At 62.9% G+C, this 54,865-nt stretch carries 65 protein-coding genes; 1 reads left to right on the top strand and 64 read right to left on the bottom strand.

From position 1 onward, the window contains the following. Positions 1-12 precede the first annotated feature (12 nt). The 13 genes from QMK22_RS00545 to QMK22_RS00485 form a co-directional block, all read right to left on the bottom strand. Positions 13-981, bottom strand: coding sequence for a GNAT family N-acetyltransferase (locus tag QMK22_RS00545; protein ID WP_283495676.1), 969 nt, complete (start codon positions 979-981; stop codon positions 13-15). A gap of 236 nt (positions 982-1,217) precedes the next feature. Beyond that, complete coding sequence (gene rplQ / locus QMK22_RS00540; protein WP_283495675.1) at positions 1,218-1,760, bottom strand: 50S ribosomal protein L17; 543 nt, start codon at positions 1,758-1,760, stop codon at positions 1,218-1,220. Between the two features lie 50 nt (positions 1,761-1,810). After that, on the bottom strand, positions 1,811-2,800 hold the full coding sequence (locus QMK22_RS00535; protein WP_283495674.1) for a DNA-directed RNA polymerase subunit alpha: 990 nt from the start codon (positions 2,798-2,800) through the stop codon (positions 1,811-1,813). Positions 2,801-2,935: 135 nt separating this feature from the next. Beyond that, complete coding sequence (gene rpsK / locus QMK22_RS00530) at positions 2,936-3,334, bottom strand: 30S ribosomal protein S11 (RefSeq protein ID WP_092107270.1); 399 nt, start codon at positions 3,332-3,334, stop codon at positions 2,936-2,938. Positions 3,335-3,379: 45 nt separating this feature from the next. Beyond that, entirely contained in the window at positions 3,380-3,754 is a 375-nt protein-coding gene (gene rpsM, locus QMK22_RS00525; protein ID WP_092449488.1) for a 30S ribosomal protein S13, read from the bottom strand. A gap of 159 nt (positions 3,755-3,913) precedes the next feature. Next, positions 3,914-4,027, bottom strand: coding sequence for a 50S ribosomal protein L36 (gene rpmJ, locus QMK22_RS00520; RefSeq protein WP_035834639.1), 114 nt, complete (start codon positions 4,025-4,027; stop codon positions 3,914-3,916). A gap of 103 nt (positions 4,028-4,130) precedes the next feature. Then, positions 4,131-4,352, bottom strand: coding sequence for a translation initiation factor IF-1 (gene infA, locus QMK22_RS00515; RefSeq protein ID WP_035834638.1), 222 nt, complete (start codon positions 4,350-4,352; stop codon positions 4,131-4,133). Between the two features lie 124 nt (positions 4,353-4,476). Next, a complete protein-coding gene (locus QMK22_RS00510) occupies positions 4,477-5,625 on the bottom strand; it encodes a mannitol-1-phosphate 5-dehydrogenase (protein ID WP_283495673.1) in 1,149 nt (382 codons plus the stop codon). Further along, complete coding sequence (locus QMK22_RS00505) at positions 5,622-6,059, bottom strand: PTS mannitol transporter subunit IIA (protein WP_283495672.1); 438 nt, start codon at positions 6,057-6,059, stop codon at positions 5,622-5,624. The genes QMK22_RS00510 and QMK22_RS00505 overlap by 4 nt, the downstream gene beginning before the upstream one ends. Further along, positions 6,056-7,555 (bottom strand): PTS mannitol transporter subunit IIBC, encoded by a 1,500-nt coding sequence (locus QMK22_RS00500; protein WP_283495671.1) that lies wholly within the window; start codon positions 7,553-7,555, stop codon positions 6,056-6,058. Before QMK22_RS00500 ends, QMK22_RS00505 begins: the two co-directional genes overlap by 4 nt. Before the next feature lie 47 nt (positions 7,556-7,602). Further along, positions 7,603-9,306 (bottom strand): phosphoenolpyruvate--protein phosphotransferase, encoded by a 1,704-nt coding sequence (gene ptsP / locus QMK22_RS00495; protein WP_283495670.1) that lies wholly within the window; start codon positions 9,304-9,306, stop codon positions 7,603-7,605. 44 nt (positions 9,307-9,350) lie between these two features. Continuing rightward, entirely contained in the window at positions 9,351-9,617 is a 267-nt protein-coding gene (locus QMK22_RS00490) for an HPr family phosphocarrier protein (RefSeq protein ID WP_283495669.1), read from the bottom strand. Continuing rightward, the gene (locus tag QMK22_RS00485) at positions 9,610-9,942 is read right to left on the bottom strand and encodes a PTS sugar transporter subunit IIB (protein WP_283495668.1); all 333 of its coding nucleotides are present in this window, start codon (positions 9,940-9,942) and stop codon (positions 9,610-9,612) included. Before QMK22_RS00485 ends, QMK22_RS00490 begins: the two co-directional genes overlap by 8 nt. Before the next feature lie 225 nt (positions 9,943-10,167). Here QMK22_RS00485 and QMK22_RS00480 point away from each other — a divergent pair, with 225 nt between their 5' ends. Further along, a complete protein-coding gene (locus QMK22_RS00480; protein ID WP_283495667.1) occupies positions 10,168-12,093 on the top strand; it encodes a BglG family transcription antiterminator in 1,926 nt (641 codons plus the stop codon). A gap of 14 nt (positions 12,094-12,107) precedes the next feature. Here QMK22_RS00480 and map read toward each other — a convergent pair whose 3' ends face one another. From map to QMK22_RS00225, 51 genes are all read right to left on the bottom strand, one after another. Beyond that, on the bottom strand, positions 12,108-12,890 hold the full coding sequence (map, locus tag QMK22_RS00475; protein ID WP_502856863.1) for a type I methionyl aminopeptidase: 783 nt from the start codon (positions 12,888-12,890) through the stop codon (positions 12,108-12,110). A 194-nt stretch (positions 12,891-13,084) separates the two neighbouring features. Beyond that, positions 13,085-13,681 (bottom strand): adenylate kinase, encoded by a 597-nt coding sequence (locus tag QMK22_RS00470; protein WP_283495665.1) that lies wholly within the window; start codon positions 13,679-13,681, stop codon positions 13,085-13,087. After that, positions 13,678-15,000 (bottom strand): preprotein translocase subunit SecY, encoded by a 1,323-nt coding sequence (gene secY, locus QMK22_RS00465; protein ID WP_283495664.1) that lies wholly within the window; start codon positions 14,998-15,000, stop codon positions 13,678-13,680. The genes QMK22_RS00470 and secY overlap by 4 nt, the downstream gene beginning before the upstream one ends. A gap of 141 nt (positions 15,001-15,141) precedes the next feature. Next, positions 15,142-15,720: a 50S ribosomal protein L15 gene (gene rplO / locus QMK22_RS00460; RefSeq protein WP_283495663.1), complete on the bottom strand. Its 579-nt coding sequence runs from the start codon at positions 15,718-15,720 to the stop codon at positions 15,142-15,144. After that, positions 15,720-15,902 (bottom strand): 50S ribosomal protein L30, encoded by a 183-nt coding sequence (gene rpmD / locus QMK22_RS00455; protein ID WP_066597599.1) that lies wholly within the window; start codon positions 15,900-15,902, stop codon positions 15,720-15,722. The genes rplO and rpmD overlap by 1 nt, the downstream gene beginning before the upstream one ends. Continuing rightward, positions 15,902-16,609: a 30S ribosomal protein S5 gene (gene rpsE / locus QMK22_RS00450; RefSeq protein WP_502856788.1), complete on the bottom strand. Its 708-nt coding sequence runs from the start codon at positions 16,607-16,609 to the stop codon at positions 15,902-15,904. Before rpsE ends, rpmD begins: the two co-directional genes overlap by 1 nt. Then, on the bottom strand, positions 16,606-16,977 hold the full coding sequence (rplR, locus tag QMK22_RS00445) for a 50S ribosomal protein L18 (RefSeq protein WP_092107252.1): 372 nt from the start codon (positions 16,975-16,977) through the stop codon (positions 16,606-16,608). Before rplR ends, rpsE begins: the two co-directional genes overlap by 4 nt. A gap of 2 nt (positions 16,978-16,979) precedes the next feature. Next, positions 16,980-17,516: a 50S ribosomal protein L6 gene (gene rplF / locus QMK22_RS00440; RefSeq protein ID WP_283495662.1), complete on the bottom strand. Its 537-nt coding sequence runs from the start codon at positions 17,514-17,516 to the stop codon at positions 16,980-16,982. A gap of 6 nt (positions 17,517-17,522) precedes the next feature. Further along, on the bottom strand, positions 17,523-17,921 hold the full coding sequence (rpsH, locus tag QMK22_RS00435) for a 30S ribosomal protein S8 (RefSeq protein ID WP_092107248.1): 399 nt from the start codon (positions 17,919-17,921) through the stop codon (positions 17,523-17,525). A gap of 210 nt (positions 17,922-18,131) precedes the next feature. Continuing rightward, the gene (gene rplE, locus QMK22_RS00430; RefSeq protein ID WP_283495661.1) at positions 18,132-18,722 is read right to left on the bottom strand and encodes a 50S ribosomal protein L5; all 591 of its coding nucleotides are present in this window, start codon (positions 18,720-18,722) and stop codon (positions 18,132-18,134) included. Then, entirely contained in the window at positions 18,722-19,081 is a 360-nt protein-coding gene (rplX, locus tag QMK22_RS00425; protein ID WP_283495660.1) for a 50S ribosomal protein L24, read from the bottom strand. Before rplX ends, rplE begins: the two co-directional genes overlap by 1 nt. A 2-nt stretch (positions 19,082-19,083) precedes the next feature. Beyond that, positions 19,084-19,452, bottom strand: coding sequence for a 50S ribosomal protein L14 (gene rplN, locus QMK22_RS00420; RefSeq protein ID WP_035880831.1), 369 nt, complete (start codon positions 19,450-19,452; stop codon positions 19,084-19,086). 34 nt (positions 19,453-19,486) lie between these two features. Continuing rightward, positions 19,487-19,786, bottom strand: a complete 300-nt coding sequence (gene rpsQ, locus QMK22_RS00415) for a 30S ribosomal protein S17 (RefSeq protein WP_283449404.1) — start codon at positions 19,784-19,786, stop codon at positions 19,487-19,489. Positions 19,787-19,788: 2 nt separating this feature from the next. Beyond that, complete coding sequence (rpmC, locus tag QMK22_RS00410) at positions 19,789-20,133, bottom strand: 50S ribosomal protein L29 (protein WP_134502419.1); 345 nt, start codon at positions 20,131-20,133, stop codon at positions 19,789-19,791. After that, complete coding sequence (gene rplP, locus QMK22_RS00405) at positions 20,133-20,552, bottom strand: 50S ribosomal protein L16 (protein WP_283449400.1); 420 nt, start codon at positions 20,550-20,552, stop codon at positions 20,133-20,135. The genes rpmC and rplP overlap by 1 nt, the downstream gene beginning before the upstream one ends. Beyond that, positions 20,552-21,322 (bottom strand): 30S ribosomal protein S3, encoded by a 771-nt coding sequence (rpsC, locus tag QMK22_RS00400; RefSeq protein WP_104127853.1) that lies wholly within the window; start codon positions 21,320-21,322, stop codon positions 20,552-20,554. Before rpsC ends, rplP begins: the two co-directional genes overlap by 1 nt. Then, on the bottom strand, positions 21,322-21,687 hold the full coding sequence (gene rplV / locus QMK22_RS00395) for a 50S ribosomal protein L22 (protein WP_283495659.1): 366 nt from the start codon (positions 21,685-21,687) through the stop codon (positions 21,322-21,324). The genes rpsC and rplV overlap by 1 nt, the downstream gene beginning before the upstream one ends. A gap of 26 nt (positions 21,688-21,713) precedes the next feature. Continuing rightward, on the bottom strand, positions 21,714-21,995 hold the full coding sequence (gene rpsS, locus QMK22_RS00390; protein WP_104127852.1) for a 30S ribosomal protein S19: 282 nt from the start codon (positions 21,993-21,995) through the stop codon (positions 21,714-21,716). A gap of 9 nt (positions 21,996-22,004) precedes the next feature. After that, positions 22,005-22,844, bottom strand: coding sequence for a 50S ribosomal protein L2 (gene rplB, locus QMK22_RS00385; protein ID WP_092107235.1), 840 nt, complete (start codon positions 22,842-22,844; stop codon positions 22,005-22,007). A 22-nt stretch (positions 22,845-22,866) separates the two neighbouring features. Further along, positions 22,867-23,169, bottom strand: coding sequence for a 50S ribosomal protein L23 (rplW, locus tag QMK22_RS00380; protein WP_283495658.1), 303 nt, complete (start codon positions 23,167-23,169; stop codon positions 22,867-22,869). Continuing rightward, complete coding sequence (gene rplD / locus QMK22_RS00375) at positions 23,169-23,819, bottom strand: 50S ribosomal protein L4 (RefSeq protein ID WP_092107231.1); 651 nt, start codon at positions 23,817-23,819, stop codon at positions 23,169-23,171. Before rplD ends, rplW begins: the two co-directional genes overlap by 1 nt. Positions 23,820-23,824: 5 nt before the next feature. Continuing rightward, the gene (rplC, locus tag QMK22_RS00370) at positions 23,825-24,484 is read right to left on the bottom strand and encodes a 50S ribosomal protein L3 (protein WP_283495657.1); all 660 of its coding nucleotides are present in this window, start codon (positions 24,482-24,484) and stop codon (positions 23,825-23,827) included. A gap of 8 nt (positions 24,485-24,492) precedes the next feature. Further along, positions 24,493-24,801, bottom strand: a complete 309-nt coding sequence (gene rpsJ, locus QMK22_RS00365; RefSeq protein ID WP_035834607.1) for a 30S ribosomal protein S10 — start codon at positions 24,799-24,801, stop codon at positions 24,493-24,495. Positions 24,802-25,249: 448 nt separating this feature from the next. Beyond that, positions 25,250-25,711 (bottom strand): hypothetical protein, encoded by a 462-nt coding sequence (locus tag QMK22_RS00360; RefSeq protein WP_283495656.1) that lies wholly within the window; start codon positions 25,709-25,711, stop codon positions 25,250-25,252. Between the two features lie 140 nt (positions 25,712-25,851). Beyond that, the gene (tuf, locus tag QMK22_RS00355; RefSeq protein ID WP_283495655.1) at positions 25,852-27,045 is read right to left on the bottom strand and encodes an elongation factor Tu; all 1,194 of its coding nucleotides are present in this window, start codon (positions 27,043-27,045) and stop codon (positions 25,852-25,854) included. A gap of 134 nt (positions 27,046-27,179) precedes the next feature. After that, positions 27,180-29,294, bottom strand: coding sequence for an elongation factor G (gene fusA, locus QMK22_RS00350; RefSeq protein WP_283495654.1), 2,115 nt, complete (start codon positions 29,292-29,294; stop codon positions 27,180-27,182). A 140-nt stretch (positions 29,295-29,434) separates the two neighbouring features. Further along, positions 29,435-29,905: a 30S ribosomal protein S7 gene (rpsG, locus tag QMK22_RS00345; RefSeq protein ID WP_092107221.1), complete on the bottom strand. Its 471-nt coding sequence runs from the start codon at positions 29,903-29,905 to the stop codon at positions 29,435-29,437. Next, positions 29,905-30,279: a 30S ribosomal protein S12 gene (rpsL, locus tag QMK22_RS00340; RefSeq protein ID WP_035834602.1), complete on the bottom strand. Its 375-nt coding sequence runs from the start codon at positions 30,277-30,279 to the stop codon at positions 29,905-29,907. Before rpsL ends, rpsG begins: the two co-directional genes overlap by 1 nt. A gap of 445 nt (positions 30,280-30,724) precedes the next feature. After that, positions 30,725-31,603: a spermidine/putrescine ABC transporter substrate-binding protein gene (locus tag QMK22_RS00335; RefSeq protein ID WP_283495653.1), complete on the bottom strand. Its 879-nt coding sequence runs from the start codon at positions 31,601-31,603 to the stop codon at positions 30,725-30,727. A gap of 197 nt (positions 31,604-31,800) precedes the next feature. Then, positions 31,801-32,292: a DUF6121 family protein gene (locus QMK22_RS00330; RefSeq protein WP_283495652.1), complete on the bottom strand. Its 492-nt coding sequence runs from the start codon at positions 32,290-32,292 to the stop codon at positions 31,801-31,803. Between the two features lie 82 nt (positions 32,293-32,374). Beyond that, a complete protein-coding gene (locus QMK22_RS00325; RefSeq protein WP_283495651.1) occupies positions 32,375-33,388 on the bottom strand; it encodes a hypothetical protein in 1,014 nt (337 codons plus the stop codon). Positions 33,389-33,475: 87 nt separating this feature from the next. Then, positions 33,476-34,198: a hypothetical protein gene (locus QMK22_RS00320; protein ID WP_283495650.1), complete on the bottom strand. Its 723-nt coding sequence runs from the start codon at positions 34,196-34,198 to the stop codon at positions 33,476-33,478. Between the two features lie 2 nt (positions 34,199-34,200). After that, positions 34,201-34,869 carry a hypothetical protein gene (locus tag QMK22_RS00315; protein WP_283495649.1) on the bottom strand — a complete coding sequence of 223 codons (669 nt, stop codon included), beginning with the start codon at positions 34,867-34,869 and terminating at the stop codon, positions 34,201-34,203. Then, entirely contained in the window at positions 34,866-35,975 is a 1,110-nt protein-coding gene (pilM, locus tag QMK22_RS00310) for a type IV pilus assembly protein PilM (RefSeq protein ID WP_283495648.1), read from the bottom strand. The genes QMK22_RS00315 and pilM (QMK22_RS00310) overlap by 4 nt, the downstream gene beginning before the upstream one ends. A 34-nt stretch (positions 35,976-36,009) precedes the next feature. Then, positions 36,010-37,893 carry a hypothetical protein gene (locus QMK22_RS00305; protein ID WP_283495647.1) on the bottom strand — a complete coding sequence of 628 codons (1,884 nt, stop codon included), beginning with the start codon at positions 37,891-37,893 and terminating at the stop codon, positions 36,010-36,012. After that, on the bottom strand, positions 37,890-38,588 hold the full coding sequence (locus tag QMK22_RS00300) for a PilW family protein (RefSeq protein ID WP_283495646.1): 699 nt from the start codon (positions 38,586-38,588) through the stop codon (positions 37,890-37,892). Before QMK22_RS00300 ends, QMK22_RS00305 begins: the two co-directional genes overlap by 4 nt. Next, positions 38,588-39,961: a type IV pilus modification PilV family protein gene (locus tag QMK22_RS00295; protein WP_283495645.1), complete on the bottom strand. Its 1,374-nt coding sequence runs from the start codon at positions 39,959-39,961 to the stop codon at positions 38,588-38,590. The genes QMK22_RS00300 and QMK22_RS00295 overlap by 1 nt, the downstream gene beginning before the upstream one ends. Before the next feature lie 137 nt (positions 39,962-40,098). Continuing rightward, positions 40,099-40,563, bottom strand: coding sequence for a type II secretion system protein (locus QMK22_RS00290; RefSeq protein WP_283495644.1), 465 nt, complete (start codon positions 40,561-40,563; stop codon positions 40,099-40,101). A 297-nt stretch (positions 40,564-40,860) separates the two neighbouring features. Then, on the bottom strand, positions 40,861-42,090 hold the full coding sequence (locus QMK22_RS00285) for a type II secretion system F family protein (RefSeq protein ID WP_283495643.1): 1,230 nt from the start codon (positions 42,088-42,090) through the stop codon (positions 40,861-40,863). Next, positions 42,090-43,577: a type IV pilus twitching motility protein PilT gene (locus QMK22_RS00280; RefSeq protein ID WP_283495642.1), complete on the bottom strand. Its 1,488-nt coding sequence runs from the start codon at positions 43,575-43,577 to the stop codon at positions 42,090-42,092. The genes QMK22_RS00285 and QMK22_RS00280 overlap by 1 nt, the downstream gene beginning before the upstream one ends. 358 nt (positions 43,578-43,935) lie before the next feature. Further along, positions 43,936-44,613 (bottom strand): type 4a pilus biogenesis protein PilO, encoded by a 678-nt coding sequence (locus QMK22_RS00275; protein ID WP_283495641.1) that lies wholly within the window; start codon positions 44,611-44,613, stop codon positions 43,936-43,938. 2 nt (positions 44,614-44,615) lie between these two features. After that, complete coding sequence (locus tag QMK22_RS00270; protein ID WP_283495640.1) at positions 44,616-45,278, bottom strand: hypothetical protein; 663 nt, start codon at positions 45,276-45,278, stop codon at positions 44,616-44,618. Beyond that, on the bottom strand, positions 45,275-46,327 hold the full coding sequence (gene pilM, locus QMK22_RS00265; RefSeq protein ID WP_283495639.1) for a type IV pilus assembly protein PilM: 1,053 nt from the start codon (positions 46,325-46,327) through the stop codon (positions 45,275-45,277). Before pilM (QMK22_RS00265) ends, QMK22_RS00270 begins: the two co-directional genes overlap by 4 nt. Before the next feature lie 84 nt (positions 46,328-46,411). Further along, the gene (locus QMK22_RS00260; RefSeq protein ID WP_283495638.1) at positions 46,412-47,251 is read right to left on the bottom strand and encodes a prepilin peptidase; all 840 of its coding nucleotides are present in this window, start codon (positions 47,249-47,251) and stop codon (positions 46,412-46,414) included. After that, positions 47,244-48,737: a hypothetical protein gene (locus tag QMK22_RS00255; RefSeq protein WP_283495637.1), complete on the bottom strand. Its 1,494-nt coding sequence runs from the start codon at positions 48,735-48,737 to the stop codon at positions 47,244-47,246. The genes QMK22_RS00260 and QMK22_RS00255 overlap by 8 nt, the downstream gene beginning before the upstream one ends. After that, positions 48,728-49,408: a hypothetical protein gene (locus tag QMK22_RS00250; RefSeq protein ID WP_283495636.1), complete on the bottom strand. Its 681-nt coding sequence runs from the start codon at positions 49,406-49,408 to the stop codon at positions 48,728-48,730. Before QMK22_RS00250 ends, QMK22_RS00255 begins: the two co-directional genes overlap by 10 nt. An 8-nt stretch (positions 49,409-49,416) precedes the next feature. Further along, complete coding sequence (locus tag QMK22_RS00245) at positions 49,417-49,830, bottom strand: type IV pilus modification PilV family protein (RefSeq protein WP_283495635.1); 414 nt, start codon at positions 49,828-49,830, stop codon at positions 49,417-49,419. A 93-nt stretch (positions 49,831-49,923) separates the two neighbouring features. Next, the gene (locus tag QMK22_RS00240) at positions 49,924-50,331 is read right to left on the bottom strand and encodes a prepilin-type N-terminal cleavage/methylation domain-containing protein (RefSeq protein WP_283495634.1); all 408 of its coding nucleotides are present in this window, start codon (positions 50,329-50,331) and stop codon (positions 49,924-49,926) included. A gap of 152 nt (positions 50,332-50,483) precedes the next feature. Then, entirely contained in the window at positions 50,484-51,713 is a 1,230-nt protein-coding gene (locus QMK22_RS00235; RefSeq protein WP_283495633.1) for a type II secretion system F family protein, read from the bottom strand. Then, positions 51,714-52,988: a type IV pilus twitching motility protein PilT gene (locus QMK22_RS00230; RefSeq protein ID WP_283495632.1), complete on the bottom strand. Its 1,275-nt coding sequence runs from the start codon at positions 52,986-52,988 to the stop codon at positions 51,714-51,716. Between the two features lie 51 nt (positions 52,989-53,039). Continuing rightward, positions 53,040-54,761 (bottom strand): GspE/PulE family protein, encoded by a 1,722-nt coding sequence (locus QMK22_RS00225; protein ID WP_283495631.1) that lies wholly within the window; start codon positions 54,759-54,761, stop codon positions 53,040-53,042. Positions 54,762-54,865 lie beyond the last annotated feature (104 nt).

Raw genomic sequence — 54,865 nt, 5'->3', positions numbered from 1 at the left:
CGCTGACGCCTACTAAAACGTGAGCGAGTACGCCATCTTGCGGTGGGTGGGCACAAAGCCCATCCCGGTGTACAGACCGAGGGCGCCGGTGGGACTGTCGGAATCGACCGCCAGTACCACTTTCTCGTGGCCGAGAGCCTGCCCGGCAGCGAGCTGGGCGGCCAGTAGCGACTGGGCGATGTGGCGACCGCGCCATCCGCTCAACACGCCGACGAGGTCGATGTAGCTGCCGGTGAACCCCTGGGTGGCCCAGACGTTCTCGTTGGCCGTCGATAACACGAAGCCAACGACCTCTTCTTTGCCGGCGTCGTCGGTGCCGAACGCCACAAATGACAGGTCGGGGCGAAACCATTGCCCACTAACGAAGGCGTTCCAGTTTTCGTCGCTCATCGGCTGGCTCCCCCAGTGGTCCATGAAAGCGTCGTCTCGGGTGCGATGCACCGCCGCCGAGACCGCCGGGGTGTACTCGGCGATGCGGATGCCATCGGCCGCGTCGATAGCGCGCACCGGCGCATCCAGCGGCCGTTCCAGGGTGAGGAAGTATCGTGCCAGGCGCAAGCCGGCGTGCTCGAACAGGGCAGCGTTTTGTGGGGAGCGTTCGTCGGCGTAGCTGAGGATCCAACCGGGCAAGGTCTTGGACGACGACGCCAACTGCTGCTTCGCCCGAGCCAGCTGCCAGCCCAGCAGTTGACGCCCGATGCCGCGGCCGCGCAGCGCCGGATCGACCCCACCGATGGGCATCGAGCGCACGAGACTGACCTGTCGGGGCGGAAACATCACCATGCCGACGGCGACAATGCGGCCGGTCGCGTCGAGTCCGACGAGCGAGTCGAGCTCCGGGTGAAAGTGCGAGTAGCCGAAGTCGGCGGCGATCGCGCCGCGCGCCGTCACGTAGTTGGGGTGGTCCACTGCGCCCATAGCGGAGCGCAGCTTCCAGATGCCGTCGATATCGCCGGTCGTCGCGGGGCGCCATGTGGGCACGTCGGGGTGCGACGGTACCACCGGAGCCGCAACGATCCCCACTCGTTGTGCTAACGAAGCCTCGTGTCCATCCATCCCCCAACCCTATCCTTCACGCGAAAGCGGAAAAATCGTTGCCTCAGAGGAGCTCAAGCAACACTTTTCCCGCTTTCGCGGGACGGGGACGCGGAGACGCGGAGACGCGGGGACGCAAAAAGGGGACCAACATTGTTGGCCCCCTCCTTCACGTGCTGGTGCTACTTGGTGTCGGCCTCGACCGCAGCGTCTTCGACGACTACGTCTTCAACCACGACGGTCTCCTCGACGACATCGCCGTCAACGACGACGTCCTCAACAACGACCTCTTCGACAACGACGTTCTCGGACCCGACCGGGGTCGCGGCAACGGTCGCGGTCTTGGAGCGCTTGACCTTGGGGGTCAGGGGCTCGAGAACGAGCTCCATCTGCACCATCGAAGCGTTGTCACCCTTGCGGAAACCGAGCTTCGTGATGCGGGTGTAACCGCCCTGACGCTCGTTGACCTGCGGGGCGATGACCGTGAACAGCTCGTGCACAACGGTCTTGTCGGTGATCGTCGCGAGAACGCGACGACGCGCGTGCAGGTCGCCGCGCTTGGCGAACTGCACCATGCGCTCGGCGAGCGGACGCAGGCGCTTGGCACGGGTCTCGGTCGTCTTAATCGACTTGTGTGTGAACAGGGCCGAGGCCAGGTTCGCAAGCATGAGGCGCTCGTGCGCCGGGCCGCCACCGAGACGGGGGCCCTTTGTGGGCTTAGGCATTGGTAATCTCCAGTATCAAAAAATCGAAAGGCAGCGTTGAAGCGCGAGCCTTAGATGGTCTCTTCTTCGTAGCCGCTGTAGAAGTGCGCGCCGTCGAATCCGGGAACCGAATCCTTCAGTGACAGGCCAAGCTCAACGAGCTTGTCCTTTACTTCGTCAACCGACTTCTGCCCGAAGTTGCGGATGTTCATCAGCTGGGTCTCCGAGAGGGCGACCAGTTCGCTGACGTTGTTGATGCCTTCGCGCTTGAGGCAGTTGTACGAGCGCACCGACAGGTCGAGGTCTTCGATCGGAACCGAAAGCTCGGTCGAAAGCACAGCGTCAACCGGCGCGGGGCCGATCTCGATGCCCTCGGCGGCGGTGTTGAGCTCGCGGGCCAGCCCGAACAGCTCGGTCAGGGTGCGACCAGAGGATGCGATGGCGTCGCGAGGAGAGATAGCCGACTTGGTCTCCACGTCAACGACGAGGCGGTCGAAGTCAGTGCGCTCACCGGCACGAGTTGCCTCGACGCGGTAGGTCACCTTGAGCACGGGCGAGTAGATCGAGTCGACCGGAATCTGGCCGGCCTCGGAGAACTCGTTGCGGTTCTGGGCACTGGACACGTAACCACGGCCACGCTCAATGGTCAGTTCGAGTTCGAACTTCGCCTTGTCGTTGAGGGTTGCGATAACCAGTTCCGGGTTGTGCACCTCGACGCCGGCCGGAGCCGAAATGTCAGCGGCGGTAACCTGGCCGGAACCCTGCTTGCGCAGGTACGCGGTGATGGGCTCGTCGTGCTCGCTCGAGACAACGAGTCCCTTGATGTTCAGGATGATCTCGGTGACATCTTCCTTCACCCCGGGAACGGTGCTGAACTCGTGCAGCACGCCGTCGATACGGATGCTGGTTACAGCAGCGCCCGGGATCGAGGAGAGCAGGGTACGGCGAAGCGAGTTGCCGAGGGTGTAGCCGAAGCCAGGCTCAAGCGGCTCGATGATGAACCGTGAACGGAACTCCGAGATGTTCTCTTCGGTGAGCGTTGGACGCTGTGCAATAAGCACTGTTGATTCCTTTCGGCTAAGTGTCCGCTATATGACACTTGCAATGACGAGAGAGTGAAAAGTGAAAGAAAAGAAACGTCGCGTTGTGGCCGGCGCGACGAGTCACGCCGGCCACAACACGAACGACAGAGTGCTTTAGACGCGGCGGCGCTTCGGCGGACGGCATCCGTTGTGAGCCTGGGGCGTCACGTCGTTGATCGAACCGACCTCGAGGCCAGCGGCCTGCAGGGAACGGATCGCGGTTTCGCGGCCTGAGCCGGGTCCCTTGACGAAGACGTCAACCTTCTTCATGCCGTGTTCCTGCGCCTGGCGTGCGGCCGATTCGGCGGCCAGCTGTGCGGCGAAGGGGGTCGACTTGCGCGAACCCTTGAAACCAACCTGGCCCGACGAGGCCCAGCTGATGACGGCTCCGGTCGTGTCGGTGATCGACACGATCGTGTTGTTGAAGGTGCTCTTGATGTGGGCCTGGCCCACAGCAACGTTCTTCTTTTCTTTCTTACGCGGCTTCCGTACGGCCGACTTGGGTTGTGCCATGAATTTCTCCTGAATCCTAAAGGCGTTAGCGGGCTAGGCCGGGGCCTAGCGCGCCTTCTTCTTGCCGGCTACGGTGCGCTTCGGGCCCTTGCGGGTGCGAGCGTTGGTCTTGGTGCGCTGACCGCGAACGGGCAGGCCCTTGCGGTGGCGGATGCCCTCGTAGCTGCCAATTTCAACCTTGCGGCGGATGTCAGCGGCAACCTCACGGCGGAGGTCACCCTCAACCTTGAAGGTTCCCTCGACGTAGTCGCGGAGAAGGACGAGCTGGTCGTCGCTCAAATCCTTGACGCGGATGTTTCCGTCGATTCCAGTGTCGGCGAGGGTCTTGAGGGCCCTCGTACGGCCAACACCGTAAATGTAAGTCAATGCAACTTCCACGCGCTTATCGCGCGGGATGTCGACGCCGGCTAGACGTGCCATTGTGTCTCCTGTTAGTGATGGAGGTCTGTAACAGCTCCTGTACACCGGCCTCCAACCGATGGTGTCACCCTCACGGGCTCCCGGAACTGCTATTTGTTCGCAGCTAGTGCGCTACGTGGTGCTTCAGATAAATCTCGAGGCGACGAATCGCTTCAGGATTTAACCCTGGCGCTGCTTGTGACGCGGGTTCTCGCAGATGACCATCACGTTGCCGTTACGGCGGATGACCTTGCACTTGTCACAGATCTTTTTGACGCTGGGCTTGACCTTCATGGTGATTCCTTCTTATTCGCTGTCTTCGTGCCGATACCCGACTGGATTGTCCTTCGACTAGCTCAGGAACCGGGTCGAAATCGGCCGTTACTTACAGCAGTCGTTACTTGTAGCGGTAGACGATCCGGCCGCGGGTCAGGTCGTACGGGCTCAGCTCGACGATCACGCGGTCCTCTGGGAGGATGCGGATGTAGTGCTGACGCATCTTGCCCGAGATGTGGGCAAGAACTCGATGGCCGTTTGACAGCTCAACGCGAAACATCGCGTTGGGCAGAGCTTCGACTACCGCGCCCTCAATTTCGATGACACCGTCTTTTTTGGCCATACCCTCACTGTCGCTCTGTATTGATTGCTGGTCATGCGGGATTGATGTCAGACACGCCACAAAGACGACACCAGACACCAAGGATCAATCTTATGGTATGAGATTGCCTTTTGGCAATTCAGCCCTATAATCCTTGAACTCGGCGCACCTCCAGGACCACGTCCGGGTAGAGCGGATGCGCCTGATCAAGCCCGCAGACCTGCTGCACGACGTGCTCCGCGCTCTCCGCCCGCAGCATCCGGTGCAGCTCAACGCTCTGCTCATCGGCCGCGACCGAAAAACGCAGCGCGGCACCGATGGCTTCCAGCAATGCCACGGGTTTCACGCCCGACTCGGCGATCTCCGCTGCCGGGCCGATGAAGCGCTCGTTGCGGCTCAGTTTGCGCAGCGGCTGCCGTCCTACCCGCTCGACGGTGTCGAGCAGGGCGGGGTTGCTGAATCGAACCAGGATCTTCTCCCGGTAGGCGCGCTGGGCATCTTCGTCGAGCCCGTGCTTGTTCACGAGCAGCGCTGACGTTTCTTCGAGCACCCGGCGGGCGGCGGCCACCACCGCGGGCACGTCGAGCGCCTCGGCGATGGTGGTCACTCCGGCTTGGCTGCCGAAATAGGCGATGGTCGCATGCCCGGTATTGACGGTGAACAGCTTGCGCTCGATATAGGGCTCAAGGTTGTCCACAAAGGTCGCGCCGGGAATTTCCGGAATCTCATGGCCGAACGCACCGCGCTCAATGACCCACTCGTAGAATGCCTCCACCGTCACCGTGAGGCCGGCATCCGCTGCCTGATTCGGCACGATCCGGTCGACGGCCGTGTTGGCGAACGCGGCCCGCGCCGAAAGCGCGGGCCAGTCGGCACCGGTCACGTTGCTGTGCACGTGTTCGGCGAGCAGATCAGTGGCATTGATGGCGTTCTCGCACGCCATCACGGCCAGTGGAGACCGCGACGGCGAGCGCCGGGCCAGGCCGGCCGCGATAACCGGGGCCACAAACTTGAGAATGTTCGGTCCGACGGCCGTCGTGACGACGTCGGCGGTTGCGATCTCCTCGATCAGAGCCTCGGTGTCGGTGGCACTGTTGATGGCGCGAAAGCCCTTCACAACGTGCTGTAGGGCTCCCTCCCCCTTCTCGTGCACCTCATAGCTGTCGGCGGCGTGCAGCGCGTCGATGAGGGCGGAATTCACATCGGCGAAGACAACTTCGTACCCGGCCTCATGCAGCAGGAGTCCGACGAAACCGCGTCCGATGTTGCCCGCGCCGAAGTGAATTGCTTTCATTCTGCGTTGACCTCCTCAAGCAGGCGGAAGATGTCTTCAGCCGTGCCGGCATCGATGAGCTTCTGCACCTCGTCTTCGTCGGAAAACACGATGGCGATCTTCGAGAGGATCTCGAGGTGCTCGTTGTTCAGTCCGGCGATCGCCACGGCGAACCGCACCGGCTGGCCGTTCCAGTCGATCGGCTCTTCGTATCGCACGAGCGAGAGCGCCGAGCGCAGGATCGACTCTTTGGCGTCGTTCGTGCCGTGCGGAATAGCCAGCCCGTTGCCCATGTAGGTTGAAACGGATGCTTCCCGTTCGAACATAGACGCCACGTAGTCGTCGTTGACCGCGCCGGAGGTCACGAGCAGTGCACCGGCCTCGCGAATCGCGTCATCGCGGGTGCGGGCGGTTCCGGTCGCGATCACATTTCGCGGTTCGAGAATTTGGCTCATGAAATGACTCCTTCATTTTTCTGGGATTCCAGCAGGCTGACGACTTCGTCGTACTTCGGGCTGTTCATAAAATTATCCACCGACACGTGCTGGGAGTCCGGGGACTTGGCGCGGGCCCGGTCCGTCAGGTCCTGGTGGGTGATCACGAGGTCGGCGCTGCCGTCGAGGTTGGCAATGGACTGGTTGACCACCGTGACCCCCTCGATGCCGGCCTTCTTGATCTTGTTGCGCAGAACGGATGCACCCATCGCGCTGGACCCCATCCCGGCGTCACAGGCGAACACGATGTTGTGCAGCGGACGGGCGGAGCTTGCTGCACCCACACCTGCACCTGTTCCGACACCGGCACCGGCGAGGCCGCCGAGAATGCTGCTGGACTTGCCCTTGTTGGCTTCGGTCCGGGCTACGGCAGCGGCGAGTTCGTCGTCGCCCTCGGCGAGGTCTTCGAGGTCACGCTTGCGGCTGGCCCGCAGAATGACCGCGGCGATGAGGAACGACACGGTCGCGGCACCGATCACGGAGAGGATCACACCGACATAGCTGTCCGACGAGGTCTGAATCAGCACGGCGAAGATGCTGCCCGGTGAGGCGGGGGCGCGCAGTCCGGTCTGGAAGGCGACGTTGATCGCCACACCGGTCATGCCGCCACCGATCGCGGCGAGAATGAGCAACGGCTTCATCAGCACGTAGGGGAAGTAGATCTCGTGGATACCACCGAGGAACTGGATGATGATGGCGCCCGGTGCGCTGGCCTTGGCGAGACCGACTCCGAAGAAGGTGAAGGCCAGCAGGATACCGAGGCCGGGGCCGGGGTTCGCTTCGATCAGGAAGAGCAGGGACTTGCCGGATTCGGCAACCTGCTGCACACCGATCGGGGTGAACACGCCGTGGTTGATGGCGTTGTTCAGGAACAATACCTTGCCGGGCTCAACCAGGATGCTCGCGAGCGGCAGCAGGTTGTTGGCGACGAGCCAGTTGACGCCGGATTCAAGCGCCGAACTGAAACCTGTCACCACCGGAGCGATTCCAAAGAATGCGCCCAGGGCCAGAAGGGCGCCGAGGATTCCGGCCGAGAAGTTGTCGATCAGCATCTCGAAGCCGGGCTTGACCTTGCCGGCCCACAGGCCATCAAGCTTCTTGAGCAGATAGGCGGACAGCGGGCCGACGATCATGGCGCCGATGAACATGGGAATTGAACTACCGACGATGACACCCATCGTGGCGATCGTGGCGATCACGCCGCCTCGAGTGTCGTAGATCATCCGGCCACCGGTATTGGCGATCAGCAAGGGCAGCAGGTACAAGATCATCGGGTCGACCATGGCGGCGACCGTTTCGTTCGGGGTCCATCCGGTGGGGATGAAGAAAGCGGTGATGAGCCCCCACGCGATAAAGGCCGCGATGTTGGGCATGATCATGCCGCTCAGGAATGTTCCAAAGCGCTGCACGTGCACGCGAGTGCCCGGTCGCTTGGTTGGGGCTGACGTCGTCGTCATTTCAGTACCTTTCTAGGGGGTGGTACAAGGGGTTCGGGAAGGGAAAATCAGGTCAGGTATTCGGCGGCCTGGGCAGCGACGGCGCGACGAGCGGATGCCGCGTCTGCTGCCGCGAGCGCCAGCTCAGCGAGGCGCCGGGCCTGTTCCAGGGTGAAGTTGGCCAGGGTGGTGCGCACCTCGGCGAGGGCCGCAGCAGACATCGACAGACTCGTCGCGCCAAGGCCCACGAGCACCACGGCCAGTAATGGGTCGGCCGCAGCCTCGCCGCACACCCCAACGGGTTTACCGAGGGCGCGGCCGGCTGTGCCCACCTCGGCGACCAGGCGTAGCACTGCAGGGTGCCACGGATCTTGAAGTGCTGCGACGCTGCCGAGCATACGGTCGGCAGCCATCGTGTACTGGGTGAGATCGTTGGTACCGATCGAGGCGAAGTCCGCGTGCTGCAGGATGTGGTGGGCGAGCAGCGCCGCGGAGGGTACCTCCACCATGACGCCCGCCGTCTTCAACCCGAGCTCGCGTGACAGCGCCACGAAATACTCGGTCTCCTCAACGGTCGCCACCATCGGCGCCATCACCCACACGTCGGCATCCGTTGCGGCGTCGGCATTGGCGAGGGCGGTGAGCTGCTCGCGCAGGATGTCTTCGGAGGCGCGCAGCGCGCGCAATCCGCGCAGGCCGAGCGCTGGGTTCTCTTCGTGCGTATCGTTCAGGAAGGCCAGCGGCTTGTCGGCACCGGCGTCGAGGGCACGCACCACGACCTTCTTACCGGGAAAAGCGTGCAGCATGCGTTCGTACTGTTCTTGCTGCTCCACAATCGTGGGTGCCAGGGCGGAGTCGAGAAACAAGAACTCCGTGCGAAACAGGCCAACGCCCTCGGCGCCGAGCGCTGCAGCCTTCGCGGCACCGTCGGCCGAACCGAGGTTGGCCAGCAGCGGCATCGGTGTGCCGTCTTTGAGCCGACCCGGTCCGATCGGCGCCTGAGCCAAGGCGGCCCGAGCGGCGATCCGGGCCTGAGCTTCCCCCTTCTGCGCGGTCGTCGGCTTGCGCACGACGACGCCATTCGCAGCGTCGACGATCACCTCGTCACCGTCGCGGAGTCGGGCAGCGTCGGGGGTGCCGACGATCGCCACGATCGACTTCTCGCGCGCCAGAATAGCGGTGTGCGAGGTGGGGCCGCCGTCGCGGGTGATGAGGCCGAGCACCTTGTCGAGGTTCAGCAGTGCGGTATCGGCCGGGGCCAGATCCTGGGCCACGAGAATAAACGGATAGTCCGGATCCGGCACTCCGGGGGCAGGCAGGCCGGACAGCCGTGCGATTACTCGCAGGGACACATCGTCGAGGTCGGCCGCGCGTTCGGCCATGTAGCCGCCCAGATCGGTGAGCATCTCACGGAACCCCGCAAACGCCTCGAAGACCGCGCGTTCGGCGGTCACACCGCGTTGCAACCGTACCGAAACGTCTTCGGACACCGTGGGGTCTTCCGCCATCATCGACTGCGCTTCGAGCACCTCACGAGCTGCTCCCCCGGCCTTCTCGCCGCGGGCGAGCAGATCGGCAGCGACCCAGGTCATCGCCTCGGCGGCCCGAACGCCCTCGGCGTCCACGGCGAGAACACTGGCTGTTTCGGCCGGTTCCGGCAGCGGATCGGGCATCCGAATAACAGGCCCGATGGCTATGCCCTGGCCGATTCCGATGCCGGGCATTTCTTCAGGGCGCTCGCTAGTCTCCGGCAAGCTATTGTGCAGTACCATCACAGCTCCTTCTTGTTCGCGGCGTCCGTCACTGACATGGCGGTCTACTCGTCGTGGTCGGTCAACAGCAGATCAACGAGGGTGTCCAGCACTGTCTCTGCGTTGTCGCCCTCCGTCGCCAGGGTGACTTCATCGCCGTGGTTGATGCCGAGCGAGATGACGCCGAGGATGCTGGCCGCGTTGACGGGCTTCCCGCCGGTCTTGGTGATGGTCACGGGAAGACCCGAGGCGCCAACCGCCTGGCTGAACAGCTTGGCCGGGCGAGCGTGCAGCCCGTGGGTGGAACCGATGGTGACAGTTCGTTCAAGCATGTGCGGAGCCTTTCGTTGTTTTCGTTAGGTCGTTGTCCAGTGCGAGGTCAAGGGCTGCCTCGCCGTCGCGAGCGGTAAAAACAGAAGCGGGAAGGAGCCGGGCACGCACGCCGACGAGGCCAGCCTGGAGCTGGATCGCGTCGAACCGTTCGGCGAGGTGCGGGCCGACGAGGAGCACATCGGTCACCGACAGGGTGTCGACGAGATCGAATTCACTTCCGGCCGTCACTCGAACATCGAGGCCGCGCCCGGCGGCGCTGCGGCGTACGCGCAGGGCGACGAAGGTACTCGACGCACCGGCACCGCAGACAACGTGAATCCTCATTGATTCGCCCTTTCTCGGCTCACTCTAGGCTTCTCCCAGTGTGCCCGCCGGGCGTTTCAACGGCCACCAGACACTTTTCCGCTCCCCCGGAAAAAGCTGTCGCACTCGGGTGCGGGACCGCAAGCCACCCACAAATCTTGACTACGATCATTGGCATGGAAACAGCACGAATTACCGGCGCACGACGTGGCGGCACGTCGAGCCGGCACGGGATGGCTGTAAACCATGAGTAGCAAGCAGACGCGCATGCTCGACTACCTGTTGCGCGCTCCCAGCTGGGTGACGGCCGGCGAGCTCGCCGATATGCTCGGCGTCACGCCACGCAGCGTACGCAGCTATGTCACCAACGTCAAGGCTGCGGCGCATCCGCTGCCGTTGATCGAGTCGGGCCCGGCGGGCTATCGGCTCAACCGTGATGCTTACGCCGCGTTCAGCACGGTGCAGCCGCTGCATCCCGTCGACGCGGATACCCCGCAGAACCGTCTGTACCAGCTCGTTCGGCGCCTCACCGATGGTTCCGGCGGTCTCGACGTGTACGAACTCGCGGCCGATATGTTTGTCAGTGATTCGACGACGGAAGCCGATTTAGGGCGCGTTCGCTCCATGCTGCCCGATTCCGGCCTGTCCCTCTCCCGGCAGGGCAGCGTCGTTTCGCTCGTCGGTTCTGAGACAGACCGGCGGCGACTGCTCAGCCGCATGTTCCGAGACGAGAGCAAGCGCGGGCTGCTGGAATTGGCCGCGATTCAGCGTGAGTTCGCTTCCGAAAGCCTCGAGGCGTTCAAGACCGACCTCATTGCGATGCTCGACGCCCAGGGCTACTTTGTCAACGAATTCGGCACCAACAACGTGCTGTTGCACGTGGCCATTGCTGTCGATCGTGTGGGAAAACGCGCCGCCGCCGACGCGGCGCTCGACTCCCCCGACGCCTCGCCCATCAGCTCGGACATGAACTCAGCGCTGGCAACGCTCATCGCCACCCATTTTTCCGTTGTGCTCGACGCACGCGACATCGCGTACCTCGTGGCCCTGCTCAAGACGCGGGTCGTGACGCCCGGAAACGCCCAGCCGGCGCAGGTGCTGACCACAACCTTCGCCCGCCCCGATGACCTCGCCGTCGTGCGTCAGATCGTCAGTCAGGCCAGCGAGGAGTATCTCGTTGATCTGGCCGACGATGACTTCATCACCCGCCTCACCCTGCACGTGCGCAATCTGATCGACCGTGCGCAGCTGCGCGAGTACTCCCGCAATCCACTCACCCGGTCGATCAAGACGTCGTATCCGATGACCTACGAACTCGCCGTTTTCATCGCGAGCGAGCTGCAACGCCACGAACAAATCGTGGTCAATGACGATGAGATCGCCTACATCGCCATGCATGTGGGGTCGCTCCTGGAGCAGCAAGCCCAGGCCGTGGAGCGGGTCACCTGCGTGATCGTGTGCCCGAATTACTACACTATGCACCTGCAGCTGCGGGAGCGCATTGAGCGCGTACTCGGCGACGACCTCACCGTGGTGGCGCAGATCACCCGCAGCGACGTGCACTGGGATGAGCTCAGCGCCGATCTCGTGCTCACGACCATTGACCCGCCGATGCCGGCCGATGGTGTCATCGTCATTCAGCCCTTCCTGACCGAGGGCGACATTGATCGCATCCGGCAGGCCGCCATCCGGGTTCGACGGCTCCGTCGCCGCGCCCAAATCAAAGACGACCTGCTGCAGTTCTTCGATGAGTCGCTGTTTCTGCGCAACTTCTACGTCACCGACGAAGAGACCATGATTCGTGAGCTGGGCGAACGGATGGTGCGGCACGGCGTCATCGACCAGGCCCACGTTGACGGAGTGCTGGAACGCGAACGGATGTCGTCGACCGCCTTCACCGACAACCTCGCGGTGCCCCACGCCATGGCGATGACCGCGCTGCGCACGACCATCGCCATTGTGGTGAACGATTCCCCAATGGACTGGGGCGACAGCCGGGTCACGGTGGTGGCGCTCATCGCGTTCAGCGCCGCAGGCCGTTCGTCGTTTCAGTCCGTCTTCGACCAGTTCGTCGAGGTATTCATCGAACGCACCGATGTCCAACAGCTGATCAGGCGCTCCGTCGACTTCCGCTCGTTCATCGACGGCCTCGTTCAGCTGATGGACAAATAGCGTCGCCTGGCCCGCTACGGGATGGGAACGGGAACGATGCCGAACTGTGCCAGGCCGGCCGCTCCGCCGTCTTCGGCGGTGAGTACCCAGATGCCGTCCTTGTGCACGGCGATGCTGTGTTCCCAGTGCGCGGCGGCTTTGCCGTCGCTGGTTGCGACGGTCCAGTCGTCGTCGCGGGTGTAGGTGTCGATTGATCCGAGTACCACCATCGGCTCAATGGCGACGACGAGGCCCGGCTTCACGTCGGGGCCCTTCTGGCGCACCCGATAGTTGAACACCGGCGGAGCCTCGTGCATGGAACGACCGATCCCGTGGCCGACATAATCGGTGAGAATCCCGTAGGTGCCCTGCGACTCCACATAGTCCTCGATGGCCTCGCCGACCTCATTGAGGTGCCGCGCCGTGTTGAGACGCGCGATACCGTGCCACAGCGACTGCTCGGTCACGTCGGAGAGTTTCTGACGTTCGGCCACTACCTCGGGTCGCGAAGCGTCGGGCAGCACGAAGCTGAACGCGGCATCGCCGTTCCAGCCTTCGATGATCGCCCCGCTGTCGATCGAGACGATATCTCCGGCGCCGAGGCGACGACCGGAAGGGATGCCGTGCACGACGTCGTCGTTCACGGACGCACACACGGTGTGGTGGTACCCGTCTTCAAGCTTGAAGTTGGGCTTGCCGCCGAGTGCCACGATCGCAGCCTCCGCGGCAGCGTCGAGATCGAGGGTCGTAGCGCCGATCACCATGGCGACGCGAGCCGCCTTGAGCGATGCAGCGGTGGCCAGACCGGGTGCCACCATGAGGCGCAACTGGGCCGGATTCTTGTAGATGGAACGTCGAAGACTCACGGATTTCCTACAAACTAGCTCCGAACAGGGGAGCGATATTTTACGTACGTGGTTTTTGGGGAGCCGGGCACACCAATGGGCCGGGCCTTGAGAGGCCCGGCCCATTGGTCGTGCCCGGTGGTGCTTGGCCGATCAGTTCGATCAATTCAGAGAGCGGATGTTCCGGCGCGCAGGCCACGGTCGGTCAGCGCGGCGAGAATACGGTCGGTGACAACTTCAACGGCACCGAGGCCGTCGATTGTCACGACCAAGCCCCGTGCGCTGTACACGTCGATGAGCGGTGCGGTCTGTTCGGCATAGACGTCGAGACGGTGTCGGATGACCTCGGCCGTGTCATCAGCTCGGCCCTGCTCGGCGGCCCGCTTCAGCAACCGGGCGACAACCTCGTCGGTGTCGGCGGTGATCAGCACGACGACGTCGAGCTGGGTTCCTTCGGCGATCAGCAGACGGTCCAATTCAGCAACCTGATCCGTGGTGCGCGGGTAGCCATCGAGCAGAAAGCCGTTCGCGGCATCCGCTTCTTTCAAACGGTCCGCAACAATCGCGTTGGTGAGGGTGTCCGGCACGTAGGCGCCGGCATCCATGAACGACTTGACCTCGAGCCCCAATGGGGTGTTGTTGGTCACGTTGTAGCGAAAGATGTCGCCGGTGGAGATGGCCGGAACGTTGAACGCCAGCGCCAGGCGCTCGGCCTGGGTGCCTTTGCCCGCGCCGGGCGGGCCGATCAGAAGTAAGCGCGTCATTTAAGAAGCCCCTCGTAGTGTCGCTGTTGCAATTGCGAGTCGATCTGCTTGACCGTCTCGAGCCCCACGCCGACGACGATGAGAATACTCGCACCGCCGAAGGGGAAGTTCTGGTCGGCACCGATGAACGAGAAGGCGATGAGCGGGATCAGCGCGATCAGGCCCAGGTAGATCGAGCCGGGGAGAGTGATGCGGGTCAGCACGAAGTCGAGGTACTCGGCGGTCGGACGACCGGCACGGATGCCGGGAATGAACCCGCCGTACTTCTTCATGTTGTCGGCAACTTCTTCGGGGTTGAACGTGATGGCCACGTAGAAGTAGGTGAAACCGATGATCAGCAGGAAGTACATCGCCATGTACAGCGGCTGGTCGCCGCCGGTGAGGTTATTGGAGATCCAGACGACCCAGGCCGGGGCTTCCTGCCCGGCGGCCGGCTGGTTGAACTGGGCCAGCAGGGCCGGCAGGTACAGCAGCGAGGAGGCGAAGATCACGGGGATCACGCCGGCCATGTTGACCTTGATCGGGATGTAGGTGTTGTTGCCACCGTAGGTGCGGCGCCCAACCATACGTTTGGCGTACTGCACCGGAATTCTTCGTTGCGATTGCTCCACGAAGACCACGCCGGCGACCACCAATATCCCGACGATCAGCACGATCACGAGGGTGTCGAAGCCCTGCTGCTGGCCGATTGCGCTCAGCGAGCCCGGGAACAAGGCGGCAATGGAGACGAAGATCATGAGCGACATGCCGTTGCCGACACCGCGCTCGGTGACGAGCTCACCCATCCACATGATGACGCCGGTACCGGCGGTCATGGTGATGACCATGAGCATGATGGCGTACCAGGCATCGTTGGTGATCAGCTGCGTGCACTCGGTGCTCGCCGACGTGCCGAACAGCGCGCCGCTGCGGGCCACCGTGATGAGCGTGGTGGACTGCAGAATGCCCAGCGCGATGGTGAGGTACCGCGTGTACTGGGTCAGTGTGCTCTGACCGGACGCACCCTCCTTATAGAGGGTGTCGAAGTGAGGGATGACCACGCGCAGCAACTGCACGATGATCGATGCCGTGATGTACGGCATGATGCCGAGGGCGAACACGCTCAGCTGGAGCAGGGCGCCACCACTGAAGAGGTTCACGAGCTCGTAGAGGCCGCTCGTGCCCTGGTTGGCTGCCAGACACAGCTGCACGTTGCCGAAGTCCACGAACGGGGCAGGAATGAACGAGCCCAACCGGAACAGAGCAATGATGCCCAGGGTGAAACCGATCTTCTTCCGAAGGTCGGGTGTGCGGAAGATCCGCGCAATGGCGCTAAACAAAAAGGCCTCCAGATATTTACGCAGATCGACATGGGCAGATCGAGTCGAAATGATCAGCTTAAAGCGATCGAGCTTGTCGAATCACACCAAACGATTTACTCGATTGACGGATTCGACAAGCTCGATTGAGCGTCTACGGACTTACTTTACAGATCCACCCGCGGCGACAATTTTCTGCTCAGCTGAGGCAGAGACCTTGTCGACCGTCACGTTCAGCTTAACGGTAATGTCACCGGTTCCAAGAACCTTGACTTTTTCGTTGTCGCGAACGGCACCCTTGGCGATCAGGCTGGCGATGGTGACATCGCCGCCGTTCGGGTACAGCAGCTCGAGCTTCTCCAGGTTTACAACCTGGTACTCGACGCGGAACGGGTTCTTGAATCCACGCAGTTTCGGGGTGCGCATGTGCAGAGGCATCTGCCCACCCTCGAAGCCGACGCGCACGGTGTAGCGTGCCTTCGTGCCCTTGGTGCCTCGACCCGCGGTCTTACCCTTGGATCCTTCACCACGGCCAACGCGCTGGCGGGCCTTCTTCGCTCCGGGAGCCGGGCGAAGGTGGTGTACCTTCAGCACGTGCTCGCGGGGCTCGGTCGGCTCAGCAACGACAGCGGCCTTTTTGGGGGCAGCGGCCTTCTTCGGTGCTGCAGCCTTTTTGGGGGCGGCAGCCTTTTTCGTGGCGGGCTTGTCCGCTACCTGGGTAGCTTCCTTCTCGTCAGCCATTAGTCAATCTCCTCGACCTTTACGAGGTGAGCGACGGTGTTGACGTAGCCACGGTTCTGCGAGTTGTCCTCGCGGATCGTGACGGCGCCAATGCGTCGCAGACCCAGGCTGCGAAGAGTGTCGCGCTGGTTCTGCTTCTCACTAATTTTGGACTTGATCTGTGTGATCTTCAGCTGGGCCATCAGGCACCTGCCTTCGCGGTTGCGGCTGCTGCGGCTGCAGCAGCATCGGCACGAAGAAAACGTGCCGGAGCAACGTCTTCATAGGCCAGGCCGCGGCGAGCCGCAACTGCACGCGGCTCTTCGAGCTGGTGCAGTGCCTCGACCGTGGCGTGCACGATGTTGATGGTGTTCGACGAACCGAGCGACTTGCTCAGAACGTCGTGGATGCCAGCGCATTCGAGTACGGCGCGCACCGGGCCACCGGCGATAACGCCGGTACCAGCTGCTGCCGGACGAAGCAGAACGACGCCGGCTGCGGCCTCACCCTGCACGGGGTGCGGGATGGTCAGGCCAACGCGAGGAACGCGGAAGAAGTTCTTCTTCGCTTCTTCAACGCCCTTGGAGATAGCGGTCGGGACCTCGCGGGCCTTACCGTATCCAACGCCGACCAGGCCGTTACCGTCGCCGACGACGACGAGAGCGGTGAAGCTGAAGCGACGACCACCCTTGACGACCTTCGACACGCGGTTGATGGTGACGACGCGCTCCAGGAACTGGCTCTTGTCGGCATCGCGGCTTCCGCGATCCTTGTTCGGGTTGCGCTCACGTCCACCACGACGAGCCTCGCGAGGCTCGTTCTGCGGCGGAGCAGTGGAAGCAGCGGTTTCAACCGGCGCTTCGGCAACGGCAGCAACAGGTGCTGTGGTTTCGATCTTTTCAGTGCTCACAGGTTCAATCCACCCTCTCGAGCTCCCTCGGCGATGGCTGCGACGCGTCCTGCGTACTTGCTGCCACCACGGTCAAATACAACGGCTTCGATGCCGGCGGCTTTCGCACGCTCAGCAACAAGCTCACCGACCTTGCGGGCCTTGGCGGTCTTGTCACCATCGAAGGTGCGCAAGTCCGTTTCGAGCGTGGATGCCGACGCAAGGGTGAAACCCTTGCTGTCGTCGACGACCTGCACGAATACGTGGCGAGCGGAGCGGGTGACGACCAAGCGCGGGCGAAGCGCCGTTCCCTCGATCTTCTTGCGAAGACGAGTGTGTCGACGTCCGCGGGCTGCGGCCTTGCTCTTGCCTCTAGTTCCGAGTCCCATGGTTACTTACCGCTCTTTCCGGCCTTGCGGCGAACAATCTCGCCGGCGTAACGCACGCCCTTGCCCTTGTACGGCTCTGGCTTGCGAATCTTACGGATGTTGGCGGCAACCTCGCCGACGGCCTGCTTGTCGATTCCGCTGACCGTGAGCTTGTTGACGCTCTCAACGGTCAAAACGATTCCAACGGGCGGCTCGACGACGACCGGGTGCGAGAAGCCGAGGGCGAACTCAACGGAGGTGCCCTTCTGCGCCGCGCGGTAACCGGTACCGACGATTTCAAGACCCTTGGAGTAACCAACGGTTACGCCGATGATCTGGTTGTTGATCAGGGTGCGGGTCAGACCGTGAAGCGAACGCGACTCGCGCTCGTCGTTCGGACGGGTGACGAGAACGTGACCGTCCTCGATCGACACCGAGATGGGCTTGGAAACGACGAGCGCGAGCTCGCCCTTCGGGCCCTTGACGGAGACGGCCTGGCCGTCAGCCACAACCGTGACCCCAGCGGGGATCGGGATGGGGAGTCTTCCAATACGTGACATTCTCAGTTACCACACGTAGGCGAGAACTTCTCCGCCTACGCCCTTCTTCTCAGCCTGGCGGTCGGTGAGCAGACCGCTGGAGGTGGACAGGATGGCAACGCCGAGGCCACCGAGAACCGTGGGGATCTCCGTCGACTTTGCGTACACGCGCAGGCCGGGCTTGGAAACCCGCTTGATGCCGACGATGGAACGCTCACGGTTCGGACCGAACTTGAGGTCCAGCGTGAGGGTCTTGCCTACTGTTGCATCCTTGACGGTCCAGGCAGAGATGTAACCCTGTGCCTTGAGGATGTCAGCGATGTGCGCTTTCAATTTGCTATGCGGCATCGACACTGTGTCGTGGTACGCCGAGTTCGCGTTGCGCAGTCTGGTCAGCATGTCTGCGACCGGATCTGTCATTGTCATATTGTGGTGCCTTTCTCGCCTGGTTTCGCTCATCCGTTACGCGAATGACGACCTGTGGTGGTGAGGAAACCGATCGGTTGATCGGCTTCCGGGGTGAAAAACTATGTGCGCCCGGTGTTGCGTGCTCGGGCGAAGTCAACCGGAGTTGGGAGCTTGCAGGGCGCAAGCTCCCAACTCTAGTTGAAATTGTTCCTGCGTAGTGAGGAAGTGCTACTTAGCGTCGTCCGACTTGAACGGGAAGCCGAGCGCCTTGAGCAGCGCGCGACCTTCGTCGTTGGACTTCGCGGTCGTAACAACCGTGATGTCCATACCGCGGATGCGGTCGATGCGGTCCTGGTCGATCTCGTGGAACATGACCTGCTCGGTCAGGCCGAAGGTGTAGTTGCCCGCACCATCGAACTGCTTGTCGGACAGGCCGCGGAAGTCACGGATACGAGGCAGGGCCAGGCTGAGCAGCCGGTCCAGGAACTCCCACATGCGGTCGCCACGAAGTGTGACGTGGGCGCCGATGGGCTGTCCCTCACGCAGTTTGAACTGCGCGATGGACTTGCGGGCCTTGGTGACCTGCGGCTTCTGGCCGGTGATCTTGGTGAGATCAGAAACCGCACCGTCCATCACCTTGCCGTCGCGTGCTGCTTCTCCGACACCCATGTTGACGACAATCTTCGTCAGGGTGGGGATGCGGTGCACGTTGGTGAAGCCGAGTTCCTCGGAGAGCTTGGCACTGATCTCATCGCGGTACTTCTGCTTCAGACGCGGCAGGGCCTTGACAGGCTCAGTGCCCGTAATGGTGTCAGTCATTAGAGGTCCTTCCCTGACTTCTTGGCGTAACGAATGCGGACCGTCTTGGTGACGCCGTCCTTCGTTACCTCTTCCTGGCGGAAGCCGACGCGAGTCGGCTTCTTGGTCTCCGGGTCAACGATCGCAACGTTGGACACGTGGATGGGAGCTTCGAAGGTCTCGATGCCACCCGTCTTGGTGCCGCGCTGGGTCTGACCGACACGAACGTGCTTGGTCACGAAGTTGATGCCCTCGACGAGGACACGGTTCTTCTCGACGTTGACGGAGATGATCTTGCCCTGCTTGCCACGGTCTCCGCCGCGAGCCTGGCTGCGGCCGCTGATGACCTGTACGAGGTCACCCTTCTTGATTCTGGCCATGATTAAATAACCTCCGGTGCCAGCGAGATGATCTTCATGAACTTCTTGTCGCGAAGTTCGCGACCGACCGGTCCGAAGATTCGGGTGCCGCGGGGGTCACCGTCTGCCTTCAAGATCACTGCAGCGTTCTCATCGAACTTGATGTACGAACCGTCTGAACGACGGGTCTCTTTCTTGGTACGAACGATGACAGCTTTGACGATGTCACCCTTCTTGACGTTTCCGCCGGGGATGGCGTCCTTGACCGTGGCGACAATGACATCGCCCAGTCCGGCGTAACGGCGGCCGGAGCCACCGAGAACGCGGATGGTCAAGAGTTCCTTGGCACCGCTGTTGTCAGCGACCCGGACTCGTGATTCTTGCTGAAGCACTTTATAACTCCCTTATGTCAAGTAAGCGCGAGGCTTACTTGGCCTTCTCAAGGATCTCGACCAGGCGCCAGCGCTTGGAAGCGCTGAGCGGACGGGTCTCACTGATCAGGACCAGGTCGCCGATGCCGGCGGAGTTCGCCTCGTCGTGCGCCTTCAGCTTGGATGTACGGCGGATGACCTTGCCGTACAACGGGTGCTTCACGCGGTCTTCAACCACGACAATGATGGTTTTGTCCATCTTGTCGCTGGTCACGTAACCACGCAGCGTCTTGCGGTATCCGCGTACGAGCTCGGTAGCTTCGCCTGCGACGACCGTTTCGTCAGTCTTCGCCATGACTAGGCCTCCTTCGTCTCGACGGTCTCAGCGGCAGCGTCGTCGGTGGACTCCACTGCGGCTTTGGCCTTCTTGGTCTTCTTTTCGGCCTTCTCAGCCTTGGCCGGAGCCGGGGCTGCGACCGGAGTGGCACGAATGCCCAGCTCGCGCTCACGGAGAACCGTGTAGATGCGAGCAATGTCGCGCTTGACCGCGCGGAGGCGGCCGTGGCTCTCGAGCTGACCGGTGGCCGACTGGAAGCGCAGGTTGAACAGCTCTTCCTTGGCCTTCTTCAGCTCTTCGAACAGCTTCTCATTGTCAAAAGTATCGAGCTCGACTGGGGCGAGCTCCTTGGTTCCGATCGCCATTATGCGTCGCCCTCCTCGCGCTTGATGATGCGTGCCTTGAGGGGCAGCTTGTGAATTGCGCGGGTCAGCGCCTCTTTCGCAACGGCGTCGGTGACACCGCTGAGCTCGAAGAGAACGCGACCCGGCTTGACGTTGGCTACCCACCACTCGACCGAACCCTTACCGGAACCCATGCGGGTTTCAGCAGGCTTCTTGGTCAGCGGGCGGTCGGGGTAGATGTTGATCCACACCTTTCCGCCACGCTTGATGTGACGCGTCATGGCGATACGAGCGGACTCGATCTGACGGTTGGTCACATATGCGGGGGTCATCGCCTGGATGCCGTACTCGCCGAACGACACCGTGGTGCCACCGGTAGCGTGACCGGTGCGACCCGGGTGGTGCTGCTTACGGTGCTTGACTCTACGTGGAATCAACATTATTTAGCCTCCGCGACTGCTGCGACCGGAGCCGCTGCCGGAGCATCTGCACGAGGTGCACGGCGCGGTCGATCGTCACGACGCTCGGGGCGGGACGACTTAGCGTTGGCCTGCTCGCGAGCGAGTTCCTTGTTGGTGATGTCACCCTTGTAGATCCAGACCTTCACGCCGATGCGGCCGAAGGTGGTCTTGGCTTCGTAGAAGCCATAGTCGATGTTCGCGCGAAGCGTGTGCAGAGGCACCCGGCCTTCGCGGTAGAACTCGCTGCGGCTCATCTCGGCGCCGCCCAGACGACCGGACACCTGGATGCGAACACCCTTGGCGCCGGCGCGCTGTGCACCCTGCAGGCCCTTACGCATTGCGCGGCGGAAAGCCACACGTGCGGAAAGCTGCTCGGCGATGCCCTGCGCGACAAGCTGTGCATCCTGCTCGGGGTTCTTGACCTCGAGGATGTTCAGCTGAATCTGCTTGGCGGTGAGCTTCTCAAGGTCAGAGCGGATGCGCTCGGCCTCCGCGCCGCGGCGACCAATCACAATGCCCGGACGGGCGGTGTGGATGTCAACGCGAACACGGTCACGAGTGCGCTCGATCTCGATGCGGCTGACGCCGGCACGGTCAAGGCTGGTGCTCAGCAGGCGACGGATCTTGACGTCTTCTGCAACAAAGTCAGCGTAACGCTGACCCGGCTTGGTCGAGTCAGAGAACCAACGCGATACGTGATCGGTGGTGATTCCCAGACGGAAGCCATAGGGATTTACTTTCTGACCCATTACTTCGTACCCTCCTCAGGAGTGGTGAGCACAACCGTGATGTGGCTGGTGCGCTTCTTGATTTCGAATGCGCGACCCTGGGCACGAGCCTGGAAACGCTTGAGGGTCGTACCCTCGTCAACGAATGCCCGGCTGATGAACAGGTCCTGCTCGTCCAGATACGCATTGGCGGCATCTGCCTTGACCCGGGCGTTGGCGATGGCCGAGGCCACCAGCTTGTACACCGGATCGCTTGCGCCCTGGGGCGCGAACTTCAGAATTCCCAGCGCTTCGTGCGCCTGCTTGCCGCGGATCATGTTGACAACGCGACGAGCCTTCTGGGGGGTAACGCGGATGTGACGCACGCGTGCGATCGACTCCACCATTTCTTCTCCTCCTTCACGTCCCCGCGTTAGCGGCGACGGCCCTTCTTGTCGTCCTTCACGTGTCCACGGAAGGTGCGGGTGGGCGCAAACTCGCCGAGCTTGTGCCCGACCATGCTCTCGGTGACGAACACCGGGATGTGCTTGCGTCCGTCGTGCACTGCGATGGTGTGTCCGAGCATGTCGGGGATGATCATCGAGCGGCGCGACCAGGTCTTGATTACGTTCTTGCTCTTGGCTTCGTTCGCCGTGAACACCTTGCGAAGCAGGTGGTCGTCAACGAAAGGGCCTTTCTTAAGACTTCTTGGCATCGTCTACTCCTACTTACGCTTCTTGCCGACGGTGCGGCGACGAACAATGAGCTTGTCGCTTTCCTTATTCGGGTGGCGGGTGCGCCCTTCCTTCTGGCCCCAGGGGCTGACGGGGTGACGTCCACCGGACGTCTTACCCTCACCACCACCGTGCGGGTGATCGACCGGGTTCATGGCAACACCACGAACGGTCGGGCGAACGCCTTTCCAGCGCATACGTCCGGCCTTGCCCCAGTTGATGTTCGACTGTTCGGCGTTGCCGACCTCGCCGATCGTGGCGCGGCAGCGAGCATCCACGTTGCGGATTTCGCCGGACGGCAGACGAAGCTGGGCGTAGACGCCCTCCTTCGCAACCAGACGAACCGACGAACCGGCGGAGCGAGCCATCTTGGCGCCACCACCCGGACGCAGCTCGATCGCGTGAATGATCGTACCGGTGGGGATGTTCTTCAGCGGCAGGTTGTTGCCGGGCTTGATGTCAGCCCCGGCTCCCGACTCGATGATGTCGCCCTGTGCCAGCTTGTTCGGCGCGATGATGTAACGCTTCGTGCCGTCAATGAAGTGCAGGAGCGCGATGCGCGCCGTGCGGTTGGGGTCGTATTCAATTTCAGCGACGCGGGCGTTGACGCCGTCCTTGTCGTTGCGCTTGAAGTCGATCACGCGGTACTGGCGCTTGTGGCCACCACCGATGTGACGGGTCGTGATGCGGCCCTGGTTGTTACGTCCACCGGTCTTGTGGAGCGGGCGCAGAAGCGACTTTTCCGGGGTGGAACGCGTGATTTCCGCGAAGTCGGCAACGGATGATCCGCGTCGACCCGGGGTCGTGGGCTTGTACTTACGAATAGCCATTAGTTATCCCTCTGCCTGTCGCTTAGCCGACGGCCGTGAAGATGTCGATGGAGCCAGACTTGAGCGTGACAATGGCACGCTTGGTGTCCTTGCGCTTACCCATGCCGAACTTGGTGCGGCGCGTCTTGCCCACACGGTTCAGGGTGTTGATCGAAGCGACCTCCACCTTGAAGATCGATTCGATCGCGCGCTTGATCTCCGTCTTGTTCGAACGGGGGTCAACGATGAAGGTGTACTTACCCTCGTCAATCAGGCCGTAGCTCTTCTCAGAGACAACCGGAGAGATGATGATGTCGCGGGGATCCTTGTTGGTCGCGATAGTCATTATGCGGCCACCTCTTCCTTCTTGGTCTTGCTCTCCACGAACGCGTTGAACGCGCCGGTGGTGAACACGATGTCATCGCTGACGAGCACGTCGTAGGCGTTGAGCTGATCCCACGAGAGGATGTGCACCGTCGGGATGTTGCGAATGCTGCGCAACGTCGTCTCGTCGGTGCGCTCGAGGACAACCAGCACGTGCTTGCTCGTGGCGATCTGCGTGAGCAGCTCCAGAGCAACCTTCGTGTTGGGGGTCTCAGCCGTGAACAGTGCCTCAACGATGTGCAGGCGGCCACCGCGGGCGCGGTCGCTCAGTGCACCCTTGAGGGCTGCGGCAATCATCTTTTTCGGGGTGCGCTGGTCGTAGCTGCGCGGGGTCGGTCCGTGGACGATTCCACCACCGGTCATCTGAGGAGCACGGATCGAGCCCTGACGAGCGCGACCGGTGCCTTTCTGCTTGAACGGCTTGCGGCCGGCACCGGAAACTTCTCCACGGCGCTTGACCTTGCTCGTTCCCTGGCGTGCGGCAGCGAGCTGCGCAACAACGACCTGGTGGATGAGAGGAATGTTGGCGGGAACGTCGAAGAGCTCGTCGGGAAGCTCAGCAGAGCCTGCCTTCTTGCCCTTGGCGTCAATGATGTCGAGTGCTGTAGCCATGGTGACTAGGCTCCCTTCACTGCGTTGCGAACGAATACGAGGCGGCCACGAGCACCGGGAACGGCACCCTTGACGAGCATGAGGCCCTTGTCGGCGTCAATAGCGTGCACCTTGAGGTTCAGCACGGTAACGCGCTCGCCACCCATACGACCGGCCATGCGCATGCCCTTGAAGACACGGCTCGGGGTCGAGGAAGCACCGATGGAACCGGGCTTGCGGTGGTTACGGTGTGAACCGTGAGAGGAGGAAACACCCTTGAAGTTGTGACGCTTCATAACACCGGCGAAACCCTTGCCCTTGCTGGTGCCCATGACATCAACCTTGGTGCCGGCAACGAAGACACCGTCAACGGTGAGTTCCTGGCCCATGTTGTAGTCAGCGGCATCCGCAGTGCGGAGCTCGGTGATGTGGCGACGCGGCGTGACGCCGGCCTTGTCGAAGTGGCCGGCAAGGGGCTTGTTGACCTTGCGCGGGTCGATGGGGCCAGCGGCGATCTGAACGCCGTTGTAGCCGTCGACGGCCTTGGTGCGAATCTGCGTGACAACGTTCGGCGCGATTTCGATGACGGTAACGGGAACAAGCTTGTTGTTCTCGTCCCACACCTGGGTCATGCCGAGCTTCTTGCCAAGGAGACCCTTGGTGGTCTTGGTATCTGAGTAAGACATCGCGGGCCCTAGAGCTTGATCTCGATGTTGACGTCGGCCGGAAGGTCGAGGCGCATAAGCGAGTCAACAGCCTTCGGAGTCGGGTCAATGATGTCGATCAGACGCTTGTGGGTGCGCATTTCAAAGTGCTCCCGGCTGTCCTTGTACTTGTGAGGAGAACGGATGACACACACCACGTTCTTCTCGGTCGGAAGCGGCACCGGGCCGACGACTGTAGCGCCCGCACGGGTCACTGTGTCGACGATCTTGCGCGCCGAAATGTCGATGACCTCGTGGTCATACGACTTAAGTCGAATGCGGATCTTCTGTCCCGCCATGTCGAACTCTCTCTCTGTCGAGGCGTCTTACAGTCAACGGCAGGAGTTGCCGAGGTTGCATTGGACGCCGTAGTAGCACTGCTGCCATTAGCACCACTGTTCATATGTCAATTTCGAATCACGCCGAATAAACGACGCTCATCGTCAACGTCGACTCCCAGAAGCAGAACCCGGGGGACGGCACGGTTTTACCCACGCCGACCAGATCGTTGATTTATGCTGCGCTCTGCTCCCCGCGGCCTAGCCTGCAATCCGGCTTCTTACGAAGCGTTAGACGCGACTATGCACTGCCTGGCAGTGATTCCGAGCGTGCACTGAGCGCACGCCGAAAGTGTTGAACTAGAAGAGTCTGCCACAGAGTTGCCCTTCCATGCAACCCGGGCGTGTCGCAATCGGCGTGTCGGGTGGCGGAAAGGCATCCGCGCGCAGCGTTGCGCGGGAATTCGGTTTAGCCCGGCGCGATTCCGGCTGCCACTCTGGCACTTTGGTCTGGACAGCTCGCGGCAGCAGATTCGCTCAAGACTCGTTGCGCCATGACCTGGCGGGACTGCTCGGAGAGCCCCGTCGTGGGGTAGTCGGCGAGCACGGTGCTGATGATCTCGGAAATTGACAGTGTGGCGTACTTCTGGAGATTCTCGCACACCAGCGCGCTATAGGCGGTCACCGTGCTGTCCACGGTGCTGTCGAGAAGTTGCTGCTCGGTCTGCGCCGTGGAAACGGGTGTCGCGGCTGGTGTCGGAGTGGGCATAACGGTCGCCGAGGGCGGGACGCTCGGTACCACCTGTGTGGTCGCGCTACGGACGGCGGAGCCGGACCCGACCAGACGCGGCACGACGATGACGGCGAGGATGCCGACCACAGCGACCGCAATCACCATCAGTATGCGTCTTTCCAGTTTCGATATCTGCATGGGCAGACCCTAACCGGATATTCCTGAATTTGCCCGGACCGGCGCGCATTGTCATCCGCTCAAAATGTAGCCGGCGGGGTACAGAAAAGGGGCCGGGCCCGAAGGCCCGACCCCTTGTCAGAGATCGAAGTAGAAGAAGACTACTTGATGATCTTGGTCACCGTGCCGGCGCCGACGGTGCGGCCACCTTCACGGATAGCGAAGCCGAGGCCCTCTTCCATGGCGATCGGCTGAATCAGCGCGACGGTCATGTCGGTGGTGTCGCCAGGCATGACCATCTCGGTGCCCTCAGGCAGCGAGATGACGCCGGTGACGTCCGTGGTGCGGAAGTAGAACTGCGGGCGGTAGTTCGCGTAGAACGGGTTGTGACGGCCACCCTCGTTCTTGCTGAGGATGTACGCGGTGCCCTCGAAGTCGGTGTGCGGTGTAACCGAACCCGGCTTGACGACGACCTGGCCGCGCTCAACGTCTTCGCGCTTGGTGCCACGAAGAAGAAGTCCACAGTTCTCGCCGGCCCAAGCCTCGTCGAGCTGCTTGTGGAACATCTCAATACCGGTAACCGTGGTCTTCTGCGTCGGGCGGATGCCGACGATCTCGACCTCAGAGTTGATCTTGAGGGTTCCACGCTCGGCGCGGCCCGTAACAACGGTGCCACGGCCGGTGATCGTGAAGACGTCCTCGACCGGCATCAAGAACGGCTTGTCCTTGTCGCGGACGGGGTCCGGAATGAAGTCGTCAACAGCCTTCATGAGCTCAAGGATGTTGCCGGTCCACTTCGCGTCGCCCTCAAGCGCCTTGAGTGCAGAAACCTGGATAACGGGGGCGTTGTCGCCATCGAAACCCTGGCTGGAGAGAAGTTCACGAACTTCGAGCTCAACGAGCTCCATGATCTCTTCGTCATCAACCATGTCGGCCTTGTTCAGCGCGACGAGCAGGGTCGGAACGCCGACCTGCTTGGCGAGAAGAACGTGCTCACGGGTCTGAGCCATCGGGCCGTCAGTAGCGGCAACCACGAGGATTGCGCCGTCCATCTGAGCAGCACCGGTGATCATGTTCTTGATGTAGTCAGCGTGGCCCGGAGCATCGACGTGCGCATAGTGACGCTTGTCGGTCTCGTACTCAACATGCGAGATGTTGATCGTGATGCCGCGCTGGCGTTCTTCGGGAGCCGAGTCAATCGACGCGAAGTCGCGCTGAACGTTGATCTTGGACGGGAACGTATCGGCAAGGACCTTGGAGATCGCTGCAGTCAGCGTGGTCTTTCCGTGGTCAACGTGACCGATTGTTCCGATGTTTACGTGCGGCTTTGTCCGCTCGAACTTGGCCTTGGCCACTGTGGGTCCTCCTCAGGACTCGCGTGCAAATTCACGGCCGCCGTTATGAGCGGCCGGTATGCGCTGGATGGGTCTACTTATGTTACTCGGGCCGGGTGGCCTAAGCGATTTAGGCCCGAAGGCCACCTTAGGCGCTATTCGCCCTTGTTCTTGTTGATGATCTCGTCGGCAACTGCCTTCGGGACCTCCGCATAGCTCTCGAAGGTCATCGAATATACCGCACGGCCGCTGGTCTTAGACCGCAGGTCACCGATGTATCCGAACATCTCCGACAGTGGTACGTGGGCGCGAATTACCTTCACGCCCTGCGCATCCTCCATGGTCTGGATCTGCCCGCGACGCGAGTTGAGGTCTCCGATTACGTCACCCATGTATTCCTCAGGGGTACGAACTTCGACCGCCATCAGCGGCTCAAGCAGAACGGGGTTCGCCTTACGAACGGCTTCCTTGAAGCCCATCGATCCGGCAATCTTGAAGGCCATCTCCGAGGAGTCAACGTCGTGCGCAGCACCGTCAAGCAGGCTGGCTCGAACGCCCACCATCGGGTAGCCGGCCAGGATGCCTACGCGGAGCGCATCCTGAATTCCAGCATCCACCGAGGGGATGTACTCACGCGGGATACGGCCACCAGTGACCTTGTTGAGGAACTCATACGACTTTTCAGCAGTGATTTCCATCGGCTCGATCGCGATCTGAATCTTCGCGAACTGGCCGGATCCACCGGTCTGCTTCTTGTGCGTGTAGTCGTGACGCTCGACGGCCTTACGGATCGTCTCGCGGTACGCCACCTGGGGCTTGCCGACGTTTGCCTCAACGTTGAATTCACGCTTCATGCGGTCGACGAGGATGTCCAGGTGAAGTTCACCCATTCCCTTGATTACCGTCTGGCCAGTTTCCTGGTTCTGCTCGGTACGGAACGTGGGGTCTTCTTCGGCGAGCTTCTGAATGGCAAGGCCCAGCTTTTCCTGGTCTTGCTTGGTCTTGGGCTCGATGGCGACCTCGATAACCGGGTCAGGGAACGTCATGGACTCGAGTACGACCTGGTTGTTCGGGTCGCACAGGGTGTCGCCCGTGGTGGTGTCCTTGAGGCCGATGACCGCGTAGATGTGACCGGCGGTCACGAAGCCCACCGGGTTCTCCTTGTTGGCGTGCATCTGGAAGATCTTGCCGATGCGCTCCTTCTTGCCCTTGGTCGAGTTGATGACCTGGGCTCCGGAGTCAAGACGGCCCGAGTAGACGCGTACGTAGGTGAGGCGACCGAAGAACGGGTGCACTGCAACCTTGAACGCGAGCGCCGTGAACGGCTCCTCGGCGTCGGGGTGACGCATGATGATCTTCTCTTCGTCGCGCGGGTCGTGCGCCTCAATGGCAGGCACGTCGAGCGGCGTCGGAAGATAATCGATGACGGCGTCAAGCATCGGCTGAACGCCACGGTTCTTGAAGGCAGAACCGCACAGAACCGGGTAGATCTCACTGTTGATGGTGAGCTTGCGGATGGCGCCCTTGATCTCGGCTACCGTCAGCTCTTCGCCGGCGAAGTAACGCTCCATGAGGTCGTCGTCGGTTTCGGCAACGGTCTCGAGCAGGAGCTTGCGGTACTCAGCAGCCTTCTCGACGAGGTCCGCGGGGATTTCTTCGATGGCGTACTTCGAGCCCATCTCAACGTCACCCTTGGAGTCGCCACGCCAGGTCAGTGCACGCATCTGAACGAGGTCGACAACACCCTCGAATTCAGACTCTGCACCGATCGGCAGCTGGATAACCAGCGGCTTGGCGCCGAGGCGCTTGATGATGGTGTCGACCGTGAAGTAGAAGTCGGCTCCGAGCTTGTCCATCTTGTTGACGAAGCAAATGCGGGGCACGTCGTACTTGTCGGCCTGACGCCACACGGTTTCAGACTGGGGCTCAACGCCCTCCTTGCCGTCGAACACGGCAACAGCACCGTCGAGGACGCGGAGCGAACGCTCCACCTCCACGGTGAAGTCCACGTGTCCGGGGGTGTCGATGATGTTGATCTGGTTGTCGCCCCAGAAACAAGTCGTCGCAGCGGAGGTGATCGTGATGCCACGTTCCTGCTCCTGTGCCATCCAGTCCATCGTCGAGGCGCCGTCGTGGGTCTCGCCGATCTTGTGGTTGACACCCGTGTAGAACAGGATGCGCTCAGTGGTGGTGGTCTTGCCAGCATCAATGTGAGCCATGATGCCGATATTGCGGACCTTACTCAGGTCGGTGAGCACGTCAAGTGCCACAGGGGTCCTCCGGAAGGGTAGGGGTGGATCAAACAGAACGAGGCCAGCGTTGATCGAGCTTGTCACGCCGGTTGGACAGGTCGAAACCGAAGCGTCGACGAGCCCAACCAGCGAGGTTCAAGCTTAACCAGCGAGGGAGACTACCAGCGGTAGTGAGCGAAGGCCTTGTTGGCTTCAGCCATCTTGTGAGTGTCTTCACGACGCTTCACAGCGGCACCGAGGCCGTTGCTCGCGTCAAGAATCTCGTTGGTGAGGCGCTCAGTCATGGTCTTCTCGCGACGTGCCTTGGCGTAGCTGGTCAACCAGCGCAGGGCCAGGGTGTTGGCGCGGTGCGGCTTGACCTCAACCGGAACCTGGTACGTGGAGCCACCAACGCGGCGCGAACGCACCTCGAGGGTCGGGCGAACGTTGTCGAGTGCCTTCTTCAGCGTGACGACAGCATCCAGCTCGTTCTTGGCGGAGACACCGGCGAGGGCATCGTAAACGATGCGCTCAGCGAGGCCCTTTTTGCCATCGAGAAGGATCTTGTTGACGAGCTGGCTGACGATGGGTGCACCGTAAACCGGGTCGGCAATGACAGGGCGCTTGGGAGCGGGTCCTTTACGGGGCATTACTTCTTCTCCATCTTTGCGCCGTAGCGGCTACGTGCCTGCTTGCGGTTCTTGACGGCCTGGGTGTCCAGTGCGCCGCGAATGATTTTGTAACGCACACCGGGGAGGTCCTTAACACGGCCTCCGCGCACGAGCACCATGGAGTGCTCCTGCAGGTTGTGGCCCTCGCCGGGAATGTAGGCGGTGACCTCGGTGCCGTTGGAAAGCTTGACGCGGGCGACCTTGCGGAGAGCCGAGTTCGGCTTCTTCGGGGTGGTCGTGTACACGCGGGTGCAAACGCCGCGCTGCTGCGGATTGGACTTCAGGGCGGGAGCCTTGGTCTTGGTGACCTTGGGGCTACGGCCCTTTCTGACCAACTGCTGAATGGTGGGCACTAATTACTCCTTGTTATTGCTGCACGGTGACAGCTTTGTGATGGTTAGCATTCGATCTTTCGATCGAGTTCATCTGGACCCGCTTGAACCCACACGATTGCTCGCGAGTGTTTTGGTGGGTATGCCGTGGGGGCTGCTCGTTGAGCAACCCTGCATGTGTGGAATCTCGACCTGCTGCTACCTCGATATGAAGATCGCGAGGGCATAATTCAGGCGCACGACAAAGCGCACACCCGGTAATTCTAGCCTGCCGGTACCAGCGAGGTCAAATGAGCAGCACGCGCACGCCCCTCCCCTTTTTCTGCCCGGGCCCGGGCCCGGAAACTGGGCCCATGATCTATCGCGGGCCCAGTTGCACAAGGTGGGCCCGGAGGTCTAGCCAGCGTGGGTTGCACGGCTACGGAGTTGTACGGCTACGGGGTCGCGCGGCTACGGAGTTGTATGGCTACGGGTTGTGCGGCCAGATTGGCGAGTCGAGGGAGCTCTCGAGGTCGGCCAGAAGGGCCTGCACCTGGGGTTCGACGAACTCCGCGATCGCGGCAAGCAGACGAGGCCGTTGCTGGGCAAGCTGGGCGCAGACTCGGAGACCGACCTGGGTCGCGAACTCGTCGGCGAGGTGCAGTTCCGCGGTGAGCGCCGCCTTTTCGGCGGAGCTGAGCGGCGGGAGGGCGTGCGGGGGCCCGGCGTGCTGGGTGTTCTGCGCGGAATCAGGCGTCGCGTCGGCAGCGGTGTCAGGCGTCGTGTCGGCAGCGACCTCGGGAGCGGTGTCAGGCACACCGTCAAGCACACCGTCACGCGCGCCGTCACGCGCGCCGTCACGCGTGGTTTGCTCGGAAGCACGCTCAGCAGCACTCGCAACACCATTCTCGGCACCACTCTCGGGCCCGGCGTCCTGTAGCGGCGAGAGCTCGGCCGGCGACTGGTCGGTGAGCTCGGCGAACGTGAAGAGATAGGGGGCATCCGCTGCCGGCTGCGGATCGAGGTCGAGACCCAGAAATTCCGGGTCGAGACCCTCCGCGGGGCGGTACGCCTGAGCGGACTCGCGGCGTTCGCTCAAATTCAACTCGTGCGCGAGCAGCGGCAAATTACGCTCGGTGTATTCATCAACCGAGGCGTCGATCACGATCTTCATGCGCATTGACAGGGCGTGCTGCACGACATGGGGTACGTCAACGGCGAGCCCCGCAGCGGCAATGATCGGCGAGCCAAAGCACTGTCGGCAGAGGCGAGCACGGCCCCGGTGCGTCGCGGGGCGCCAGCGCGTGATCCAACGCAGCCAGTTCTCAACCTCATGGTTGACGCGCGACTCGATGGACCTATCCATAGTGCATAAGGGTACTCGTCCGGCGCCCTGCGCGAGATGCCAAGATCGGCCCCATCATCGGCAGAATCCCCCGCGAGATGCCAAGAAATGCCCCTTCGACGCCTTTCATGGGGCAGAAAGTGGCAAGTCGCGCCGGGGCATGGGGCAGAAAGTGGCATGTCGCGCCCGAGATGCCAAGATTGGCCCCATCCCCGGTTTCAGCCCTCGTCGTTCTTCTCCCACGGCCACTCGGGCGTGCCAGAGCCAGAGGGTTTGGCCAGGAGCACCACGAAATAGAGAAAGGCGATGAGCCAGCCACTGACCGCCACGGCGATCGCGAACGGGCTGGTCATTTCGCCACCGATGAAAATGACCGAGCGAAAGAGTTCGCCGGCACCGAGGCTGTAGACCACTCCCCCGGATACGCAGTAACCCAGGTAGGCGGCAACGCCGGCGATAAAAATGGGTAGTGGTGGAACCTGCGTGAGACGTTCCGGTGAGCGCAGCACCGCACTGAGAATGACCCAGACCAGCGCGAGCACGGCTGTGGTGACCATGATGGGGCCGAGGAGGGCGCCGGCATCCGTTTCGTTGATGACGTCGCGATTGAGCAGCAGGCTGAGCACGCCGAACGCTGCCACGATGAAGGCCACATAGAGGGCGACTGAAAAAGCCGCCACGGTGATCGCGTATTGCCGGTATTCCCGCATGCCTCCAGCGTAGGCCCCCGGCACAGCACGAGGCCCCGGTCACCGCGAGCGGCAATCGGGGCCTCGGTAGTGAAGCGGATGGTTACGGGCGCGTCAGGTGCGGACCGTCGGCGAGCAGACGCTCGTATTCGGTGCGGGCCGCCAGGTTCTTGGCGGTGACGCGGCGACCGCGGCGGGCGATCCAGGCTCCGGCCCAGATCGGTACCTCTCGGGCGATGAGCCCGGCGGCGATCGCGCCCGGGTTCAGCCACAGAGTGCCCACGATGCGGCCGAGTTCTGCTGCGCCCAAGCCGTCGGCCCTGCCGTCGATCACGAGGCCGAGCACGGCGCCACCGATGTAGGAGAAATAGACCACGACGGCAACGAGGAATCCAAAGAGCACGTAAGCCCACCAGCCGCCCCGATTGACCACGGCGATCAGGGCGCTGTAGGCGAGGAAGAAGAAGATGACGGGAATGTAAAACACCGGCAGCGTGGCGAAGGCGGTGAACCCGGACACGGTCACGGCCACGGTCGTACTGGTCAAGCCGATGATGATGAAGGCCGCTACCGCGTAGAGCACGGCGAAGACCACAGTGGCCAGCAAAGCGATGAGAATGCCACCGCCCCGGTTGCTGCGATCCTTCGGTTTCGTGGGCGCCTGCACGTAGATGGGCGACTGGGCCGGCGGCGAGTAATTCGGCGCGGTGCCGACGGGGGCGTGGGCCGCGGGCGGCGGGACGGCGGCAGCGCCGTCGATGGATGAAACCGCAACGGGTGCAACCACAGCGGGTGCAACCACCGGGGCGACCTCGGGTTCGACGGGAGTACTGCTGGCCCGGACCGGTGTGGTGGACGCAGCGGAATCGGCATAGTCATCGGCGAGCCTCGGCGCGTCAGCGTCGGCATGTTCAGCAGTATTCAAGTTGGCGTTGATGGCGTCATAGTCAATGACGAGGGGTTCGTGGCCGGCCGTGGGCTCAGCGCGTTCCGGGGCACCGGTCGGGTCAGTCACGGTCGGGTCAGTCGCCGTCGGGTCGGTGCGGCCCAGATCGCGCGCTGCCGCGGCATCCGTTTCAGAATTCTCGTTGCCGTCGATTGGCGTGTTGTCGCTCATGTTGAACTCCTCGTGGCCTTCGCCGTCACTGGCCTCTATTGTACCAAGGGCGCACCGAATGCCTTGGCGATTCGGCGCGCCGCGCCATTATCCAGCGGATGCCGGTGCCGGCGCCACGAGGGAGTAAACCAGCCCCGAGATGGTTGCGTTCACCAGGCCCGGCTCCGCGTCCACGTCGAGGGTGTCCAACCCGACGACGAGAAACAACCGGCTTCCGGTCTGCAGACGGGCGACGAAATCCAGCACCTGCGCGTAGGTGCCTTTGACTTTGACGTCGAGGGGGAAGGCGGCGAAGTTGCTCGCGGTGATCTCGGTCGCGGTGGCGGTGGCGGTGGCGGTGGTGACACCGGTGGCGACACCATCAGCGGGAACCGTGCCGGTGGCGGCCAGTCCGGCATCCGCTGCGGGAGCAGCAGCCGCAGCGTCATTAGCAGCGGCGGGCGCAGCCGCGACCGGAACGACCGGCACGTAGGCCCTCGCCTCGGTCACCGTCATTCCCAGGAGAGTGAGGCCAGCCTGCTCGGCATGCGCGTCAAGTTCATCGACCAGCGCCGGCATGGCCGAGCCGGTTGGCACGGACTCCCCGAGCGTCTCCGCCGTCGCGGAGAGCTTGTCAAGGTTCTTGAAGTCGTGCTTGAGCTGGGCCAGCAGAGCAACGTGCTGCGCATTCGTCGCCTGCACGGCGGTGCGGCTCGCGTTGGCTGCGGTCATGCTGTCCAGCTGCGGTTGGATTCCCAGCACCCAGCCGAGAACGAGAATAACGCTTGTCACCAGCACCGAGCCGATGAGCCAAAGCTTGTTGCGGTCCATGGCTACTTCTTTTCCGTCGGGTCGAAACGATGCGCGTACGCGGATTCGTTGACGTGCATGATGATGGTGACCGTGTAGAGTCCGGTGTCCTCAGCGAGGATGACCGAGCCGGGCAAGGCGTCGGCAAAGCCGTTGAGGGTGCCGAGGCCTCTCAGCCACGCCGGAATGTCGGGCAACACGTTGCTGGTAGCGGTGAAGGTGACCGTCGCGACCCGCAGCCCCTGCAGGGGCGCGGTCGCCTGCGTGTATGGATCGAGCGGCGTGGACGAATCGATCTGCACGGTCGTGATCGCCACGCTGGTCGGCAGCGTGTTCTGCACGGCGTCGAGATACGTTTTCCAGTCGATCTCGGTCGATGCCCCCACCCGCTGCGCCGCCTGCGTGAGCGTGACCTGGTTCTGCAGCGCACGTACCTCAAAGTATTTACCCTGTTCGGTGAGCAGGGTTGCGGTGCGCGCCTGTTCGCCGGCCAGTGCGACCTGAGCGGTCAGCGCGAGAGTCGACACCGAGCCGATGCCCAGCGCGACAACCACGCCCACACCAATCACACCGAAGGTAAGGCGCCGTCGGTACTTCTGGCCACGCCGTTCCGCCCGAACCTCGGGCGGCAGCAAATCCAGTCGCTGGTCGCCGCCGATGACGAGGGTCTCGTGTTGCGCTGAACGCTTCATGCTGCACGTCCAAGGGCGAGGCCGAGAGCCACGGTGTAGGCGGCACCGTTCAGGCGCAGCGCCTCCGCATCGATAGCGGATGCCAGACCCACCGTCGACAACGGATCTCCGGTACTCACACCCAGGCGAGTAAGTTTCGACACCGCCTCCGGTAGCCCGGGCATCCGGGCTCCTCCTCCGCTGAGCACGATGGCCGTCACCGGATCGCTCGGCCGGGTGTTGGCGTAGTAGTTAAGGGTGGTGACCACACTGCCGAGCTGGTCGTGCATGGTTTCAGCGATGATCTCGGCGCCGGCTTCGTCGGTCGGTACGGGTTCATTGACGCTGAGCTCGTCGACGTGAATCCCGCTTCGGGGACCCCGGGCTCGAGCACCGGCGGCGGCCAGGAGGCCAACGCGACGTTTGAGAAGATCAGCGGTCGCGGCATCCATCTGCAGGCCGGTAGCGACGGCCTGGGTGACGTCGTCGCCACCGGTGGGGATGATGCGCACGAACTGCGGCACACCCTGACGGGTGATCACCACACTCGTGGTCGTAGCCCCGAGATCGATCACGGCGACAACTCCATCGATGCCGGGGCGGGTGACCAGCAGGCGGCTCACCGCAAACGGAATCAGGTCAACGTCGATCGTGGTGAGCCCGGCCATGCGAGCCGCCGCCACGTTCGCGACCACCGCGGCCTTGACCGCGGCGATGAGCAGCCCGTTCACGGTTGCGCCGTGCTCGGTGGTGGACTCGGAGATCGGATAGAAGTCGAGCAGCGCATCGGCGACCGGCACCGGCAGAAGGTCTTGCACCTCGAACGGAAGCGACTGGCGAATGCGAGCGAGCGACATTTTGGGCACGCTGAGGTCGCGGGCCAGCACCCGCTGGCTACCCATGCCGAGCACCACCTGGCGAGAGCGAAATCCGCCACCCGACCACAGCACTTTGAGCGCGGCCGCCACGGTGTGCGGCTCCAGCACTTCCCCGCCGTTCACGGCGCCGGCCGGCAGCGGAACCTCGTGGTAGCGCAGCACGGTTGGTCTGGCCTTGTCGGGGTTTCGAACCTCAACGGCGCGCAGCGTGTTTGTGCCGATGTCTATTCCTACGATGCTTGGGGACACGAGGGGTGCTCCTTTATATAGGTAACGAAACGCATCAGGGCACCAGTGCTCCGTCGGCGATGAATACCGAACTGACTTCAACCAGCAGGCTCACGCCATAGGTCGCTGCCACCGGCGAAAGATATTTGGGCGGGGCAAGATAGCGAAAGCGCGGATCGTAGGTGTAATTCTTGATGTACCCGTTGCTTCCGTTGCTGACGATGCCGCGATACTTCTGGGCGAGGGATCCGTTGATGGTGAGCACGCCCCTGGCTCCGCCGCGGTAGTAGTTCTGCACCTGCACCGTGTGGTCGAGAGAGAGCATGGCGGCGTCGATGCGCCGATTGCTGGGAAGCATGGCGCCGGTACCGCCGACGCAGGTGACGCCGCCCGCGCCCGTGCACACGGGGTTCCACACCCACAGGGCGCTCTGCGCGACGAGCCCAAGCACGTCGGCGGAGGAATCCGCGTAGATGATGTCCCCGGTGACGTACAGAAAATTGTCGGTCGCCACCGTCATGGTGCCGTCCAGCGTGCCCTTGATGAAGGCATCGCCGTTGCGACAGCCGTAACTCGAGCTGATCGACGGCACGTTTTCGGTGGGAAGGGGGAAACCGATGCCGTTGCCGGTCGCGCAGGTGGTGGCGCTTTGGCCGCTCGGCCAGGTCGTTGCGCCGCGATAGTTGGGGTCGGCCGCCCGCACGGGCACATTCTGCACAAACAAGAGGTTGGCGTTGAGCACGGGAACGGTGGCGCCCGCAGCGGACCCCAACTGGCCGGCTGCTGTGCCCGGCATGCCGCAGGCCGCATTGTTACTGCCGGATATGGCGGGGTCGCCGATAACGCGGGTCACTTTGGTCCACGGAGAACGAATGGTCATCGTCCCGCCAGCGTTCAGCACGATGCTGGTCGGTCCGGTGAAGAGGCATCCGGGTGAATCCACGCCCGCATCCGTGCGCGTCTCTTTCTTCAGCGATGAGTTGGTGGCGGGCATGGCGATCACCGGGCTGTTCGTCGGAACCCCGCCGTTGAAGACCTGCCCGGAGCAACTGCTTCCGTTCGAGTTCTGCTTCGTGTAATTCGAACCGGCCGGGCGCGGGTCACCGGTCGTGACCTTGCCGTTGAACGTGGCCGCACAGATTCGAATCGTGTCGTTGGAGTGCGCCGGGCCGTTGACGACGTCACCGCTGCCGAAAGCAATGTCGCTGCACACGCTCGTTCCGCCGGACGGGGCCGGCCGGCCGGCCCAGGCATAGGTATTGGCGCAGCCGGGCGTGGTGACCCCGCTCTGGGCCGGGTCCTGGATTTCATACATTGTGAAGTAGAGGTAGTCGATGAATCCGCGCTGCTTGATATTGGCGACGATGCTGCGGGTCACGGTTCCGACGCGGCCGGTCGAGCGGATGCGCAGCACTCCCGACGATGAGTAGGCAGAGTTGTCCACTTCGTAGCGAAACGATGCGGTGCCGTCGCCTCCGGCGACGGCTGCCCAGCTGCCGGCGGCGCCCAGACCGAAGGCTTCATTAGAGACAACCGGCGCTACGACGGCGCTTCCGACGCTGAACCCGGCAGCGGGGTTGCCGACCCGGTAGTAGGTATTGTCGTTGGCCAGTCGGCTCTCGTAATCGGCGACACCTGCGTAGGCGGCGGACATCGCGCCGTTCCAATCCTGGTCGTGCGACGCCTTGACGCTGCCGCTGACCGAAAACGTCATTGCCGTTGCCACAAGAGTCAGAAGCACCACGCCAACGCCGATCACCACGAGAAGGGCGGCGCCACGTTCGGGCTGCGCCGGAACCCGTTCTCCTTGTTCCGTGCGTGCGTGCCAGGCGCCGACGATGGCGGTGAGACCAAAACGCTCCGATAGTAGCCGCGGGCCGCGGCGCCGGCCTGCGCCCAGGCTCAACCGAGACAGTCGCAGGTTCCGACGGCCGGTCATGGTGTGGTCCGTCCGAGGGTGACATTGGGCATACCAACGGTATTTTGCAGGGTGACCGCGCTGCGGTCATCCGTCACGCTGGCTTGCAGGGTGAGTACGACCGCGATCGAGGAAACGGTGCGCCGTTCGAGACTCGTGTCGAGGGTACCGAGGCCAGCACCGCCAAGCATCGGCACGCCGGCCCCGTCGAGGTAGCTGAACAGCGCGGTGCCGCTCGGGGCCACCGTCTCGGCAATGATGCGTGACGAAAGCGGAGTGGTGGAAAAGGTGAAGTACCCGCCGCTCAGAGCGGTCGACTCCCAGCGAGTTTCGACCAGGCGCCGATCAGCGTCGAGGGCGAGTTGAATCTTCAGTGGCTGCTGGGTCGACATGCCGAGATTCACGTAGGCGTACAAGGTGAGGGCCTCCGGGGTGGCTTCTTCCAGGGCGGGATCGTTGAGCGGTTGCCCCGACACCGGGTTTTCGGTAGCGGCACGGATCACCCGCGACACCTCGTTCATGGCGTTGGATGCTTGCCGGGTGTTGGCGGTGAGGGTTTGCGCCTGGCCGAGTGTGCTCGACGCACTCATATACAGGCCGGAAATCATCGCCATGACCACACCGAGCAGCAGCATTGAGACGAGCAGCTCGACCAGCGAGATGCCCGCGTCGCGTGCGCCGAGCGTCGCGGCCAGCCGCCGCACGCCACGAGGCATCACGGCGCCACGACCATACGCGGGTCGAGGGTGACGACCCCGGGGGACGTTTCTCCGCGAGTCAATACCGCGAGGCTCAGGTCGGGAACTGGAAGCACCGGCAGCGCGCTTGAGATGCCGAAATAGAGACTCCAGGACCCGTACGGAAGCCCGATTTGCGTTGTGGCGTCGGGGGGAAGCTGTCCAAAGTCGAAGCTCATTGCAGCACCGCAACCCGGATCGTCGGTGCCGACCGGGGCAGTCGCCGACACGGCTCGCAGATACTGCCCGCCCAGGCCGGTCACGCTGAGCACTCCCATTGACACGTCCACGTTGGCGCTGTCGCCGGGCAGGGTGGCCACCGGATCGACACGGGTGCCGATCGCACCGTCGGCAGCCGGGGTATCCCAGGCGGTCGGGTCGACCGAGATACAGCCCGGTGTGGTCGGGGTGGCGGCGATGTACGTACCCGCGAGCACCTCGTAGCCGGCCGAAAAGGGATGTAATTGAAAGGTCTGGGAAGCCGCGTTGGTCGAGTTCACCGCTGCGTAGTCCTGATACGTGCTGCGAAAAGTCGTGCTGAGATTTGTGGGGAGCAGCGTCGATCCCGAGGTGTAGTTGGTGGCGTAGTCAGCCGTAATGCTTCCCGCGAGGTCGTAGACGAACGAAACGGATGTTGCGCCGCCCGCGACCACGCCCGCCGTCGCCGTCGACGTGGCCGACTGGTCCTTGTCGATGTAGTTCGGCCGCGACGCCGAGACTTCGTAGGTACCGGGCTTCACCTTGAGCACGTAAGTGCAGCCCTCGGAGTCCGTGGCCGCCGGCGCCTCGGTGAGGGCGGCGGCACCGTTGGGCACCGACCCCGGAACGGCCGAGATGGTGACTCCGGCAGCACCACCGCCGGAGGCAGTGAGAACGGACACCAGAATGGTACCGAGGTCAGGGTCGTTGATGCGGCTGCCGGGAGCGAGCGCACTGTCGGCACGCACGGCCGGAGTGGTGGCTCGCATACCGTCCCAGGTGACGGTGACGTTGACGCGGCGATACCGCAGTTGGCCGCCGCCCGAGCCGCAGTTGCCGTCGGCGCCACTGGTGGTTTCCCAGTCGGTGGCGCGGTGCACCAGGAAGGTGGTGCCGTTTTGCACCACGGTCGTATCGCGGGTGAGCACGGTGAATACATTGCTGGACGTGCGGGCCAGGTCGACCTCCTGTGCGGCCAGATTGACCGCAACTTCCCGGGACCGGGCGTCGTGGCCGAGGTAGAGCGCCGTGACCAGGCCGTAGCCCACACCCACGGCGATGATCGCGAAGATCATCATCGCGACAAGCACCTCGATGAGGGTGATTCCCGCGTCGGCGGGGTGGCGATTCAGGCGAGAAAGCAGTGTTCGCACGAGAACCTCCTTCGGGTGGGGGTCGTGTGAGGGTGTTGGCGGGTGTTCGCGCGGCGCAGACGCGGCGCTGTGGCGGATCGGGCCTACAGCCGTGGGCCGGCGCACCGCTTGCGCGATGCCCGGCCCGGGCAGTGTGGCTAGAAGGTGCAGCCGGCCGGTACGGCGGCGGCCGCGGCCAGCTTGGTCACGCCAAGGGTCTGCGTGACGTAGAACTTGGCGGTAGTTGAGCTCGTGGAGGTGATGCAGAACGCGGCGGCCGTGGCAGTTCCGGTGTTCGTGAACTTAATCACGCCGGTGTCGATGCCCCGGGTGTAGCCGCTGTTGGCGATGTTTGTGATCAGGCCCACATCCGCTGTTGTGGCCGACATCGTGCCGGTTTCGGTCTGCAGAGCGATGATGGCTGTCTTGGCGTTGGTGAGGTCGCTCTTGACGCTCGAGTCCTTGGCGTTGTTCTGCACCCCCAGATACACGGGGATGGCGATGGCCGCGAGGATTCCGATGATGATCACGACGACGAGCAGCTCGATCAGCGTGAACCCTCTCTGGTTCTCGGTGAAGCGTGCGCGGCGAAGGTTGAGGGAAGCGAGCAGGCGAGTAATCATGGTGAGTCCATTCGGGTTGGATGCGGATCGTGCGAAAGCGAGCCGGGTAAGGACTCGTCGTGCTGTGAACGATGCTGCGGTAAAGCGGTCAAGCCGTGATGCGGTGAATCTTGCGATCGAGGGTGCGACCGGAGCTTCAGATTAGGGGCGGGAATTTCTGACGCACGACCCACGTTCGCGGGTAATTTGGGCATTACCCACCCCCACAAAGGACCACACCCCGACGGGGGTCGACGGAGCCCCGTCCGGGCACGCCAACGGCCCCCGCCGGAGCGGGGGTCAGCGGGCAGTCAGGGGCTACTTGATCATGCTGGCGATGCTGAAGATGGGCAGGTAGAGGGCGATGACCATACCGCCGATCACGACGCCGAGAAAGGCGATCAGCAGAGGCTCGATCATGGCGGTGAGCTGCTCGGTGGCAGTGTGCACCTCCTGATCGTAGAAATCGGCGATCTTGTCGAGCATCAGCTCGAGCGTGCCGGCATCCTCTCCCACCGCGATCATCTGGGTGACCATGGCCGGAAAAATCGGAAACTCCTGCAACGGTTCCGAGACCGACTGGCCTCGCCGCACGCCTTCGGCGACCTGGATGAGGGCATTCTCGATGGCCCAGTTACCGCTGGTCTCCCCCACGATCTTCAGCGCCTGCAGAATGGGCACGCCGGCACCGAGCATGTTGGCGAAGTTGCGACTGAAACGAGCCACAGCGATTTTCGTTTGCAGCGGGCCGAAGACCGGCACTTTTAGGCGCAGCGGGTCGAGCGCACGCCGCACCCGGTCGGTGTTCTTATTGCGGCGCCACCACAGAGCGAACGCGATACCCAGCACGAGGCCGATCGGCACGACGTAGACCATGGAGTGCGACATCGACACGAGCATCTGGGTGGGCAGCGGCAACGCGCCCCCGAGACCGGCGAACATGTCCTGAAAAATGGGCACGATGAAGATCAGCATGACCATCACGGCGACGACCGACATCGAGAGCACGACCACCGGGTAGGTCATGGCCGACTTGATGGTGCCGCGGAGTTTGACCTCCTTTTCGAAATTTTCGGCGATCGAGTTGAGCGCAGCGTCGAGAAAGCCGCCGGTCTCGCCGGCCCGCACCATGTTGATCATGATCGGCGGAAAGGCCAATGGATGCTTGGCGAGCGACTCCGAGATGGCTTGGCCGGCCTCAACGTCATCCCGCACGAGGGCCAGCACCGCCGCGAGCGGCTTGCTCTCGGTCTGCTCGGTGAGAATACGCAGTGCCCGCAGCAGCGACAGTCCGGCCGTAATCATGGTGGCGAATTGCCGGCTCAGAATGGCCAAGTCTTTCAGCCGAACCCCGCGCGAAAAGCCGGGAATGTTGATGGACCGCCGCATACCGGTGGCCGGCGCGGCCTCAACAATGGACAGGGGCGCGATGCCCTGCGCATTGAGCCGCGCCGCCACCTGCCCCGAGGTGAGGGCATCCACTCGCCCCTTCACGCTCTTGCCCGCGGCATCGTGGCCGGTGTAGGCGAAAACCAGTGTCGCCGCCATCAGATCACCGCGCGGGCGAACCCGGCTTCGTAGTCCACGCTGCGGCCGGCATCGAAGCCGCTATTCGTCTCGTAGCCGGTGGTTCTATTGGCGCCGGCATCCGCCAAGGCGACCGCAAAGGCACCACCGGGCATCGGGTCGGTGCGATGCACGAGCAAATCGAGCCCGTCGGCATCGTGCGCCTTCGACAGCGCGGCCTTGCGGGTGATCTGCCCGGTGTTCACGAGTTCGGCGAGATGCTGGTCCATGGTGTGCATGCCACGTTCTTTGCCGGTCTGCATCATCGATTCGATCTGGTGCGTTTTTCCCTCCCGAATGAGGTTCGCGATGGCCGGCGTGGTGACGAGCACCTCGGTCGCCGCGACGCGGCCGGAGCCGGTCGAGCACTTCACCAACGTTTGGCAGACCACGCCCTGCAGGGTCTGAGCGAGCTGCGCCCGCACCTGGTTCTGTTGGTGCGGCGGAAACACGTCGATAATGCGGTCGATGGTCTGCGCCGCGCTCTGCGTGTGCAGCGTCGCGAACACGAGGTGCCCCGTTTCGGCGGCGGTCAACGCCACCTGGATGGTTTCGAGGTCGCGCAGTTCTCCGATGAGAATAACGTCGGGGTCCTGTCGCAGAACGTGTTTGAGAGCGGATGCGAAACTCGCCGTGTCATGCCCCACCTCGCGCTGCGTGACAATGGATTTCTTGTGCGCGTGCAGAAACTCAATCGGGTCTTCGACGGTGACGATGTGGTCGGCCCTGGTGCTGTTTACGAGATCGACCAGGGCGGCGAGAGTGGTGGACTTGCCCGAGCCGGTGGGCCCGGCCACGAGCACGAGCCCGCGGGGCAGAGCGGAAAATGCGGCCACGGACTGCGGAATGCCGAGGGCTTTGAGGTCTTTGAGCTCGCTTGGAATCAGCCGAAAGACCGCGCCGACCGCACCGCGCTGCTGGTGCACGTTCACCCGAAAGCGGCTGCTTGAGTTCAACTCTGTTTCGCCCAGCGTGTAGGCGAAGTCGAGTTCGTGATCGCGATCGAAGGTGGTCTGCTGGGCCCGAGTCAGGATGCTGCGAATGGCCAGGCTCATCTTTTCGCTCGACCAGGCCGGCGTGACTCCCACGGGACCGAGATCGCCGTCGCGGCGAATGGACGGCGGTGCGTCAACGGCAACGTGCAGGTCGGAGGCCTGCCGCAGCACGACCTCCGTGAGCGCCTCGATCAGGTCGGCGTCGGGCAGGCCCAGCACGTCGGGCAGTTCCTGGTCGCTGCTGGGCAGGACGCGGTCGCCGGAACTCCGCAACGCCACGCGGGTGCGTCGGCCATTCGTGGGAACCACTCGTACTTCGTCACGGTGCCGCCCGTTCGCGATGCCACCGATGGAGCCCGGGGTGAACGCCACAGGGTTGATCGGAACGCGGTCAATCGGAACGCGGTTAATAGGCACGCGGTTAATAGGCACGGTGGCGTCGCGTAGCGACAGGGAGATTTTCGGGTCGTCCATGAGCAAATCCTTCTCGGAGCAAGCGCGTCGGGTACTGATTGCCGCGGAACAGGTACGGCCGTGCGGGTGGAACACGACCGGCCGACGAGGGTACGACGACCGGTCGTTGCAGACCTCGCGAGAGTGGAGCCAGAGGGTAAGTCTTGTTCGCGCACGGTCTACGTAAGGCGCAACGCTATTGAGGGTTTCCACGCGGCGGTAGTCCCGCGATCTGGGGGTCTACGGGTAACCCACCGCCGCCAGGCGCTGGTCAGATTGGCCGGAGAAGGCGCTCGGTGCGGGGCGAGACGTCGGCCGCGCGGGTACACAAAAGCCCCCGATACCGCGCGTATCGGGGGCTTTTGTATGCTGAGACGAGCTACTCGGCAGTCGTGGCCGTCGGGTCGACGAGCACGTAGATTTCAGCCTCGATGCTCACGGTGACGACATCCGCTGTCACTGCCGCGTCCGTGGCGAAGCTGTTAATGGCAATGATGCGATCACCGTATTGCAGGCCCGAGAGAAACTCGAGTACGGCGCTGCCCGTGCCGGTGGCCTCGATCGAGACGGGTATGGAAATATACGTGGCCGCCGTCACGCGCGAGTTCGCATCGATTCCGGTCGCTGCGGTCGCTGCGGCGTCGGTCGCTGTGGTGTCGGTCGCGGCGGTGTCGGTTGCGGCGGTGTCGGTCGCGACCACGGGTTCGGTGGGAACATAGCCGGTGCCGTCAGCGATCGAGATCTGCTCGATGGTCACCTGGTGTTGGGTGGCGATGGCGCTGAGCTCCGCTACGAAAGCGGGAATATCCGCGGCCAGGGGAATGCCGAGCTGCAGGTCAGCCAGGTCGTCCTTGAGGTCATCGATGCTGGCGTACTCATCTTGCAGCGCTGCGAGGGCAAGCTCGTGCTCCACGTTCTGGGCCTCGACCGTGGCCAGCTCCCGTGAGGCGGCCTTCGCCTCCTCAGCTTTGGGCACAATGCCGAGCATGGTTCCCAGAACCACGACGGCGGCCACGGCAGCGATCCAGGCAAGTCCCCAGAGTCGGTCTCTATTCACGGTTACTTCTCCCTAATCGCGAAGCGGTTGGTCAGCGCGGACTCGTTGATGTTGAGCGCGAGGCTCACGACGTAACTGCCATCCGCTGAGTGCGTGATCGACCAGGGGGTCGCGTCGGCATAGCCCGGCAGGTCTGCCAGGGCAACCAACCATTGCGGCACCGGCGGCAGCCCGGGGCTCGTGATCTCCAGCGCGAGAGAGGCGGTTCGTGGCTGCGTCAGCGGCACCTCACTCTGCGCAAAAGCCGTCCACGGTGAGGCACTCGTGACATTGACCGTGTCGATGGTGACGTCGGCCGGCAAAACCGAGCGAATGTCGGCCAGGTACGCCTTCCAGTCCACCTCGGTCGACAGGCCGAGCGCCCGCACGACCAGCGTGGTGTCGTAGCGATCCTGCACCCCGTTGACCTCGGCGTATTGCGTGGTCTCCAGCAGAATCTCGTCGGTGCGCGCGTTGGCGGCCGCGAGGGTGCTCTGGTTCAGAGAAGCTTTCAGGGAGACCGCGCCGATCGACGCCGCCATAATGACGATGACCCCCACGAGAGCTATGTTCAGGGCGCGGTGCAGCGCTCGGCCCTCACGCTTGGCCTTCAGCTCGGGGGGAAGCAGATCGGCGCGGGGTTCTCCGCCGAGAATCAATTCGCGGCTTTCAAGTGCCCGTCTCATTCTTTACTCCCCAGTGCCAGCCCCAGTGCCGCAACAAACGTGCACTCGGAGTTGACAAGATCTGCCTGATTGACGTCTGGTCCCAGTTCGAGCTCACCGTAGGGCTGTGCCGGTAGCACCGGAAAGCGGCTCAGCTCGCTGAGCGCAGCGCTAAAGCCGGTGAGCCGAGCGCCACCGCCCATGAGCACGATGCGATCCACCGGCATCTCCGGGCGGTTATTGGTGAAGTACGCGATGGTGTTGCGCAGGCTCTCCAGCAGTTCAGAGGTGAGTTCCCGAATGATCGTGGCGGCGATCTCATCGCCGGGCGCCACCTCGTCGGGCAGGCCGAGCCTCTTCTTGAGCACCTCGGCCGCTTCCTCGTCGATGCCGAGCCGCACGCGGAGGGCCTTGGTAAGTTGGTTGCCACCGGAGGGGATCACGCGCACGAACTGCGGAACTCCATTGGCCGAGATGAGCACACTCGACGAGCCGCCCCCGATATCGATCTGCACGATCACGCCGGGGTCGGAGACTCCGCGGTGAATGGCGCGACTGCGAGCAAAAGCGAGAATATCGACGTTGATGGCGTGCAGGCCGGCCAGCTTGGCGGCCTTGAGATGCGACTGCACGACGTCTTTCATGGCGGCAATCAAGAGCCCGGAGATTTGCGGACCCGACTCCCCGTCGCTGTCTACCTCCGCGATGGGGTAGAAGTCAAGCAGGGCCTCGGCGGTGGGAAACGACAGCAGGTCTTGCACCTGAAACGGCAACGACTCGCGAATGCGACGCAGCGACATCTTGGGCACGGTCAGGTTACGCACCACCATGCGGTGGTAGCCCATGCCGAGCACGACATCCTTGGTGGAGAAGTCTGCGCGTGCCCATAAGCGCTTGAGCGCTGCGGCGACGACGGCCGGCTCGAGAACCTCACCGCGGCTGACCGCGCCAAACGGCAATGGTTCTTCGTGGCAACGCACGAGTACAGGATGATCGGTATCGGCGTCCCGCAGTTCCACGGCTCGCACGGCGGTGGTGCCGATGTCGAGTCCGACTACACGTGTAGCCATATGTTTTCCCCCAGAGAGAAATTGGTTCGTAAGCGGTGGTCGAAGAGCTGGTCAGGTAAGGAAGGTCGGACTGCGGGCTGCCGGTCAGGCGAGGCCGAACAAGTCGAGGTAACCGGCAGCAATCTGGTCGCCGAAGAATGCGCCGAGCCAGGTCGCCACCAGCATCCACGGGCCGAACGGAATGCTGCTGCGTCGGCCGGCTTTGCGGGAAATCAGCAGGATCAGGCCGAAGACACCACCGAGCAGAAAAGCGCCAAAGGCGCCAACGATCAATGGCGCCCAGCCCAGGTACCCCAGGTAGAGACCCAGCACACCGGCCAGTTTCACGTCGCCGAGCCCCATCCCGCCGGGGCTGATCAGGGCCAGGGCGAGATAGAGGCCAAACAGGCTTCCCGCACCGATAAAGGTGGTGAGCACACGTTGGGGTTCACCGGCCACGAGCGCGGCTGCCGTGAGCAGAATGGCCGCGACCACGTAAGCGGGCAGCAAAATCTTGTTCGGCAGGGTGTGGGTGTCGATGTCGATCATGGCCAGGGACACGCTGATGGCAGCCAAATAGAGAAAGGCTACGAGCACGATGATCTCGGTGGCGAGAGTGGCGGAACTCGTGCCGGTCGCCGGGCCGGGATCGGTGCCCGCAAACACCCAGAGGGCCACGACCGCGAAGAACACCGCCGTGCCGAGTTCCACCATGGGGTAGCGCACAGATATCGGCGCCTTACAGTCGCGGCATTCGCCGCGCAGCACGAACCAGCTCAAAACCGGAATGTTATCGAACGGTCGAATGCGCGCGCCGCACCGGCCACACGCGCTGGGCGGTGACACGATCGACTTGCCAGCCGGCACCCGATAGATGACCACGTTAAGAAAAGAGCCGATGAGCGCTCCCAGAATGCCGAACAGGCCCGCGATCACGCTAGTCATTGAGGTCTCGAATCGATTCTCGCGCGCCTAAGGCCACGGTACCGGCGCTCGATGCCGCTCCAGGAAAGCCCACCTCGACGTAGGTGTAAACACCGGATGTGCCGAATTTCACGGTGCCACCGGCCCAGATCTGACCACGCCACTGGGAGGACGTGGAGATGTTCACGTTGCAGGGGGTGTAGACCATCACATCCACGTTGACATTCACCTTGAACGACTCGCTGACCGAAAAATCTTCATCGTGAGCATTGCAGGTGGGCTTACTGTTGGGGGATCCGTCTGGAGTGACCAGCCAGAGTTTGTGCTTCGCTGCGGCATTGATCTGGGCGCTGTTACGAAATTTAAAAGACTCCGCAATAATAGCGACGTCGCTGCCGAGGGTCAGTACTCCGGCGCTGGCGACATCGACCCCGGCCGGACATTCAATGATTCCGGGGCGTCCTGCAAAACTATCGGCGGCTGTCTGCAGCTTGGCGAGGTCGCAGACGCCGGCGATTTCGTACTCTTTCTCGAAGGATTCCCAATGATCCTGCTTTTGCTTCTTGTTGTACTTGTAGTTGAGCTCGAACCATCCAGGGTCGGTAATGCCGGAAACTGGCGCAGGCTTAGTGCCTAGTAGGGTTCCGGTCAGGCCGCCAAGAAGAGTGCCAACGGTGCCCGTGATTGATCCGGCCGTGAGAGTTCCGCCGATCTTCGTGCCGGCCCCAATGGCAGCTAGGCCCGAAACCCAGACGTTGCCGCTGACCTGGGCCGTGGACACAGTTTTCAAGCTGCTGGCGATCAGACTCTGATGAACAATTGCCGATCCCCCGATACTGGCAGCACCCGATGCCCATACGTCTCCGAAAACGCCGCACGACTCACCGAGGGTCACATCGCCTGATTTGACGATGATGTCAACACTGTTCGCACCCGAACTAATGCAACTTGCGTTTCCATTACGCACGTAGATAGCAGATGCCTTGGCCTGTATCGTCACGGACTCGATGACGGAGAAACCCACGTGGGCATAGATGGCGATGCCGCTGCTCGTAGCGCTCCCCGACGTGTCGACGGAGTAGATGGCTTCGACCGTTCGGGTGTTGCCGGTGGAGTTGCCTCCGATACCCAGATCGGCCGCGGTTCCCTCCGAAGTAATTTTGACCTGGCCGGTCGTCGTCGGACATCCTTTGACCCACGACGCACTCCCAGTATCCAAGTGTGAAATCGTAACGCGGGCACGGGAATCAGTCGTCGGAAGGATGCCGTCGACCAAGCCGGTGCACTCCATGCTGAGCATCAGGAGGCCGGCATCGATGCCGCCCTCTGCCGCGGCCTGGGCTTGAACGCCGGCGCGAGCGGCGCTGCTCACTCCCAGTGAGTTCATTGTTGATCCGGCAATTGCGAGGGTGGCCACTCCGGCGACGGCCATGAGGCCGATCACGGCGAGCATGCTGCTACCGCGCTCGGCGGCCTGCCACAGTGAGGACTTGCGCATCAGAAACATTTGGGCTCCGTTGCCGGCGCCGCGCCTTGGCGGCTTGTTACCGTGGTTGAGATCTTTGCGGGGCTGGTATCGCCGCCCCCATTGATCGCGAAGTTGAGAGTGACAGCACGCTGGGAAACGCTGACTGCGGCGTCGAAAACGGGCTGGGCGATACCGGCAGAATTGTCGCTTGCCGATATTCCGGAACCGAGCAGTGTCCAGCCGGTCATGTCGTTGGCGAGGGCGTTAATGGTGGGCGCGACGATGGTTTGCGGTGCCGCACCGCGCTTGTAGTACATGGCGCCGCCGTTCGCCTCGGTGTAGTACCAGGCCTGACAAACGCGCGCGCTGGCCGCCGCGGCCGCGTCGCTGCTCACGGTGGTGACCACCAGAAGCTGATCGTCGTTGGCGGTATCCGCACTATTGACGACCGTGAGCGCCGTGCCGTTACGCACTCCGGAGTGCACGGAGGTCGAGATCAACTGACTGACGGTGTTGGCACTGGCGCTGTCGAGAATTTTCTGCTCCGACGTGAGGGTATTGAGCAACATTCCCCCGACCACAGTGAGAACGAGCACGAGCAGGCTCGAATAGATGAGGAGTTCGACGAGGGTGTAGCCGGCCTCGCGTGACGGTTGTGGCTGACCCGCGCGGTGCACGACGTTGATGCGGGCATTCGTGCTGGAGATCATGTCGAGACCTAGCCGTTCACGAAAACGCTCGTGGTGGCTTCGGCAAGTGTCGTACCGGTCGAGATCTCGGTGACGTAGACGCGCACGGGGGCAATGTCGGGATACGTTCCCGAGCAGGTGACGTGGAGGTGAGCCTGCAGGGCTCGGCCATCGGGATCGAAGACCGCCGGAGGCACGCTGGCGTACAACGCCAGGTCGCTGCAGGTCGTACCGAGAGACCGAATATTCTCCATCTCGGAGGCAACGAGCTGGGTGGCGGAAGTCAGGGAGGTATTGGAGACCGACACGCGCAGCGAGGTGACGAGCATCGGCAGAAAGGCGATGGCCAGCAGGGAGAGCAGCAGCATGGAGACGACAATCTCGATCATGCCAAAGCCGGCCTCTCGGGAGGATCGCGACGCGGTGCCAGAGTGAGATCTCACGATCGCGCCTTTCCGATGCGTGGTGCGAATGGAAACGGACGGCTCGGCGGGACGCTACTGGGCATCCCGCCGACCCAGATCAAAAGTTGGTCGCTACGGTGTTGACTTAACGGCGGCGCCCTTTTCGGTGATCGTGTACGTGTGGTCGGCCGATCCCACCCAGACTCCAGTAATAGTGAATCCAGTTGAACCGTTCCCTGCATAGGAAACGGTGATGTCAGCGCTAGGGGTGAACGCGGTGTCAGTAAGCGCGAGGGTCGTAGTAGTCTTCGTTCCCTTGACTAGCTCGGCGACGACGGCGGTCTTCGCGTTGGTGATCGAGGCAGCCACGGCACTGTCCTTGGCGGAGTCCTGCTGGCCGAGGTAGATCGGGATGGCGATCGCGGCGAGTACGCCGAGAATGAGTACGACAACAAGGAGCTCGATGAGCGTGAAGCCCTTCTCCTTCTCGCCGAGGGCCTTGCGCTTGTTGACCAGGGCGGTTGTGAAGAAACGGTTCATGTCTGTGTCCTTTGCGTGAAAGTGCAGGGAGCAAAGCGGTGCGGTTGCTCACTTTCAGCCTAGGTCGGGGCCCACAATCGACGCCTGTTTTTTCGGGGGGCCGACTACCCCCATAAGGGGTTACGTCCCGTATGGGTAATCCCCACGCAGGACTATTTGACGTAGTCGAACACGCTGAACATGGGCAGGTAGAGCGCCACGACCATGCCACCGATGACCACGCCGATGATGGCGATCATGAGGGGCTCGATCAGGGCCGTGAGCTGTTCTGTGGTCGACTGCACTTCCTGGTCGTAGAAGTCCGCGATTTTGGTGAGCATCTGCTCGAGCGCGCCGGCATCCTCTCCCACCGCGATCATCTGCGTGACCATGGCCGGAAACACCGGCTCAAGGGCGAGGGGGGCCGAGATAGAGCGGCCCTGACTCACCGATTCCTGCACCTTGGCCAGAGCCGACTCGATCACGTAGTTGCCCGAGGTCTCGCCCACAATCTTGAGCGAGTGCAAAATGGGCACACCAGCGCCGATCATGGTGGCGAAGTTGCGGCTGAACCGCGCGATCGCGAGCTTGGTGAGCAACTGGCCGAACACCGGCAGCCGCAGTTTGAAGGGGTCGACCACCCGGCGCACGGCGAGGGTGTGCTTGTTCTTGCGCCACCAGATCGAGAACACGATGGCGGCGATGATCACGACCGGCGCCACCCAGACCATGCCGTTCGAGAGCACAACGAGCACCTGGGTGGCTGCGGGCAGTTCGCCGCCGAGCCCCTTGAACATCTTCTCGAACACGGGCACGATGAAGATGAGCATGCCCACGACGGCGAGCAGCGCCATGATCAGCACGATCACCGGGTAGGCGAGCGCACTCTTGATGGTGTCGCGCAGCTTCATCTCGGATTCAAAGTTGTCGGCCACCGAGTTGAGGGCGTCTTCGAGAAAACCACCGGTCTCGCCCGCACGCACGAGGTTGATCATGATCGGCGGAAACATCACGTCGTGCTTGTCAAAGGCCTCGGAGAGCGAAACCCCGGTCTCGATATCGCTGCGAATTATGGCGAGCACCTGGGCGAGCTGCTTGTTTTCGGTCTGTTCTGAGAGGATGTTGAGCGTACGCAGCAGCGACAGCCCGGCCGCGGTCATGGTGGCCATCTGGCGGCTCATCACGGCCAGATCGGTGAGGCCGACATGTTTCTGAAAACCGGGAATACTGATTTCCATGTTGAGGCCCTTGAGCTTGCGGGCCGGGGCGATCGTGATCGGTGAGAGCCCCATCGTGCGCAGCTGCGTGAGCGCGGCCCGCTCCGACCCGGCTTCCATGCGACCCTTGACCACCCGGTCACGGGCGTCACGGCTGGTGTAGGCAAAGGACATTTCGGTGGACATTTAGCGCCTCCCCGGCGAATACGAATCATTGAAGTCAATTTCGCCGTGGCTCAGGTCGCCGACCGGAGCATCCGTCGGATCTATCCGGTGCACGAGCTGCTTGAGCACGTCGACGTCCATGGCCTGTTCTTCCGCCGCCTGGCGGGTGATCTGCCCGGAGTCGACGAGTTCGGCCAGGTGCTGGTCCATCGTGTGCATGCCGAGCGTGCGCCCCGATTGCAGGGCGGACGCGATCTGGTGGGACTTGCCTTCCCGCACGAGGTTGGCGATGGCTGCCGTCGTCACGAGAATCTCGGTGGCTACCACCCGACCGCCGCCGATCTTGCGCACCAGGGTCTGACACACCACCCCGCGCAGGGTGGCGGCGAGTTGCGCCCGCACCTGGGCCTGCTGGTGGGGTGGAAAAACGTCGATGATGCGGTCGATGGTCTGCGCCGTGTCTTGCGTGTGCAGGGTCGAGAAAACGAGGTGACCGGTTTCGGCGGCGGTGAGTGCGACCGAGATGGTTTCGAGGTCGCGCAGCTCACCGATCAGAATCACGTCAGGGTCCTGCCGCAACACGTGCTTGAGAGCGGATGCGAAACTGTGCGTATCCTGCCCCACCTCGCGCTGGCTGATCATGGATTTCTTGGCCTCGTGAATGAACTCGATCGGGTCTTCGACCGTGACGATGTGGTCGGCCCGGGTGCGATTGATCACGTCGATGAGGGCGGCGAGGGTCGTCGACTTACCCGACCCGGTCGGCCCGGTAACGAGCACGAGCCCCCGGGGTAGGTGGGCGAACCGTGACACGGATGCCGGAATACCCAGCTCGGCCAGCGACCTGATCTCATTTGGAATCAGGCGAAAGGCGCCACCGACGGTATTGCGTTGTTGATAGAAGTTGACCCGAAACCGTGTGTCGTGAACCGTGTAGGCAAAGTCGAGCTCGAGTTCCAGATCGAACTCCTGCCGTTGCAACGGCGACAAAATACTGCCGAGGGCGTCGGCGACTTTCTCCGGCGACCAGCGGTCCCATCCGGCAATAGGGCGCAGGGCACCGTCGACCCGAATACTGGGCGGTGCACCGCCGGAGACGTGCAGGTCGGAAGCCCCCTCAGTGAGCACGAGCTGTAAGGCAATGAGCAGGTCGCGATCGGGTTCTCTGAGCTCGATCTGGTCCCCGGAACGCAGCCGTCGACGGGCGCGCAGGTCAACGGCCGTCGGCGGAGCCTCGTCGGCGTCGTCGTCGTCGTCGTGTACAACGAGAGCTCGGTCAATGTTCAACGCGCTCATTGCGGGGGCCTCGCCCCGCGGCGTTGCGCCACCGCGTCGTGAACGCCGCGGCTAGGAGACAACACGCAGCACCTCGTCGATCGAGGTCAGACCGAGAGCCACCTTGGCCCAACCATCTTCGCGCATCGTGACCATGCCCTGTTTGCGGGCGGCAGCACCGATCTGAGCGCTTGACGCGCGGGCCACGGTGAGGCGTTCGATCTCTTCCGATACCGTCATGACCTCGTGGATGCCCAGGCGCCCGCGATACCCGGTTTTGGAACAGCTGGAGCAGCCAACCGGTTTGTAGATGATCGTTCCCGTCGTGGTCGGGTCGACGGCCGGACCCAGGTCGGGGATCACCGTGTCGCGGTTGGCGACGTAGCCCACCGTGGGCTTGACGACGAATCCCAGGTGCGCCAGGTCGGTGCGGTCGTCGGGGGCCTTGCAGCGGTCGCAGAGCCGCCGGGCCAGCCGCTGCGCCACGACACAGTCCAGCGCCGAGCCCACCAGAAACGGTTCGATCCCCATTTCGATGAGTCGGGTCATGGCGCTCGGAGCGTCGTTGGTGTGCAGTGTTGACAGCACGAGGTGGCCGGTGAGCGACGCCTCAATGGCGATTTTCGCGGTCTCCTGGTCTCGAATCTCACCCAGCAGAACGACGTCGGGGTCGGCTCGCAGAATGGAGCGCAGCGCGACGGCAAAGGTGAGGCCCGCTTTGCGGTTCACCTGCACCTGGTTGACCCCCTCCATGCGGTACTCCACCGGGTCCTCGACCGTGATCACGTTGATCTCCGGGCGGGAAATGGCATGCAAAGTCGTGTACAGCGTGGTCGACTTGCCCGAACCGGTGGGTCCGGTGACGAGGATCATGCCGTACGGCTTGGTGTACGCCATTTCGAACTCGTTGAAGTTGTCGGTGAGCAGGTTGAGTCCACTCATCTTCATCGACGAGGTCGCGTTGTCGAGAATTCGCAGCACGACTTTCTCACCCCAGACCGTGGGCAGAACGGCGACGCGCAGGTCGACGGTGCGACCGTTGTGGTGCACCGACATGCGGCCGTCCTGCGGTTTACGACGCTCGGCAATGTCGAGGTCGCTCATGATCTTGATGCGCGAAATGACACCACTGGCGATGGTTGACGGTGCCCGCTGCATCTCGTGCAGCACGCCGTCAATGCGATACCGCACCCGCACGTCGTGTTCACCCGGTTCGATGTGAATATCGGAGGCCTTGTCCTGGATCGCCTGGCTGACCAACAGGTTGACGAACCGCACGATTGGCGCCGCGTCATCCGTTTCGGTTTGTGCCGCGGTATCTTCGGCCTCTTCGCTGTCGGCCGTGAGCGTGGTACTGAGGTCGATCAGTTCGTTGTCGGCGCGGTGGTAGCGGGCAATGGCCGCCTGCAGATCGGAGGGCTCGACCACAACGGTGGTAACCCGCATGTGAGCCGCCTCGCGCACGTCGTCAACGGCGAACACGTCGCCGGGGTTGACCATGGCTACGACGAGGCGACCGTCTTCAAACGCAATCGGCAGCACACTGGCCCGACGACAGACGGCGGCCGGCACTTTGGCAACGGCGAGCCGGTCCACGGGATAGTCCAGCAGTTCCACAAAAGGCAGGTTCTTCTGCTCGGCTCGCGCCTTGGCGAATTGCAGCTCGGAAATGGTGCCGGCCTCCACCATCGTGCGCACCGCTGCTTCGTCGGCACGATCGCTCGATCGCACGGTGTCGAGCTCTTCGATCGGGAGCAATCCGTGCACGATCAGAATTTCGGTCAGGCTGGTCATCGTTGCGCGGCTCCCCTGGAGTAGTACGTGGATGTCGGAGCGAGACGGCCGCGCGCGACGAACTGTCCCAGAAGTGGCGTGAAGCTATCCCCAACAGTAATGAA

The sequence above is a fragment of the Cryobacterium sp. PH29-G1 genome (assembly GCF_030063365.1).
Taxonomy (GTDB): Bacteria; Actinomycetota; Actinomycetes; order Actinomycetales; family Microbacteriaceae; genus Cryobacterium.
Note: the sequence above shows the minus strand (reverse complement) of the source record. Positions and strands in the feature narration are given on the sequence as shown.

Coding starts and splice junctions, on each gene's coding strand:
- rplQ (WP_283495675.1), bottom strand. CDS start 1,760: ATGCCTAAGCCCACAAAGGGCCCCCGTCTCGGTGGCGGCCCGGCGCAC.
- rpsK (WP_092107270.1), bottom strand. CDS start 3,334: ATGGCACAACCCAAGTCGGCCGTACGGAAGCCGCGTAAGAAAGAAAAG.
- rpsM (WP_092449488.1), bottom strand. CDS start 3,754: ATGGCACGTCTAGCCGGCGTCGACATCCCGCGCGATAAGCGCGTGGAA.
- rpmJ (WP_035834639.1), bottom strand. CDS start 4,027: ATGAAGGTCAAGCCCAGCGTCAAAAAGATCTGTGACAAGTGCAAGGTC.
- infA (WP_035834638.1), bottom strand. CDS start 4,352: ATGGCCAAAAAAGACGGTGTCATCGAAATTGAGGGCGCGGTAGTCGAA.
- QMK22_RS00510 (WP_283495673.1), bottom strand. CDS start 5,625: ATGAAAGCAATTCACTTCGGCGCGGGCAACATCGGACGCGGTTTCGTC.
- QMK22_RS00505 (WP_283495672.1), bottom strand. CDS start 6,059: ATGAGCCAAATTCTCGAACCGCGAAATGTGATCGCGACCGGAACCGCC.
- QMK22_RS00500 (WP_283495671.1), bottom strand. CDS start 7,555: ATGACGACGACGTCAGCCCCAACCAAGCGACCGGGCACTCGCGTGCAC.
- ptsP (WP_283495670.1), bottom strand. CDS start 9,306: ATGGTACTGCACAATAGCTTGCCGGAGACTAGCGAGCGCCCTGAAGAA.
- QMK22_RS00490 (WP_283495669.1), bottom strand. CDS start 9,617: ATGCTTGAACGAACTGTCACCATCGGTTCCACCCACGGGCTGCACGCT.
- QMK22_RS00485 (WP_283495668.1), bottom strand. CDS start 9,942: ATGAGGATTCACGTTGTCTGCGGTGCCGGTGCGTCGAGTACCTTCGTC.
- QMK22_RS00480 (WP_283495667.1), top strand. CDS start 10,168: ATGAGTAGCAAGCAGACGCGCATGCTCGACTACCTGTTGCGCGCTCCC.
- map (WP_502856863.1), bottom strand. CDS start 12,890: ATGGTGGCACCCGGTCTGGCCACCGCTGCATCGCTCAAGGCGGCTCGC.
- QMK22_RS00470 (WP_283495665.1), bottom strand. CDS start 13,681: ATGACGCGCTTACTTCTGATCGGCCCGCCCGGCGCGGGCAAAGGCACC.
- rplO (WP_283495663.1), bottom strand. CDS start 15,720: ATGGCTGACGAGAAGGAAGCTACCCAGGTAGCGGACAAGCCCGCCACG.
- rpmD (WP_066597599.1), bottom strand. CDS start 15,902: ATGGCCCAGCTGAAGATCACACAGATCAAGTCCAAAATTAGTGAGAAG.
- rplR (WP_092107252.1), bottom strand. CDS start 16,977: ATGGGACTCGGAACTAGAGGCAAGAGCAAGGCCGCAGCCCGCGGACGT.
- rplF (WP_283495662.1), bottom strand. CDS start 17,516: ATGTCACGTATTGGAAGACTCCCCATCCCGATCCCCGCTGGGGTCACG.
- rpsH (WP_092107248.1), bottom strand. CDS start 17,921: ATGACAATGACAGATCCGGTCGCAGACATGCTGACCAGACTGCGCAAC.
- rplE (WP_283495661.1), bottom strand. CDS start 18,722: ATGACTGACACCATTACGGGCACTGAGCCTGTCAAGGCCCTGCCGCGT.
- rplX (WP_283495660.1), bottom strand. CDS start 19,081: ATGGCCAGAATCAAGAAGGGTGACCTCGTACAGGTCATCAGCGGCCGC.
- rpsQ (WP_283449404.1), bottom strand. CDS start 19,786: ATGGCGAAGACTGACGAAACGGTCGTCGCAGGCGAAGCTACCGAGCTC.
- rpmC (WP_134502419.1), bottom strand. CDS start 20,133: ATGGCGATCGGAACCAAGGAGCTCGCCCCAGTCGAGCTCGATACTTTT.
- rplP (WP_283449400.1), bottom strand. CDS start 20,552: ATGTTGATTCCACGTAGAGTCAAGCACCGTAAGCAGCACCACCCGGGT.
- rpsC (WP_104127853.1), bottom strand. CDS start 21,322: ATGGGTCAGAAAGTAAATCCCTATGGCTTCCGTCTGGGAATCACCACC.
- rplV (WP_283495659.1), bottom strand. CDS start 21,687: ATGGTGGAGTCGATCGCACGCGTGCGTCACATCCGCGTTACCCCCCAG.
- rpsS (WP_104127852.1), bottom strand. CDS start 21,995: ATGCCAAGAAGTCTTAAGAAAGGCCCTTTCGTTGACGACCACCTGCTT.
- rplB (WP_092107235.1), bottom strand. CDS start 22,844: ATGGCTATTCGTAAGTACAAGCCCACGACCCCGGGTCGACGCGGATCA.
- rplW (WP_283495658.1), bottom strand. CDS start 23,169: ATGACTATCGCGACCAACAAGGATCCCCGCGACATCATCATCTCTCCG.
- rplD (WP_092107231.1), bottom strand. CDS start 23,819: ATGGCTACAGCACTCGACATCATTGACGCCAAGGGCAAGAAGGCAGGC.
- rplC (WP_283495657.1), bottom strand. CDS start 24,484: ATGTCTTACTCAGATACCAAGACCACCAAGGGTCTCCTTGGCAAGAAG.
- rpsJ (WP_035834607.1), bottom strand. CDS start 24,801: ATGGCGGGACAGAAGATCCGCATTCGACTTAAGTCGTATGACCACGAG.
- QMK22_RS00360 (WP_283495656.1), bottom strand. CDS start 25,711: ATGCAGATATCGAAACTGGAAAGACGCATACTGATGGTGATTGCGGTC.
- rpsG (WP_092107221.1), bottom strand. CDS start 29,905: ATGCCCCGTAAAGGACCCGCTCCCAAGCGCCCTGTCATTGCCGACCCG.
- QMK22_RS00335 (WP_283495653.1), bottom strand. CDS start 31,603: ATGGATAGGTCCATCGAGTCGCGCGTCAACCATGAGGTTGAGAACTGG.
- QMK22_RS00330 (WP_283495652.1), bottom strand. CDS start 32,292: ATGCGGGAATACCGGCAATACGCGATCACCGTGGCGGCTTTTTCAGTC.
- QMK22_RS00325 (WP_283495651.1), bottom strand. CDS start 33,388: ATGAGCGACAACACGCCAATCGACGGCAACGAGAATTCTGAAACGGAT.
- QMK22_RS00320 (WP_283495650.1), bottom strand. CDS start 34,198: ATGGACCGCAACAAGCTTTGGCTCATCGGCTCGGTGCTGGTGACAAGC.
- QMK22_RS00315 (WP_283495649.1), bottom strand. CDS start 34,869: ATGAAGCGTTCAGCGCAACACGAGACCCTCGTCATCGGCGGCGACCAG.
- QMK22_RS00305 (WP_283495647.1), bottom strand. CDS start 37,893: ATGACCGGCCGTCGGAACCTGCGACTGTCTCGGTTGAGCCTGGGCGCA.
- QMK22_RS00300 (WP_283495646.1), bottom strand. CDS start 38,588: ATGCCTCGTGGCGTGCGGCGGCTGGCCGCGACGCTCGGCGCACGCGAC.
- QMK22_RS00290 (WP_283495644.1), bottom strand. CDS start 40,563: ATGATTACTCGCCTGCTCGCTTCCCTCAACCTTCGCCGCGCACGCTTC.
- QMK22_RS00285 (WP_283495643.1), bottom strand. CDS start 42,090: ATGGCGGCGACACTGGTTTTCGCCTACACCGGCCACGATGCCGCGGGC.
- QMK22_RS00280 (WP_283495642.1), bottom strand. CDS start 43,577: ATGGACGACCCGAAAATCTCCCTGTCGCTACGCGACGCCACCGTGCCT.
- QMK22_RS00270 (WP_283495640.1), bottom strand. CDS start 45,278: ATGAGACGGGCACTTGAAAGCCGCGAATTGATTCTCGGCGGAGAACCC.
- pilM (WP_283495639.1), bottom strand. CDS start 46,327: ATGGCTACACGTGTAGTCGGACTCGACATCGGCACCACCGCCGTGCGA.
- QMK22_RS00260 (WP_283495638.1), bottom strand. CDS start 47,251: ATGACTAGCGTGATCGCGGGCCTGTTCGGCATTCTGGGAGCGCTCATC.
- QMK22_RS00255 (WP_283495637.1), bottom strand. CDS start 48,737: ATGTTTCTGATGCGCAAGTCCTCACTGTGGCAGGCCGCCGAGCGCGGT.
- QMK22_RS00250 (WP_283495636.1), bottom strand. CDS start 49,408: ATGATCTCCAGCACGAATGCCCGCATCAACGTCGTGCACCGCGCGGGT.
- QMK22_RS00240 (WP_283495634.1), bottom strand. CDS start 50,331: ATGAACCGTTTCTTCACAACCGCCCTGGTCAACAAGCGCAAGGCCCTC.
- QMK22_RS00235 (WP_283495633.1), bottom strand. CDS start 51,713: ATGTCCACCGAAATGTCCTTTGCCTACACCAGCCGTGACGCCCGTGAC.
- QMK22_RS00230 (WP_283495632.1), bottom strand. CDS start 52,988: ATGAGCGCGTTGAACATTGACCGAGCTCTCGTTGTACACGACGACGAC.
- QMK22_RS00225 (WP_283495631.1), bottom strand. CDS start 54,761: ATGACCAGCCTGACCGAAATTCTGATCGTGCACGGATTGCTCCCGATC.